The 54945-nt window shown below is 63.1% G+C and carries 60 protein-coding genes and 1 pseudogene (1 of these 61 only partly in view); 38 read left to right on the plus strand and 23 right to left on the minus strand.

Translation table 11 applies throughout. From position 1 onward, the window contains the following. Positions 1-47: 47 nt before the first annotated feature. Entirely contained in the window at positions 48-401 is a 354-nt protein-coding gene (locus FXB41_RS15645) for a hypothetical protein (RefSeq protein WP_219682377.1), read from the minus strand. 601 nt (positions 402-1002) lie between these two features. Here FXB41_RS15645 and FXB41_RS15650 point away from each other — a divergent pair. Next, complete coding sequence (locus FXB41_RS15650; protein WP_007601490.1) at positions 1003-1188, plus strand: hypothetical protein; 186 nt, start codon at positions 1003-1005, stop codon at positions 1186-1188. A gap of 142 nt (positions 1189-1330) precedes the next feature. Further along, entirely contained in the window at positions 1331-1672 is a 342-nt protein-coding gene (locus tag FXB41_RS15655) for a phasin (RefSeq protein WP_007601491.1), read from the plus strand. Positions 1673-1868: 196 nt separating this feature from the next. Here the strand turns inward: FXB41_RS15655 and FXB41_RS15660 are convergent, their stop codons facing one another. The 4 genes from FXB41_RS15660 to FXB41_RS15675 form a co-directional block, all read right to left on the minus strand. Continuing rightward, a complete protein-coding gene (locus FXB41_RS15660; protein WP_007601492.1) occupies positions 1869-2186 on the minus strand; it encodes a c-type cytochrome in 318 nt (105 codons plus the stop codon). A 38-nt stretch (positions 2187-2224) separates the two neighbouring features. Beyond that, entirely contained in the window at positions 2225-2401 is a 177-nt protein-coding gene (locus FXB41_RS15665) for a hypothetical protein (protein WP_157158661.1), read from the minus strand. 77 nt (positions 2402-2478) lie between these two features. Continuing rightward, positions 2479-3309, minus strand: coding sequence for an alpha/beta hydrolase (locus FXB41_RS15670; RefSeq protein ID WP_219682378.1), 831 nt, complete (start codon positions 3307-3309; stop codon positions 2479-2481). Positions 3310-3463: 154 nt separating this feature from the next. After that, the gene (locus FXB41_RS15675) at positions 3464-5260 is read right to left on the minus strand and encodes a ShlB/FhaC/HecB family hemolysin secretion/activation protein (protein WP_219682379.1); all 1797 of its coding nucleotides are present in this window, start codon (positions 5258-5260) and stop codon (positions 3464-3466) included. 129 nt (positions 5261-5389) lie between these two features. On the opposite strand from FXB41_RS15675, the gene FXB41_RS15680 reads away from it, so the two are divergent. Then, positions 5390-6655, plus strand: a complete 1266-nt coding sequence (locus FXB41_RS15680) for a FecR family protein (RefSeq protein WP_219682380.1) — start codon at positions 5390-5392, stop codon at positions 6653-6655. Positions 6656-6715: 60 nt separating this feature from the next. Then, positions 6716-9457 (plus strand): EAL domain-containing protein, encoded by a 2742-nt coding sequence (locus FXB41_RS15685; protein ID WP_219682381.1) that lies wholly within the window; start codon positions 6716-6718, stop codon positions 9455-9457. Between the two features lie 14 nt (positions 9458-9471). Here FXB41_RS15685 and FXB41_RS15690 read toward each other — a convergent pair whose 3' ends face one another. Further along, positions 9472-9756 (minus strand): hypothetical protein, encoded by a 285-nt coding sequence (locus FXB41_RS15690; RefSeq protein ID WP_007601501.1) that lies wholly within the window; start codon positions 9754-9756, stop codon positions 9472-9474. Positions 9757-10001: 245 nt separating this feature from the next. On the opposite strand from FXB41_RS15690, the gene rocF reads away from it, so the two are divergent. From rocF to FXB41_RS15710, 4 genes are all read left to right on the plus strand, one after another. Beyond that, entirely contained in the window at positions 10002-10979 is a 978-nt protein-coding gene (rocF, locus tag FXB41_RS15695) for an arginase (RefSeq protein WP_219682382.1), read from the plus strand. Positions 10980-11140: 161 nt separating this feature from the next. Further along, complete coding sequence (gene soxC / locus FXB41_RS15700; RefSeq protein WP_219682383.1) at positions 11141-12412, plus strand: sulfite dehydrogenase; 1272 nt, start codon at positions 11141-11143, stop codon at positions 12410-12412. Further along, positions 12399-12941, plus strand: coding sequence for a c-type cytochrome (locus tag FXB41_RS15705; RefSeq protein WP_007601504.1), 543 nt, complete (start codon positions 12399-12401; stop codon positions 12939-12941). The genes soxC and FXB41_RS15705 overlap by 14 nt, the downstream gene beginning before the upstream one ends. Before the next feature lie 100 nt (positions 12942-13041). Then, positions 13042-13338, plus strand: coding sequence for a hypothetical protein (locus FXB41_RS15710; RefSeq protein ID WP_219682384.1), 297 nt, complete (start codon positions 13042-13044; stop codon positions 13336-13338). Positions 13339-13343: 5 nt separating this feature from the next. Here the strand turns inward: FXB41_RS15710 and FXB41_RS15715 are convergent, their stop codons facing one another. Beyond that, positions 13344-14558, minus strand: a complete 1215-nt coding sequence (locus FXB41_RS15715) for a mandelate racemase/muconate lactonizing enzyme family protein (protein WP_219682385.1) — start codon at positions 14556-14558, stop codon at positions 13344-13346. A gap of 161 nt (positions 14559-14719) precedes the next feature. Here FXB41_RS15715 and FXB41_RS15720 point away from each other — a divergent pair, with 161 nt between their 5' ends. Next, positions 14720-14908: a hypothetical protein gene (locus FXB41_RS15720; RefSeq protein ID WP_219682386.1), complete on the plus strand. Its 189-nt coding sequence runs from the start codon at positions 14720-14722 to the stop codon at positions 14906-14908. A 143-nt stretch (positions 14909-15051) separates the two neighbouring features. Here FXB41_RS15720 and FXB41_RS15725 read toward each other — a convergent pair whose 3' ends face one another. Both FXB41_RS15725 and FXB41_RS15730 read right to left on the minus strand, forming a co-directional pair. Further along, on the minus strand, positions 15052-16338 hold the full coding sequence (locus FXB41_RS15725) for an NRAMP family divalent metal transporter (RefSeq protein WP_219682387.1): 1287 nt from the start codon (positions 16336-16338) through the stop codon (positions 15052-15054). 277 nt (positions 16339-16615) lie between these two features. Further along, complete coding sequence (locus tag FXB41_RS15730; protein ID WP_007601510.1) at positions 16616-16801, minus strand: hypothetical protein; 186 nt, start codon at positions 16799-16801, stop codon at positions 16616-16618. Between the two features lie 257 nt (positions 16802-17058). Here FXB41_RS15730 and FXB41_RS15735 point away from each other — a divergent pair, with 257 nt between their 5' ends. The 6 genes from FXB41_RS15735 (at position 17059) to FXB41_RS15755 (ending at position 19520) form a co-directional block, all read left to right on the plus strand. Continuing rightward, a complete protein-coding gene (locus FXB41_RS15735; RefSeq protein ID WP_219682388.1) occupies positions 17059-17349 on the plus strand; it encodes a hypothetical protein in 291 nt (96 codons plus the stop codon). 458 nt (positions 17350-17807) lie between these two features. Beyond that, positions 17808-17936 carry a hypothetical protein gene (locus FXB41_RS41515; protein WP_256375811.1) on the plus strand — a complete coding sequence of 43 codons (129 nt, stop codon included), beginning with the start codon at positions 17808-17810 and terminating at the stop codon, positions 17934-17936. Positions 17937-18051: 115 nt separating this feature from the next. Continuing rightward, positions 18052-18228 carry a hypothetical protein gene (locus tag FXB41_RS15745; RefSeq protein WP_007601513.1) on the plus strand — a complete coding sequence of 59 codons (177 nt, stop codon included), beginning with the start codon at positions 18052-18054 and terminating at the stop codon, positions 18226-18228. Between the two features lie 443 nt (positions 18229-18671). Then, the gene (locus FXB41_RS41520; protein ID WP_283843442.1) at positions 18672-18797 is read left to right on the plus strand and encodes a hypothetical protein; all 126 of its coding nucleotides are present in this window, start codon (positions 18672-18674) and stop codon (positions 18795-18797) included. 12 nt (positions 18798-18809) lie between these two features. Next, the gene (locus tag FXB41_RS15750) at positions 18810-19058 is read left to right on the plus strand and encodes a hypothetical protein (RefSeq protein ID WP_085350655.1); all 249 of its coding nucleotides are present in this window, start codon (positions 18810-18812) and stop codon (positions 19056-19058) included. Positions 19059-19250: 192 nt separating this feature from the next. Beyond that, a complete protein-coding gene (locus FXB41_RS15755) occupies positions 19251-19520 on the plus strand; it encodes a DUF6894 family protein (RefSeq protein ID WP_219682389.1) in 270 nt (89 codons plus the stop codon). Here FXB41_RS15755 and FXB41_RS15760 read toward each other — a convergent pair. The 3 genes from FXB41_RS15760 to FXB41_RS15770 all read right to left on the minus strand — a co-directional run bounded on the left by FXB41_RS15760 (position 19514) and on the right by FXB41_RS15770 (position 20744). Continuing rightward, on the minus strand, positions 19514-19720 hold the full coding sequence (locus tag FXB41_RS15760; RefSeq protein ID WP_219682390.1) for a hypothetical protein: 207 nt from the start codon (positions 19718-19720) through the stop codon (positions 19514-19516). The genes FXB41_RS15755 and FXB41_RS15760 overlap by 7 nt on opposite strands. After that, positions 19717-19917, minus strand: a complete 201-nt coding sequence (locus tag FXB41_RS15765) for a hypothetical protein (RefSeq protein WP_219682391.1) — start codon at positions 19915-19917, stop codon at positions 19717-19719. Before FXB41_RS15765 ends, FXB41_RS15760 begins: the two co-directional genes overlap by 4 nt. Positions 19918-20156: 239 nt before the next feature. After that, positions 20157-20744, minus strand: coding sequence for an SOS response-associated peptidase family protein (locus FXB41_RS15770; protein WP_246648910.1), 588 nt, complete (start codon positions 20742-20744; stop codon positions 20157-20159). A 579-nt stretch (positions 20745-21323) separates the two neighbouring features. Here FXB41_RS15770 and FXB41_RS15775 point away from each other — a divergent pair. The 4 genes from FXB41_RS15775 to FXB41_RS15785 all read left to right on the plus strand — a co-directional run bounded on the left by FXB41_RS15775 (position 21324) and on the right by FXB41_RS15785 (position 22872). Beyond that, the gene (locus tag FXB41_RS15775; RefSeq protein ID WP_219682430.1) at positions 21324-21563 is read left to right on the plus strand and encodes a DUF6894 family protein; all 240 of its coding nucleotides are present in this window, start codon (positions 21324-21326) and stop codon (positions 21561-21563) included. Between the two features lie 10 nt (positions 21564-21573). Further along, positions 21574-21927: a hypothetical protein gene (locus FXB41_RS40825; RefSeq protein ID WP_245286016.1), complete on the plus strand. Its 354-nt coding sequence runs from the start codon at positions 21574-21576 to the stop codon at positions 21925-21927. A gap of 246 nt (positions 21928-22173) precedes the next feature. Then, positions 22174-22380 carry a GDCCVxC domain-containing (seleno)protein gene (locus FXB41_RS40830; protein ID WP_246648912.1) on the plus strand — a complete coding sequence of 69 codons (207 nt, stop codon included), beginning with the start codon at positions 22174-22176 and terminating at the stop codon, positions 22378-22380. Positions 22381-22524: 144 nt separating this feature from the next. Continuing rightward, positions 22525-22872 (plus strand): hypothetical protein, encoded by a 348-nt coding sequence (locus FXB41_RS15785; RefSeq protein WP_219682393.1) that lies wholly within the window; start codon positions 22525-22527, stop codon positions 22870-22872. 257 nt (positions 22873-23129) lie between these two features. Here FXB41_RS15785 and FXB41_RS15790 read toward each other — a convergent pair whose 3' ends face one another. Both FXB41_RS15790 and FXB41_RS40835 read right to left on the minus strand, forming a co-directional pair. Beyond that, entirely contained in the window at positions 23130-24662 is a 1533-nt protein-coding gene (locus FXB41_RS15790) for an FAD-dependent monooxygenase (protein WP_219682394.1), read from the minus strand. Between the two features lie 125 nt (positions 24663-24787). Further along, positions 24788-25258 carry a hypothetical protein gene (locus tag FXB41_RS40835; RefSeq protein WP_246648903.1) on the minus strand — a complete coding sequence of 157 codons (471 nt, stop codon included), beginning with the start codon at positions 25256-25258 and terminating at the stop codon, positions 24788-24790. A gap of 331 nt (positions 25259-25589) precedes the next feature. Here FXB41_RS40835 and FXB41_RS15800 point away from each other — a divergent pair, with 331 nt between their 5' ends. The 5 genes and pseudogenes from FXB41_RS15800 (at position 25590) to FXB41_RS15820 (ending at position 29779) form a co-directional block, all read left to right on the plus strand. Continuing rightward, positions 25590-25889, plus strand: a complete 300-nt coding sequence (locus FXB41_RS15800; protein ID WP_219682395.1) for a hypothetical protein — start codon at positions 25590-25592, stop codon at positions 25887-25889. 62 nt (positions 25890-25951) lie between these two features. After that, positions 25952-26380 (plus strand): annotated as a pseudogene (locus FXB41_RS15805) (GNAT family N-acetyltransferase). A 238-nt stretch (positions 26381-26618) separates the two neighbouring features. Then, entirely contained in the window at positions 26619-27887 is a 1269-nt protein-coding gene (locus FXB41_RS15810; RefSeq protein WP_219682432.1) for a CaiB/BaiF CoA transferase family protein, read from the plus strand. Positions 27888-27994: 107 nt separating this feature from the next. Further along, positions 27995-29224, plus strand: coding sequence for an acyl-CoA dehydrogenase family protein (locus FXB41_RS15815; RefSeq protein WP_219682396.1), 1230 nt, complete (start codon positions 27995-27997; stop codon positions 29222-29224). Positions 29225-29233: 9 nt separating this feature from the next. Then, positions 29234-29779 (plus strand): flavin reductase family protein, encoded by a 546-nt coding sequence (locus tag FXB41_RS15820; RefSeq protein ID WP_219682397.1) that lies wholly within the window; start codon positions 29234-29236, stop codon positions 29777-29779. Between the two features lie 25 nt (positions 29780-29804). Here FXB41_RS15820 and FXB41_RS15825 read toward each other — a convergent pair whose 3' ends face one another. Further along, positions 29805-30776: an NAD(P)-dependent oxidoreductase gene (locus FXB41_RS15825; RefSeq protein ID WP_219682433.1), complete on the minus strand. Its 972-nt coding sequence runs from the start codon at positions 30774-30776 to the stop codon at positions 29805-29807. 131 nt (positions 30777-30907) lie between these two features. Here FXB41_RS15825 and FXB41_RS15830 point away from each other — a divergent pair, with 131 nt between their 5' ends. The 6 genes from FXB41_RS15830 to FXB41_RS15855 all read left to right on the plus strand — a co-directional run bounded on the left by FXB41_RS15830 (position 30908) and on the right by FXB41_RS15855 (position 37263). Beyond that, positions 30908-31891 (plus strand): ABC transporter substrate-binding protein, encoded by a 984-nt coding sequence (locus FXB41_RS15830; protein ID WP_219682398.1) that lies wholly within the window; start codon positions 30908-30910, stop codon positions 31889-31891. A gap of 78 nt (positions 31892-31969) precedes the next feature. Continuing rightward, the gene (gene ilvD, locus FXB41_RS15835) at positions 31970-33664 is read left to right on the plus strand and encodes a dihydroxy-acid dehydratase (protein ID WP_219682399.1); all 1695 of its coding nucleotides are present in this window, start codon (positions 31970-31972) and stop codon (positions 33662-33664) included. A gap of 123 nt (positions 33665-33787) precedes the next feature. Next, positions 33788-34633 carry an ABC transporter ATP-binding protein gene (locus tag FXB41_RS15840; protein WP_219682400.1) on the plus strand — a complete coding sequence of 282 codons (846 nt, stop codon included), beginning with the start codon at positions 33788-33790 and terminating at the stop codon, positions 34631-34633. Next, positions 34630-35415 carry an ABC transporter permease gene (locus FXB41_RS15845; protein WP_219682401.1) on the plus strand — a complete coding sequence of 262 codons (786 nt, stop codon included), beginning with the start codon at positions 34630-34632 and terminating at the stop codon, positions 35413-35415. Before FXB41_RS15840 ends, FXB41_RS15845 begins: the two co-directional genes overlap by 4 nt. After that, the gene (locus FXB41_RS15850) at positions 35412-36179 is read left to right on the plus strand and encodes an ABC transporter permease (protein ID WP_219682402.1); all 768 of its coding nucleotides are present in this window, start codon (positions 35412-35414) and stop codon (positions 36177-36179) included. The genes FXB41_RS15845 and FXB41_RS15850 overlap by 4 nt, the downstream gene beginning before the upstream one ends. A 37-nt stretch (positions 36180-36216) precedes the next feature. Continuing rightward, the gene (locus FXB41_RS15855) at positions 36217-37263 is read left to right on the plus strand and encodes a 2,5-dihydroxypyridine 5,6-dioxygenase NicX family protein (RefSeq protein WP_219682403.1); all 1047 of its coding nucleotides are present in this window, start codon (positions 36217-36219) and stop codon (positions 37261-37263) included. Here FXB41_RS15855 and FXB41_RS15860 read toward each other — a convergent pair. From FXB41_RS15860 to FXB41_RS15880, 5 genes are read right to left on the minus strand one after another with little or no spacing between them, the layout of a single operon-like run. Next, a complete protein-coding gene (locus tag FXB41_RS15860) occupies positions 37260-38252 on the minus strand; it encodes a 3-hydroxybutyryl-CoA dehydrogenase (RefSeq protein WP_219682404.1) in 993 nt (330 codons plus the stop codon). The two genes, FXB41_RS15855 and FXB41_RS15860, sit on opposite strands and share 4 nt — an antisense overlap. A 3-nt stretch (positions 38253-38255) precedes the next feature. After that, positions 38256-39344: an NAD/NADP-dependent octopine/nopaline dehydrogenase family protein gene (locus FXB41_RS15865; RefSeq protein ID WP_219682405.1), complete on the minus strand. Its 1089-nt coding sequence runs from the start codon at positions 39342-39344 to the stop codon at positions 38256-38258. After that, positions 39341-40864 (minus strand): class I adenylate-forming enzyme family protein, encoded by a 1524-nt coding sequence (locus FXB41_RS15870; protein WP_219682406.1) that lies wholly within the window; start codon positions 40862-40864, stop codon positions 39341-39343. Before FXB41_RS15870 ends, FXB41_RS15865 begins: the two co-directional genes overlap by 4 nt. Positions 40865-40866: 2 nt before the next feature. Further along, entirely contained in the window at positions 40867-42156 is a 1290-nt protein-coding gene (locus FXB41_RS15875) for an acyl-CoA dehydrogenase family protein (protein ID WP_007601574.1), read from the minus strand. Positions 42157-42168: 12 nt separating this feature from the next. Further along, complete coding sequence (locus tag FXB41_RS15880; RefSeq protein ID WP_051058480.1) at positions 42169-42966, minus strand: alpha/beta fold hydrolase; 798 nt, start codon at positions 42964-42966, stop codon at positions 42169-42171. A 215-nt stretch (positions 42967-43181) separates the two neighbouring features. Between FXB41_RS15880 and FXB41_RS15885 the strand changes: the two genes are divergently transcribed. The 4 genes from FXB41_RS15885 to FXB41_RS15900 all read left to right on the plus strand — a co-directional run bounded on the left by FXB41_RS15885 (position 43182) and on the right by FXB41_RS15900 (position 48575). Beyond that, positions 43182-43943, plus strand: a complete 762-nt coding sequence (locus tag FXB41_RS15885) for an SDR family NAD(P)-dependent oxidoreductase (protein ID WP_007601576.1) — start codon at positions 43182-43184, stop codon at positions 43941-43943. A 43-nt stretch (positions 43944-43986) separates the two neighbouring features. Further along, positions 43987-44823, plus strand: coding sequence for an enoyl-CoA hydratase family protein (locus FXB41_RS15890; protein WP_007601577.1), 837 nt, complete (start codon positions 43987-43989; stop codon positions 44821-44823). A 94-nt stretch (positions 44824-44917) separates the two neighbouring features. Next, positions 44918-47269: a bifunctional salicylyl-CoA 5-hydroxylase/oxidoreductase gene (locus FXB41_RS15895; RefSeq protein WP_219682408.1), complete on the plus strand. Its 2352-nt coding sequence runs from the start codon at positions 44918-44920 to the stop codon at positions 47267-47269. A 55-nt stretch (positions 47270-47324) separates the two neighbouring features. Then, complete coding sequence (locus tag FXB41_RS15900) at positions 47325-48575, plus strand: flavin-dependent oxidoreductase (RefSeq protein ID WP_007601579.1); 1251 nt, start codon at positions 47325-47327, stop codon at positions 48573-48575. 2 nt (positions 48576-48577) lie between these two features. On the opposite strand, the gene FXB41_RS15905 is transcribed toward FXB41_RS15900, so the two are convergent. Together FXB41_RS15905 and FXB41_RS15910 are read right to left on the minus strand one after the other, a co-directional pair. Then, the gene (locus FXB41_RS15905) at positions 48578-49033 is read right to left on the minus strand and encodes a cupin domain-containing protein (protein ID WP_219682409.1); all 456 of its coding nucleotides are present in this window, start codon (positions 49031-49033) and stop codon (positions 48578-48580) included. Between the two features lie 29 nt (positions 49034-49062). Continuing rightward, positions 49063-50238 (minus strand): ABC transporter substrate-binding protein, encoded by a 1176-nt coding sequence (locus tag FXB41_RS15910; protein ID WP_219682410.1) that lies wholly within the window; start codon positions 50236-50238, stop codon positions 49063-49065. 250 nt (positions 50239-50488) lie between these two features. Between FXB41_RS15910 and FXB41_RS15915 the strand changes: the two genes are divergently transcribed. The 3 genes from FXB41_RS15915 to FXB41_RS15925 all read left to right on the plus strand — a co-directional run bounded on the left by FXB41_RS15915 (position 50489) and on the right by FXB41_RS15925 (position 53326). After that, on the plus strand, positions 50489-51007 hold the full coding sequence (locus FXB41_RS15915) for a MarR family winged helix-turn-helix transcriptional regulator (RefSeq protein WP_219682411.1): 519 nt from the start codon (positions 50489-50491) through the stop codon (positions 51005-51007). 147 nt (positions 51008-51154) lie between these two features. Further along, complete coding sequence (locus tag FXB41_RS15920; RefSeq protein WP_219682412.1) at positions 51155-52846, plus strand: benzoate-CoA ligase family protein; 1692 nt, start codon at positions 51155-51157, stop codon at positions 52844-52846. A 21-nt stretch (positions 52847-52867) separates the two neighbouring features. After that, the gene (locus FXB41_RS15925) at positions 52868-53326 is read left to right on the plus strand and encodes a RidA family protein (RefSeq protein ID WP_219682413.1); all 459 of its coding nucleotides are present in this window, start codon (positions 52868-52870) and stop codon (positions 53324-53326) included. A 46-nt stretch (positions 53327-53372) separates the two neighbouring features. On the opposite strand, the gene FXB41_RS15930 is transcribed toward FXB41_RS15925, so the two are convergent. Beyond that, positions 53373-54101, minus strand: coding sequence for a CBS domain-containing protein (locus FXB41_RS15930; RefSeq protein ID WP_219682414.1), 729 nt, complete (start codon positions 54099-54101; stop codon positions 53373-53375). Positions 54102-54309: 208 nt separating this feature from the next. Here FXB41_RS15930 and FXB41_RS15935 point away from each other — a divergent pair, with 208 nt between their 5' ends. Continuing rightward, positions 54310-54945, plus strand: partial view of a PHA/PHB synthase family protein gene (locus FXB41_RS15935; protein WP_219682415.1) — the beginning only. It continues 1209 nt past the right edge of the window; the window shows 636 of its 1845 coding nt (coding positions 1-636); the start codon lies at positions 54310-54312; its stop codon lies beyond the right edge, outside the window.

Below are 54945 nucleotides of genomic sequence, written 5' to 3' on the forward strand. Positions count from 1 at the left end.
AGACCGGCGCGCCCGCGACCCTGGTCGCGGGCGCGCCGGTCTCCTGCTTAGGGATGCGGTAGGATCTGGTAGGTCGTGGCATAGGGCTCGACCCGCAGTGAGGCGTTGGCCAAAAGCCCGATTCTGGCGGTCGGCGCTTGCTGCAATTCGCCGTTCGGACCGCGATGCACGTTGTATTGCCAGACGGTGAGATCGCCCTTCTGCGCCAAGGCGTGTGCAACGGCGCTGGCATCATTGCCGCCGAGGGCCTGAAGCTCCTCCGTCGACAATCCGACGACGATTTCGTCCTTGATGGTGACGATCTTGAACAGGTTCATCCTGGTCTCCTGCGCCCACGCGCTTGGTATCGAGAAGGTGAGAAGCGCGACTGCGGCGCCCTTGATGAGATCGCAGGAAAGCATGCCGTCGTCCTTTGGTGCTGGGGCGCCAGAATCGATCAATGCATCGGCCACGGCGCCCGTGATCTGCGTGGCTGTTCCGCCACCGCTTTGTCGTTTGCTCCTCGAAAACGGTTCACGACGTTTATTTCGTCGACGATACAATCGCCGATGCCGGACTCAACAATTACGTGTATACGCTGAAGAAGCACTAATTCGCGTCCACCAACGTCCATTCACATCCGAAACAACACGAATTGCAGCGTCGATTGACGGCGATCGAGGCTGGATGCTGATCGATGACGCTTCTTGACGCAGGTGGGTGACGGCGGGCCATATTCCTGTTATCCGGAATTGCCGTGGTGCGATGCAGACGGAGCATCGCTGCGCCAACTGTTAGCCTTGCCGGAGGGGTTGTTTCTTGACATAGTTGCAACCTGCTTAGGTGTGCTTGCTTGCACATGTGGCTCGGCGTGCGAACACACCCGGCCCCTCCGGCCGAAAGCGAGCTGTCGCCATTGCATCCGGTTGTGGCATCCGGGTGTGGCATCCGGGTGTGGCGTTTGGTTCTTAGTTGGGATCTCGATGTTGGATCACGAAGTCCGATGCTTGTCATAGGTGCGAGATGAAGAACCTCAATTTCGCAGCTGAGCTGCACCTCAAGCTCGGCGCGCCTGCAAGCGGCACCGTCGAAAGCCTGCGCCTGCTCCGCGCGTTTCTGAAGCTCGCGCCCCGGCAGCGTTTCGAGGTCATCAAGCTCGTCGAAGACCTCGCTACCGAAGAAGCTCTCCCCGAACACCCCCTGTCCTGAGCCTGCCTGCGCGCCGGCCTTACGCCTTGCCCTTCGTTTTCCTGCCAGAGCCGGCCGCCGGGCGACGTCTTCCTCCGGCTGGACGCTGGCAGGCGATCCGGCAAGTGTGGTATTCAGTTCTGAAAACGGGAGGAGTGCGACCATGATCGAACCGAAGCTCGAAGTTCCGGCCGAACTGCGCGACCTGGCCGAGAAGACGATTGACCAGGCGGAAAAGGCATTCGGCATGTTTTTCGAAGCCGCCACCAAATCGATGACGACCGTTCCGGGCGCGGGGGCGGACGTGTCGAAGCAAGCGCTCGCTTTCACCGAGCAGAACATGAAGTCGGCGTTCGAGCATGCTCGCAAGCTCGTCCATGCCACCGACCTTCAGGAGGCGATGCGAATCCAATCGGATTTCCTGCGCAGCCAGTTCACCAGTGCCGGAGACCACATGCGCCAGATGACCGGCAGTCTCATGCAGCCGGGGAAGGGCAAGTCCTGATTCTCGGTGTGTTCACGGCGCGTCCACAGATTGGACTTACGCGGCGTGAATATTTGCACATCGATACTGGTGCCGGTCCATGATGGGCTGTCGAATGGACCTCATTCGCCGCCCATCATCCTTTCCGCTGATCCTTGTCGGTTCTCAGGCAGGGATTTGCATCTGTCGCAGGTGTTTTGACCAATCGGTCGCTCTGCTAACGCAGCGATGCGATGTAGGCTGCGATATCGCCGGCTTCGATCCGGCTCAAGGGGAAATTCGGCATTTTCGGGTGCGGGTCTAGCAGGAAAAAGGCGAGCCTTTCCGAACTGAAGTCAGGCCTGCGCGCAACGGACACGAAAGAGGGGACGTCGGCACTCGCCTGTGTTTGGCCGTTCGCCACGACATGGCAGCTGGCGCACCAGCGCCTCGCAAGGTCGGCGCCGTGATCTGCATCGGCGGCGAGAGCGGACGACGTGCCCACGCTCGAGGCCACGGCAACCAGCAGGCAAATTCGTCTCAAATGCCGGTGCATAGAGCAACCCTGTGTGTTGTTGGCTCGCGACGCCGTCCTCATCCGCAGCACGAACCCGGATACTGCGAGAGGTCGATGCGGGCAATGATCGACCGCAGCAGCTTGCGAGCCGAACGATAGAGATGCCGGGCGAATCTCGGCGTCCTTGCCGCAGGCAGGGCAAAGCTTGTCGTATCGAGTCTTTTCGTATCAAGGCTTTCGATGGAGTGCGACACGTGCCTCTCCGAGATGGCGAGGCCCTTTCTATCGTGGTCGGCTCGCGGCAGCCTTGATCTGCCGCAAAGGGGCCGGACTAATAGTCGCCGGGGTTCATGATCATCGGGCTTCCTGTATCGGCCGGCGCGAGCGCGCTGCTGGCGCTGTCGCGCAGGAAGCGGTCGAGTGTCGCCTGGATCTTCTCCTTGACCGCATCGGGGCCGCGATCGCTCATCTCGGTATGCTGTGCGCCAGTGTGGATAATATCGATGCCGCGCGCCTTGGCCTCTTCCGGCGTCGGCAGCACGCCGGGATCGGTTACAAAATGCGGATCCTTCGAGCGGAACGACAGGATCTTCATGTGGTCGCTAAGCACGAAAGGCACCCGCAGATTGTCGAGCGTGATCACTTTCGACACCAGCTCCGGGTGCTGATGAGCGACATACATCGAAACGTCGCCGCCGTTGGAATGGCCGACGAGCGTGATGTGGTCGTAGTCGGCGTTGTCCTGCCGCCGCTTCAATTCGCGCAAGGTGAAGAGGATGTTGGCCTCGCAGCGGATATAGACCTCGCGCCGGCCGACATATTGCTGGCCGGCCTTGGTCATCAGGGGCGGATCGCTCGGCAGATCCTGCTGGATGCTGGCGACGAGATAACCGCGTGCGGCGAGCACGTTGGCGAGGAAGGAATATTCGGTGGCCTTGACGGTATTGCCGTTGCTGATGATGGCGAGCGGGAGCTTCCAGAGGCCGAGATTGGCCTTGGTCTCGTAATCGCGCCGTACAGCGATTTCGACCGCGATCGGCCGCTGGCGCGCGGCGTCGAACAGGGTCAAAACCTCATGGCGGATCGCGAACCGGCTGACCACGAAATACTGGCCGACGCCGAGGACGCAGAGAAACGCCAGAACTGCAAACACCCTCTTCATGGTTCCGTCTCAAATCACTTTTGACTGAACATGGCTATTGGGAACTCCCGGATCGAGCGATCGTGAGCAGGCTACGGGATTAAATTTAGGCAAGCCTGTGCGCCGCGCCCCAAAAAGGGCCGCATGTCGGAGCACAGCGCGAAGGGCAAGGGATTTACAGACAACCGCCCTTGCCGCGTTCGGAGCAGAGCCGCAACGCGCTAGTCAAAGTAAAAAGGAGGCGCGGGCTGCGGCGCTCGTTGTCGGGCGCCCGGTAGCTCAGGGGGACAGCCACGCCGAGATCAGCCTGGAAATCGGCCGGCAGGAAGAACCGCACGCCAGCTCCGGCCGAGGTCAGCGACAGGCCGTCGCTCAGGCGGTAACCGTCGTTCCAGACTGCGCCGGCGTCACCGAAGGCATAGAGCTGATAGCCGGTCCAGTAACGGAAATTGAGCTTCTGGTCGAAGCGCAGCTCGAGTGAGCCGGCAAGACCGTTGTCCCCACTGATCTCTGCTGCGCCATAGCCGCGCCCGAAGGCAGCGCCGCCGAGATAGAATTGCTGCGAGGTGAACAGCGGCCGTGACGCCGTCTGGCTCGCAGCGGAAAGCTTGAGCGACCAGACGTCGTTGAGCGTCTGGTAGCGCGTGAACCAGAGGTTTAGCACCGAGAAGTTCGATGACGCGCCATCGCGCGACAACAGATCGTCGTCGAAATGCGAGGCACCGAAGATGTCGAGGCCCTGGCGGTAGGTCAGCGTCGCGAAATTGGTGCCGCCGAAATGATCCTGAAGCCGGTAGTCGGCGATCAGGCTCGCTGTCCTGATGTGGTCGTTGTACCAGGCGCCGTAAAGGTCATGCTCGGACACGTTGCTGAAGGTCGTCGCCGCAGTCAGGGTCAGCGAGGACAATCGCGACTGCAGTGGGACGATGCTGGCACGCAGCTCGAACGCTTCGGTTGTGGTGATGTCGCTGTCGAGGCGGCGGACATCGCCCGGCCTGACCGCGCTGTATAGGACGGACCCGCCGAGGCGCACGCCGTCGATGCCGACGGGTGCATCGTAGGACAGCCGTGCGAAGCCAAGCTGGCGGGGGTCGTTGGCGATGGTCGACAGGTTGACCGCCAGCGTGTCGCCGGGCGTGAGATAGGAGTTGAACGCGCCGGTCGCGTATGTCTGCCACGGACCGACTGATGATGAGCCGAGATTGTCCAGACCGAACGACGAGAAGACGTGCCAGGTCTTCAAATAGACGACGAGGCGGAAGCGGCCGGTTGCCCCGCCGATCTCCTCCAGTGCGGTATCGGTGATCCGGACGCCAGGTCTGCCGTTAATGAGAAAGAGCTGGCGTTCCAGCGTCGTCAGGCGCGACGGTTGCTCGGCCAGAACCGGCCCAAGCATCGGTCTCACGCCGAACTGTTCGGCGCCATCGCCTTTCAGCTCGGCCTGGACGATGGCGCCTTCGATCACCTGGATCCGGAGCAGGCCATCGGCGATATCCTGCGGCGGCACGATCGCCCGGCTCAAGTGAAAACCATCGGCGCGGTAGAGATCGCTGATCGCGCCGGCGATCGCGGCGAGATCCGCCTGAGAAACCTTCTTGCCGACATAGGGCTGGTAGACCGCGGCGATGCGATCGGGGGAAATGGCCCGGGCCCCGCTGACATCGACGCCGCGCAGCACGAACTGAGGCTTGGTATCGCCGCCCGTGTTGGGCTGGCCGACTGTCGGTAGTCTGACCGGAGGACGGCTCAGCGATTCCCGCTCGGTTTGGTTTTCAAAATACTTCTCGGGTTGGCGCGGATCGAAGCCAGGCTGGCTCGCCTGCTGCGCGAAAGCCTGAGGAACTCCCGCGAAGAACGGCGCCAACAGCGCCATTGTGGTAATGAGATGCCGCTTCCCGGCGCGCGCGACGCGCCCGTCCCCGTAGTTCGACGGAGATGTGCCCCTGATGCGGTGAGGGTTCGTTAGCCACATGATTTTTCATAGTTTTTTATGGTCAATGAACCGTTAACGCGACCGCTCCGCTGGCCGCTTCCCGCTAATCCTATGTTGAGTGATTTCGGATACCCCTCAGGCTGGCTGTAACGCGGACTGAGGATCGTCATGCTGAGCAAAATTGGAATGCGGTGCACCTTCGCGGCTGCGCTGATCCTGGGAACGGCTACCGGCGCATCCGCCGCGGACGACGGCGTCTGGTCAGTCGGCAAGGCCACCGGTGAGGTCTGGGTCGCCACCAGCGGCGCTCAGCAGGTGTCCTTGAGTCAGCAGGAGGCACTCAAGCCCGGCGACACAATTCGTACCGGACGTAATGGCCGCGTGCTCCTCGTCCGCGGGGAGGAGACGATCCTGATCTCTCCCAACTCGGTGGTCGGCTTGCCCACCGAGAGCAAGGAGGGTCTCTCGACCACTATCATCCAGCAGGCAGGTTCGATCCTGCTCGAAGTCGAGAAGCGCAACGTCAAGCATTTCGAGGTCGAGACGCCCTATCTCGCCGCTGTCGTCAAGGGCACACAGTTCAGCGTCACCGTGAATGCGGGCAGCACCAAGGTCGGCGTGCTTCGCGGCCAGGTCGAGGTCTCCGACTTCAAGACGGGACAGATCGCCCAGGTCCTGCCGGGGCAGGCCGCCACCGTCTTTGAGCACGGCAAGCCCGGCCTCTCTCTGAGCGGCTCCGGAACGTTCAATCCGATCGAGCACGGCAAGCCGCGCGCCTCGACGATCGAGCGCGTCCCCGTGCCGAAATCGGGCCTGTCGGCCCCGCGCAATGCGGCGAACGGCCATGCGATCCATGCGCTCGGTGCGATCGACAAGGGCACCAAGGCGGCCGGCGCACTCAAGCCATCGCAACAGGCGGCAGGCGGTCGCGCGCCCAAGGGCGGTGCTGCCAAGGCCGGCGTCGTGCGCATCTCGAGCCCGCTCGGCGAGGTCAAGCTGAACGTCCACAAGGTCACGCACGGGCTTGCCCACAGCGGCGGTGCTCCCGGACAGGTGCGCAACGCGCACGCCAGTACCGAAACGGTCTGGAGCGACTCGAAAGCGAGCACGACGGCATCCAACAGCACCGTCCAGACTGCGGTCACCACGAGCAGCGGCGTGACGGCTGGCAGCACCAGCTCCTCGGCTGCGAGCACGACAATAGCCGCGACCACGGCCGGTGCGTCCAGCGACGGCTCCGGCGCCGGCAGCGGAAACTCCGATGGCAAGTCCAACCCCGGCAAGGGCAACTCCGGTAACGGCAATTCCGGCAACGGTGATGGCAACAACGGTGCCACCGGTAACGGCAGGGGCAACAACGGTAACGGCAACGGCAATGGCGGCGGCAACGGCAGCAATGGTCACGGCAATGCCTTTGGCCACAACAAGCACTGAGGCGATTTCTTAGGGGATGAGGGGGCGCAACCGCAGAAGCGGGTGCGCGGGAGGACCGGAGTGAAGCGCTATCGTCCGCATATTCTAGTTGTGACCGCGCTGGCGATCGTGCTGTCCACGGGGTGGCATGGCGCGCTTCGCAACGCGCTGACTGACCTGCGGTTCGCCTGGCAATCGCGTGCCGCGAGCGGCAATGTCGTCGTGGTGGCCATCGATGCGCCCTCGATCGACCAGATCGGGGTATGGCCTTGGCCGCGCCGGCTGCACGCGGAACTGTTGCACAGGTTAGAGGCCGCTGGGGCGCAGGACGTTGCTTTCGACGTCGATTTCAGCTCCCCATCCGATCCGGCCTCCGACGAGGCGTTCGTCACCGCACTGCGTGAGGCCGGCGGCTCGACGATCCTGCCGTCCTTCAAGCAACCGGCGCCGAATGGCGGCGCAGCTCACATCAATCGCCCCCTGAAGCCGTTCAGCAACCAGTCGTGGCCGGCGCTGGTCAATGTCGCGATCGAATCCGACGGGCTCGTTCGTCGCTATCCGTTCGGCGAGAAGCTCGGCGATGCCTTGATGCCGTCGATGGCCGTCGTGCTGGCCGGGCAGGACGCCAATCGGCGGCCGCCATTCCTGATCGATTTCAGCATTCGGGCGGGCTCCGTTCCGAGTGTCTCCTATGTCGACGTGCTCCGCGGCAACACGGCCACTCTCGACAAGCTAAGAGACAAGAAGGTCATCATTGGCGCGACGGCGCTCGAACTCGGCGACCGCTTCAGTGTTCCAAATGGCCGCATCATCTCCGGACCCATCCTCCAGGCGCTGGCAGCTGAATCGATCCTCCAGAACCGGATGCTGCGCTGGACCTCCGATACCGGCATGATCCTTGGTCTCGCGGTGATCTGCCTGCTGATGATGTATTCGTGGCGCCGCTTCGGACCGGGAATTCGCGTTGCAATCCTGATCTCGGCCGGGGCGGTCTTCGAGCTGGTTGCGGTCCTCGTGCAGGCAAGATGGCCCTTCATCATCGACACATCGCTGTTCCACATCGCGATTGTCGCTTATCTGACGGCGATCGCACTCGACGAAATCGATTTCCGCGGTCTCCTGGGGCGCATCGCCGAAAGCCGCTTTCATCGTATCGCGATGTCGCTCGGCGATGGCCTCGTCTGCACCGACGAAGGTCAGCTGATCGCCGTGTGGAATCCCGGCGCCAGTGCGATCTTCGGCTATATGCCCGCCGAGATCATCGGCCGCCCGTTCGAAACGCTGTGCGCCGTATCAGTGGACGGTGACGCGAGGCCGTCCATGCGCGACGCCGCGCGCCAGGCACTCCTGGTCCCCGGTGGGGCGGTCGTCGTCGAGTTCGAAGGGCGGCGCAAGAACGGTGAAACTTTCCCGGTCGAGGCGAGCTTCTCGGGCTGGCAGGGAACGGACGGCTTCCAATACGGAGCCATCCTGCGCGACATTTCGGTCCGCAAGCGCGAGGCCGAACGCGTCAGATATCTCGCCGAGTACGACGCGCTGACCGGTCTGGTCAACCGCAACACGCTGCATGCCGGACTGGTCGGCATGATCGGGGATGCGGGGCAGCGCCCCTGCAAGGTCGCGCTGCTCGTGATCGGGCTCGACGGCTTCCAGAGCATCAATGACATGCTGGGTCATTCCGCCGGAGATCTCGTGCTGCAGGCGGTCGCTGGTCGCCTGAAAGCTGAAGCGGGCGACGACGCTGTCGTTGCCCGGCTCAGCGGAGACGAATTCGCCATTGCGCGCAAAGGCGCAGATGGCGACGAGCCGATCGCAGAGTTCGCCGAGCGCATCGCGCGCGCGTTCGAAGCGCCGCTTGCGACCGGCACGCGGCAGCATCGCGTCAGGATCAGCATCGGCGTCGCCGTCCATCCAGAAGGCGGACACAACGCCGACGATCTCCTGAGCAACGGCCATCTTGCGTTGACCAAGGCAAAACTGACGCGGCGCGGCGGTTATGTGGTCTTCGAGAGCGCGATCCGGCAGGAGCTGGAGAACCGGCTGACGCTGGAGAGTGAATTGGCGCTTGCCGCCGATCGCGGCGAGTTCGAGCTGTTCTACCAGCCTCAGGTTCGCCTGATCGACGCCAGCCTGGTCGGGGCCGAAGCGCTGATCCGCTGGCGGCATCCCGTGCGCGGCTACGTTTCGCCAGGAGAGTTCATGCCGGTGGTCAATAGCTCAGCCCTGTCCGAGCGGATCGGAAACTGGGTGATGGAAACTGCCTGCCGGCAGGCACGCGCCTGGGAATTGTCCGGCGACAGTGTGCGCGTCGCGATCAATTTGTCGCCCTCGCAGATCCACTCCGGCGACCTCGCGCATTCGGTTGCGGGGATGCTCGAAGCGACGGGGCTCACGCCGTCGCTGCTCGAACTCGAGGTCACCGAGGACATCCTGCTACACGACGAAGCCCGGGTGCTCGATATGTTCAAACGCATCCAGCAGCTCGGCGTCCGCGTCCTGTTCGACGATTTCGGCACTGGCTATGCGAGCCTGAGCTATTTGAAGAAGTTCCCGCTCGATGGGCTCAAGATCGACCGGTCGTTCGTGCTCGGTCTGCTCGCGAACTCCGACGATGCCGCGATTGTCGGGTCGACCATCGGTCTCAGCAAGCAGCTCGGTCTCACGGTCGTGGCCGAAGGCATCGAGAATCGCGCGACGGCCGACTTCCTGGTGAGCATGGGATGCGAGGAAGGCCAGGGCTATTTCTTTGGCCGTCCGATGCCGGCGGAGGCATTCGAGCGACAATTCCTCGCGTCCGAGTGCGCGGCCGTCAGCGCCGCCTGAACACCTGTTACGATTTAGCGCCGACGCGCGACCGCGACGCCGAACAGGAAAGCAACGAACAGGCTGGCAAGCGGCGCTTCGCGCGTGATCGCAGCGACGGTCGCGAGGGGCCGGCCCGGCTTTCGCGCATCGTCGATTGCGGAGGTCATGCGGTCGACAGCTGCATGCAGGCCACCTGCGACTTCACCGATGGTGCGGGATACGTCCGTCGCGGCATCGATGGCGCGCTCGGCCATGCCGGGATGTGAAGTGGACTGCGGGATCTCCGTGCTCAAGTGCGCAACCTCCAGGCTGATCATGTGCGGCGGAGGCCGGTACCTTTGGCTATCCGCGCGAGCGCTCGTTCTGAACAGCGGGTCGCATGACCTTTGGCTATCCGCGACAGGCGCCGTGGTTTTTACGGCGGGTACCGGCCTTGGATGAGCAATTCGGCGCGCGGGCTTTTGTTCCGGGACGATGCGCCCCTGCGTGGACCTTCCCCGTGAAACGACGGGTGCGAATCTCTGTTAGGCTGGCTCAATCTTGCTGATCTCAGGAGACAGCTGTGACTGACCGGACCACGACGGATCGAGCCCGGCGCATCGCCCTGCTCGGCGCTCCCATCGACATGGGGGCTTCGCAGCGCGGTACTCTGATGGGCCCTGCGGCGCTCCGCACCGCCGGCCTTGCGACACTGCTAGAGAGCCTGGATTTCGAGGTCGTCGATTACGGCGATCTCTCCGTGGGCGAGCTCCGGGACCTCGCAGACAGGCCCCCCGACAAAGCCAATCACTACCGCGAAATCCAGCGCTGGACGCGCGTGCTGAGCCGCAGAGGCTACGAGATCGCGAAAACCGGCGCGCTGCCGATTTTCCTCGGTGGCGATCACACATTGTCGATGGGATCGGTGAATGCCATGGCCCGTCACTGGCAGGAGCGCGGACGCGAGCTGTTCGTGCTCTGGCTCGATGCGCATGCCGATTACAACACGCCTGAGACGACGATCACCGCCAACATGCACGGCATGTCGGCGGCATTCCTTTGCGGCGAACCCGGCCTCGACGGCTTGCTCGGCGATGATCCGCGCGCCCCGATCGATCCCGACAGGCTCGACCTGTTCGGCGCGCGCTCAATCGACAAGCTCGAAAAGGAGTTGATGCGCACGCGCCGGATCAGGGTTGTCGATATGCGCCAGATCGACGAATTCGGCGTCGCCGTGCTGATCCGTCGCGTCATCGAGCGCGTCAGGGCCAGCAACGGCGTGCTGCATGTCAGCTTCGACGTCGATTTTCTCGACCCCTGCGTCGCACCCGGCGTGGGCACGACGGTGCCGGGCGGAGCGACCTATCGTGAGGCGCATCTGATCATGGAGCTCCTGCACGATTCCGGCGTAGTCGGTTCAGTCGACATCGTCGAGCTCAATCCGTTCCTCGACGAGCGTGGCCGCACCGCGCGCACCGCGGTCGAACTGATCGGCAGCCTGTTCGGCCAGCAGATCGCCGACCGGCCAACCCCCAGCAATGCGATCGCGCCGGGCGAGTGATGGATGAGCCGTTTGTGCATTGCGAAGAAGAGAATTGCCGTCGCGCCCGCCAGATTTAGATCAGTCGAGGTCGAAATCGCCTGTTTTTGAAACAGGTGCGAATTGCAAATGCTCGTCGCAGAATGTTTCATGCGGGTCGCGCTTCAGCCGAGGATCCGCAAATGAGCAGCACGAGCGACGCCGACGACAAACCTGCGGGCACGACTCGCCGTCGCTTTCTGCGCGCCGGCGCGGCGGCTGCGGGTGGCACTGTCCTGGGCGCCGGCGCATCGGTTGCCGCCGCGACCGACAATCTTCCACCCAACATTCCCGAATGGATGAAGGCGGCGGGCGAGCCGACGGGAGGCCAGCTCTATGGCGCGCCATCGCCGTTCGAGAAGGGCGTCGTCAAGAACATCTCGAAGACTCTCAAGCAGTACATCTCTGCCTCCAGCCGGACGCCGTTGCAGGAGCTCGATGGCATCATCACGCCGAACGGACTGTTTTACGAGCGTCATCATGGCGGCGTTCCGACCATCGATCCGGCCCAGCACCGGTTGATGCTGCACGGGCTGGTCGAGCGTCCGCTGATCTTCACAATGGACGATCTCAGGCGTTTCCCGTCGGAATCGCGCGTCCACTTTCTCGAATGCTCCGGCAATCCCGGCTACAGCAAGCCTTACGGCAAGACTGCGTCGGACCTTGTAGGTCTGGTGAGTTGTGCAGAATGGACCGGCGTCAGCCTCAAGCTGGTGCTCCAGGAGGCCGGATTGAAGCCGGATGCCAAATGGATCGTCGCCGAAGGTGCCGACGCGGCTGCGCTGACCCGCAGCATCCCGATCGAGAAATGCCTCGAGGACGCCATGCTGGTCTACAGCCAGAACGGGGAGCGGCTGCGCCCGCAGCAGGGCTATCCGCTGCGGCTCTTCCTGCCAGGCTTCGAGGGCAATATGAGCGTTAAGTGGCTCCGCCGCCTGCATGTGACGGCTGAGCCGGTCTATTCGCGCGAGGAGACCTCGAAATACACCGACTTGCTGCCGGACGGCACCGCGCGTGAATTTTCGTTCTACATGGAGGCGAAGTCGATCATCACGAGGCCCTCCGGCGGCCAACGCCTGGGCGCGCCCGGCTTCCACGAGATCACCGGCATCGCGTGGAGCGGGCATGGCAAGATCGCGCGCGTCGAACTGTCCGTCGACGAGGGAAAGAGTTGGCAAAGCGCGCAATTGCAGGAGCCGGTGCTGACGCGTGCGTTGACACGCTTTCGCCTGCCCTGGCAGTGGGACGGCAAGCCTGCCGTGATCCAGAGCCGTGCCATCGACGAAACCGGCTATGTGCAGCCGACTCTGGCCGAGTTGCTCGCGGTGCGCGGCGAGAACTATTTCTACCACAACAACGCGATCTGGCCCTGGCGCATCGCGGCCGACGGCGAGGTGACCAATGCGCTGGCGTGAGACTTGCGGCATTGCTGTTGTCATCGTGCTGTGTGCGTTCGCGAGCGGGGCCCAGGCACAGACTCTGTACGGCCTCGGACGTCCCGCGACGGCTGCGGAGATTGCTGGCTGGAATATCGACGTCGGACGCGACGGCAGCAATCTGCCGAAGGGAAGTGGCTCGGTCAGTCGTGGTCGCGAGGTGTTCGCCCAGCAATGTGCATCATGCCATGGCGACAAGGGCGAGGGCGGGCTGGGTGACCGGCTCGTCGGTGGGCAGGGCACGATCGCAACACCAAAACCGATCCGCACGGTCGGCAGCTATTGGCCGTATGCGCCGACGCTGTTCGACTACATCCGCCGTGCGATGCCGCAGAACGCACCGCAATCGCTGAGCGATGAGGAGGTTTATGCGGTGTCCGCGTACATCCTGAACCTGAATGGACTGGTCGGAGCGGACGCGACGCTCGATGCCAAATCGCTCGCGGCGGTCAAGATGCCGAATCGCGACCGGTTCGTCGGCGATGCGCGGCCGGATGTGAAACACTGAGCGCCTTGTGGCGTCAGGTTCCCGCATTGGCTTGGAACTTGGCTCGGCAGGGGCGGAACTCGCAGGACGCAATTGCATTAACCTGCGAGAGGAAAAACCTATGGATTCCACGATGGCAACGGATCGCTTCGCAAATTCCATGTCCTCGGCGCTTCGCCATCCCGGCGTGATCGCGTTGATTGTGGCCGCGGTGACGATTGCTGCGATGCTCATCGTCGATCACGGACCATGGAATCGGGCCAAGACGCAGCCTGCTCACGTCGCGATGTATGCGACCACTGGCGAGGCCACACGCGCCGCAGGTGCCAAAATTCTCCCGACCGAACCGAAATCACCGATCGAGCCGGCGCGGCCGGGGCCAAAGACGTCCCCGACCGTCAATCCAGTGACGCCGTAAGACGTCTAGTTCTTGCGACCGTAGTTGAGCAATCCGCCGCTGGTCTTCGGCGGATGCGCGCGAAGGGCTTCCTCGTTCGGATCGGTGCCCCAGCCGGGTCGGTCCGGAATGACCAGATGGCCGTTCTGAATATCCGGCTCATGCGTGAACAGCTCGCGGTCCCACGCCAGGCGATCGATGTCGATCTCCATGATGCGCAGGTTCGGCACAGCGGCGCAGAAATGCGCGTTCATCATCGAACAGAGATGGCCGTAGAAATTGTGCGGGGCAACGTTGACTTCGAACGCTTCCGCGGCGGCTGCGATCTTCATCGACTGCCAGACGCCGTTCCAGGGCGTGTCGATGATCGCGACGTCCATGGCCTGCTCGCGAAAATAGGGCAGGAATTCGCGCAGGCCCAATAGCGTCTCGCAGGACGAGATCGGATGCGGGCTTTGCCTGCGGATGTAACCGAGTGCTTCCGGATTGAAGCTGTCGATCTCGATCCAGAACATGTCGAGGTCCGCGATGGTGCGCAGGATCTCCAGATAGCCCTCGGTCTTGGCGTTGAAGTTGCAATCAAGCAGGATGTCGACGTCGGGGCCTGCACCGTCGCGGATCGCCTCCAGATGCATGCGCAGGTCGCGCAGGATTTTGCGATCGACGTTGATCTCGGGGGCGAAGGGCGAGCCGAAGCCCGGTCGCCAACCGGTTGGCTTGCCGTCGTCGTAGGAGAAGATGTTGGTCTTGAGCGCGGTGAACTTCTTCTCGCGCACCTCGCGTCCCATTACCATGACGCCGTCGAGGTTCTCGATCGGCGGCTTGTACCAGGACGGGTGATTGATCCGCCACGTTGCGCAATGCGACCAATAGACCCTGACACGGTCGCGGATCTTGCCGCCGAGCAGCTCGTAGCAGGGCACGCCGAGACATTTCGCCTTGGCATCGAGCAGCGCATTCTCGATCGCGCCGAGCGCCTGCGCCACCACGCCGCCGGCGGCGGGACGTGTGGCCGCGAACAGCTCGGCGTAGATGCGCTCGTGCCGGAAAACGTTCTGCCCGACGACGCGGGCGGACAGGCGCTGGATCGCAGCACCGACGCCGGGTGAGCCAAAACCCTCGTCGAACTCGCTCCAGCCGACGACGCCGTCTTCGGTCGTCAGCTTGACGAAATGGTAGTTTCTCCAGCCGGCATCGCAGGCGAGGATTTCGAGGCTTGTTGCTTTCGACGATCTGGTCATGTCGCTCCCTGTCGCCCGGCGGCGCTTTTTTTCTTTGGCCGGCTCGCAAGCCCGGCTCCAGCCAGGATTGTTAGGCGAACGGTCCTGCGCAGTGAAGCCCGGCGAGGGGCGCCTGGAAGGCCCTTCCCGCCATTCTAAGGGAAAATCCGGTGGGGACAGCCATGATCTTTCCCGGGGTTGTCCTGAAAAGGGACCATGCTTTGACGTTTTTGGCCACAATCGGGATCGACCCTCCGGCCATGAAATTTCTGGCTGTGATTTCGATCCTGGCGCTGCTCACGATGAGTGGAGCCGCCATTTCCGATCAGTTTCTGACGGCCGATCAGCACGCTGCGCACGGGGTGGAATAGCGCAGCGGGCGCAAACATTTTTTGTCTTGCGGGAGACAGCGATGCTTTCGATAGACCAATTCCTGCGCTTCATCGGCGTGCCGGCGGTGTTCGCGGCCTTCATCATCGCCTCGCAGATATCGGCAGCCTTGTCGCAAGGTTAGTCAGCCGATCAATGACGAGCCGAGCAGGGCGAGCACGGCCAGCGCCATCAGCGCGGTGCCGAGCCAGCCCAGCGCGACGAGCCATGACCGGCCCTTGAAGCGACCCATGATCGTCTTGCTCGAGACGATCAGCATCATCATGGCCATGATCGGAACGGCGACGACGCCGTTGAGCACGGCGCTCCAGACCAGCATGTGGATCGAGTCGATGCCGGTGAACCCTAGACCGAAGCCGATGATGGTGGCGGCGGCGATGATGGTGTAGAAGCCGACCGCCTCGTCGGGCTTCGCCTCCAGCGTCGCGCGCCAGCCGAAGATCTCCGCCACGCCGTAAGCGGCCGAGCCCGCCAGCACCGGAATTGCGAGCAGGCCGGTGCCGATGATGCCGATCGCGAACAGGGCGAAGGTGAAGTCGCCGGCGAGCGGCCGCAGCGCTTCGGCGGCCTCCGTCGCCGAATTGATGTTGGTGACGCCATTCGCGTGCAGCACCGACGCGGTGGTGAGGATGATGAAGAAGGCGATGCCGTTGGAGAGCAGCATGCCGGAGATGGTGTCGGCCCGGATGCGCGCCAGCTCCGGACTGCCGCCGTGCTTCAGCTCGCGCAGCGGCTTGTCGCGCCTGCCCTGGTTCATCTCCTCGATCTCCTGCGAGGCCTGCCAGAAGAACAGATACGGGCTGATCGTGGTGCCGAGCACGGCGACGACCATCATGAAATAATCGGCGCTGACATTCGTCTTCGGCCACACCGCCGCGAGCAGCGCCGTGCTCCACGGGATCTCGACCGTGAAGGCGGTCGCGACATAGGCGAACAGCGCCAAGGTGAGAAATTTCAGCACCGGCGAATAGCGCCGATAGGGCAGGAACACCTGCAGCAGGGTCGAGCCCGCCGCGAAGATCAGCGCGTGCTCGTGGTTGAGGCCGCCGATCACGAGCGAGAGCGCCTCCGCCATCGCGGCGATGTCGGCGGCGATGTTGAAGGTGTTGGCGGCGACGAGCATGGCGACGAGCGACAGCACCGCCCAGCGCGGCGCGATCTGCATGACGTTGGCGGCCAGCCCCTTGCCGGTGACGCGGCCGATCCGGGCGCTGACGAGCTGGATGGCGATCATGAACGGCGTGGTCAGAAATACCGTCCAGAGCAGTCCGTAACCGAATTGCGCGCCGGCCTGCGAATAGGTGGCGATGCCGGACGGATCGTCGTCCGCCGCCCCGGTGACGAGACCCGGCCCCAACCTCTGCAACAGCGACGGCGCGGATTTCGTGGGGGCGAGAGCATTGTCGGTCATGGCAGGAGGGGTCTCGGTCGGGGCGCGTCCTTCACAAATGCCAAGGAGGGAACAAGGTTCCCGGGCTTCGCGTAGCGGGCTCCTCGCCAATTTCTGATAAAGCGAATCTCCATTTGACTCGTCGGGCAAAACACCTGTATAAGTGCATCATCGAAGAATACCCAGTGCAGCCTTTGCGCGCGTCCCGGGCGCGCGCCGGCCCGCCATGGCCGGCCGTCGCGCAGTCCGCGCACGGACACCGGCGAGACGTTTGTCCCCTGAGCGCGTGCGGTCGGGACTATTTGACGCTGACGAACATGCCCCAGGCGCCGGCCAGCGCGGCGCCGGAAAAGACGATCAGCGGATTGTCGCAGAACGCGCCGCCATACGTGCACATGGTGACGCCGAACGAGCCGATCTCGTGATGGCTCGCGGAGTAGAACAGTCCCGACAGCACCAGCAACGCGGCGGCGACGACATACATCGACGATCTCTCCGAGCTATCCCCGTTGCGTTTGTCGCAAGGGACGTGTCCCACCATGGCGCCAACCCGTTGCGTCCTGCCGAATCCGCCCTGCCGCATTTGAACTAAAGTCGATCTTTCCCGCGAGATGCTGTCGTCAGCTGCGATCCCTGCGCAATCGGGACGTGTGATCGGAACCGGAACATCTGCGCGGGAACTCCTGGACGCGCTCTTGATTAATGAGCAGGAACAGTTGGACCAACTGAGGGGAGTGGCCCATGGGAGCCGAGCGGATGCACCCTCCGCGGTACTGGCGGATGCGGGCGGAAGAATTCCGCACCAAGGCGGACAATTGCGAATATCCCGAGACGCGGGACGTGCTGCGCAAGGTGGCGCAAAATTACGACGAGCTGGCGCGCCGCGCCGCGCGCATCTGCACGCTCGAGAGCCTGGACGAACTGCGGGGGGGGGACCCGCCAACACCAAGCCGGTTTGATCGTTCAGGACAAACCCGCTTGATGGTTCAGGACGAAGCCGATGATCAGCGCGCGCGATCATGGGGCGTCTAGGCCCTCGCTTCCATGAGAAGCGCCGCCCGCGTGATTGGAACGAATGTCCACTTTGGTACTTAGGAACTCAGTCCTCCACCGAGGAATGAGATGAGCAGTGAACAGCAAGCAGGCCCGGCAACGAGGCCGGATCATTACAAGCCGAGGCCGGCTTGCCCCAAATGCGAGAGGGATACGCGCTGCCTGACTTCGATCTTCGATGTGAGGCGCGATTGCTCGATCCTGATCTATCGGTGCGATTCGTGCCGCGAGGACGTCTGGATCTGAGCGAGCGCCGTCGTCGGTCCATCTGCGGGACGCCCCGTCGCAGATCTCAGAGCAAGGTCGCATAGGAACTTCGCCTGTTTCGCTCGCTTGTCGCCTGCATCGACCACGCAGGCGAGACAGCTTACGACCATGCAATCACGCTACCCGTTGTTGAAGAGTGGACAGCGGAAGAGCACGAGCGGCTGAAGGCGTTGGCCGACGCCGGCTCGCGGCCGGACGAGATCGCCGGCGAACTCGGTCGCAGCGAAGCCGCCGTGAGAGTGCGCGCCTGGCAGCACGGCATCGCGTTGCGCCTCGCCACGCAGAAGCGCGGACCCTGAAGACCGGCTGGGTCGAAAGCCCGCAGGCGGGCATCCCGCCGTGTGTTCACTTCTGAGCGGTCCTCAATCGTATCTCGACGTACTCTGCGAATGGGCAGCAACACGGGAGCTTGTCATGCTCACCCGCGAGGAATTCGAGGCGGATCTCGACCGGCAGAAATTGCACCAGCTCGATGCAAGGCAAACGACACGACAATTGCTGCGCCGTTCGCGGGAGCAGATTGCGGCATCGATCTCACTGCTTCAGCAAAACGTTCCGAAGATCTGGCACCCTGAACCTCCAGAGCGATAGAAACCTCCTGCTCTGTCCCGCGTTTGCGCGCATGACGGATCAAGACACCAGGCAGCGGCCGATTTGTGCTGCGTGCAACAGACCCATGACATTCATCGACGCGGTGGCTTCACCGGATGGCGCGATCGCCATCTTCCGGTGCTCCCGGTGCAACAAGCTGTCCTGGGAGACGCCCAGGCGAAACCAAAACCAAAACCAAAACCAAAACTGAGGCGTCGAAAAGAAACGGCCCCAGCCCGGGGGGCGAGCTGAGGCCGTGGGGGGCGCCGGTCGTGCATCCGGACCGACGCGCGAATAACTTTTTGATCCCAAAAGCTGTTCCTATTCAGGCGACCATGGACATGGCGCGCCGCGACGAAACACGCCTGAAACAGTGCTGAAACCAGATTGTCTCGAACGCCCCGCCCGTTGCGCCCGACCAACCAAGCGAAAAGGAGATCATCATGATCCAAGTCGGAAGCCCCGCCGGTATCCAGGTCGGTTCGAAGGAAGAAGTCGCGTTTTTACTGGCGCTGTTCGGCACCCACACCCAGCCGGTGAAGCGGCCGGCGAAATCGCGGCAGGCGTGAGGCGCTGATCCCATGCCAGGTTTGGCCGAATGCCAGAGCCTCTTGCGGCTTCTGATCGCAAGGGGCGACCCGAAGGCCATCCCGCTCGCGACAGGCGCGATCGACCAATACCTGAACACGGCGCCGGTCTGCATGCGCGGCCGCGGCCTGCGCGTGCTCCAGCGCGACGCGCTCGACCAGCATGGCACTGCGGTCGGCGTGCAGCGCTCGTTCGCCGAAACGGTGGATGCCTATATCGTCGGGAAGCTTGCGGAGGAGTGAGGGGGCCGCGTCGTTTCGCCCTGTCGCTTCGCTCCCTGACGAAAAACCGGGCGCGAGCGCGGCAAGCTGCTCCCGCGCCGCGCTGGCAGAGGGACGGCGGAGTTCCCGGAACCTATTGATTCCAACAGATTTTTTCGCTGCCCCGGAAACCCTTTGTCCGCTTCGGACCTGTTACGGGCAAAGGATGCTGCAATGCCCCGATATTATTTCGACCTGCGCGACGACACCGGTGTAGCGCTCGACGAGGAAGGGCTTGAGCTGGCCAGCTCGCGCGCCGTTCAGGCAGAGGCCGCCAAGTCGGTCGCGGACATGGCGCGCGACGCCATCGTTTCCGCGCCTGCCGCGGGCGCTAGGCAGTCGATGGCGATCGACGTTCGCGATGCCAGGGGTCCCGTGATGCAGGTCAATTTCTCGTTCGCGATCGAGACCTTCAGGACGCCCTCGACATCAGGCGATCATTGACGCGTGAGAAATTCCGGCGCGGATGACTCGGGCTCGAGCACGGCGATCTTGCGGCCGAGCTGCCAGACCTCGACCTTGCCGTGCCGCGTGAACTGCTGCGCGAAGGTGAGGGCGATCGCATCCGACGCGGCCTCGAACGCTTCGGCGGAGCGGAAGACGCCGTTGTCGCCGACGAGATAAGCGCGATATTGCTGGGTCATGTCGGTGCCCTCAGCCCTGGCGATTGCAGCCAGGCGTCGATGTGCATGGCGGTCTCGTCCTGCCGCGCCCTGCGCAGTAGCATCTCGCGGCGGCGCCCCGGCGCGATCGTACGCGCCTCCTCGCGAAGCCGCGCGGCCTCCTCGGCGAGCCGTTCGGTGAGTGTCGTCGTCTGCTTGAAGCGTCGGCGTGTCGGCATGCACGTCTCCCTCGTTCGTCCAGGGCGGGAGCGCTGGTTGGGCGTTCTCATCACCGGCAGATGCCAATTGCCTTGCGGTGATGGGATAAAGCTTACGCCCGTCGTCTGAGGCAGAGACATATCATATGATATGTCGCCGGATTAAATTGTGTGAGCGGGTTCAGTGGTTTGAGCGGGTTACTCAACTTGAGGCAATGTTCACTTTTGAACGGAAGCGCATGCCGAACAAGGCCCCGATATTAGGAATCAACTGTAGCAGCGGCTAATGCGTCTTCCTTCTCGATGCCGCGCGCCACGATCTTCAAGCTCTCATCCGGCAGCGGCCGTTGCAGTGCCTGGGCTTCGTCCCACGGCGCCCTCAGCCAAACCTCTCGCTCCTCCGCTGTAGTCAGGATCACCGGCATGGCCTTCGGATGGATCGGCTCAACCACCGCATTCGGTGTCGTGGTGAGAAAACCGTAGACCTGATGCGGCCCTGGAACGGGCTTCGACTTGGTGCCGCGATCACCATTGAAAGTCGTCCAGATCCCGGCGAACGCGAACAGCGGCCGAGCGTCGGCAAGCGCGAACCACACGATGTCTTTCTTCTTCGTCTTCGGGTTGGTCTCCGGCGCGTATTCGGCAAAGCTGTTGACTGGCACGAGGCAGCGGTGCTCCGGCTTGAGCCACGCACGCCAATGCGGGGACGAGGTGTTGCGAATGTTCGTCGCGGGCGGGCCGCCGGTGCGCGGTGGCGGGGGCATGCCCCAGCGCATCAGCACCATCTCTCGCTCGCCGGCTGCATCGCGAATGACGGGTGCGGGGTAATCCGGAAACACACCCGGCATCGGCGGCAGATTGCCCTCGTAACGACGCACGACGCGGAAGCAGCCGGAAGAAGGTGGAGCGTAAGCTGGGGCGCTGATAGTTTTGCGTTAGCCCACAGGTTTGTGGCGAGCCGGTCGCGTGAGCGGCCGGCTTTCTTGCGCTCCGTGTTTTGCTCTTCGCTATTTGAGTGCAGCCGGGAACCAGCTGGCCTGAACGTCCATTAATAACCTGGATGGTCCGATTTAGGGGATTTGGCCATGGGCATCGAGCGAATGCACTCCCCGAAGTATTGGCTCATACGGGCTGAGGAGTTTCACACCAAGGCCGACAACTGCGAACACGTGGAGGCGAGAGCCACGCTTCGCCAGGTTGCCAAGAACTATGAAGCGATAGCCAGGCGAGCGCAGCAAATTCTCACTGCCACCGAGAGGGACCAGCGCCACCGTCAGCAAGCTCCCCGGGTGGCACAAGAATACGCCGACGACCAGCGCGAGAACCGTCTCGATCCATCCCGAGCCGTAGCTGGGCCGTCATAGTCGTTTTCTTGGGGGTGTTCTAATTTTGGTAGGAACATCAAGCGCGACCGCGCCTTGACCACCATGCCCCACTACTACTTCGACACGCGCGACAACGACAGGTTCGTTCCTGACGAGATCGGGGTCGAAATCGCCACCTTAGCGAATGTGAAGTGTGCGGCCTCCGAGGCAATGGCAGACTTCGCCAAGGACGTGCTGCCGGGCTCGGTAGTTCGTACCCTCTCAATCGAGGTGCGGGACGGCTGCGGACCTGTGCTTAGGGTGGTGCTCCGCTTTGAGATTGTGCACGCCGCTGTTCATTGAGACCGCGCCAGTGGAACGCCTGTTCGGCCAAGCACCGACATCGGCAATGACGCGCTGCAAAAAACGACAGTATGGTTGGCTGTTTATTTCGAGCGACACCGCAACGCAGTTCGCTGTATGGTCCCGTCCCGTTTTTCCCACAGCGGATTTGATCACCATGCACTCCATCCAAGGTACGCATATTGCCGCAATCTTCAAACTAGCGACCCAGCAGCTCGAAGCACTTCGCATCCACCCAGAGATCCAAAAGGAATATTCCGAAATTCTCGTTTTGAGAGAGAAGATAAAACTGGCGACCGATCTGAAGAAGGCTCGCCGGCAGCTCCTTCTCGGTGCCCCCCGCGCGCTTGAAGGAGGTGGATGAGGCTCCAAGGACCGAAGATTTTTGATCTAGGTCAAAGTCGCATGGCGCGGGTGCGGTTCGTATGATGCCGTGAGTGATAAGCCGCCGGAAAAGCCAGAAGTGATGCCCCGCGAGAGCGACGAGGCCCGGTGGCGCATCATCGAAGATTATGCCGCGGACCTCCGCGAATTGATCAGGAAGCTGCGCCACAAGTTGGAGGGAGCGGACGTTCCTCGGTCCAGAGCACCGCGCACGGTAACATCTCGGATGATCTTAAACTCTACCATCACGTGCCCGAAGTGCGGTCACGCTGCTACCGAGGTCATGCCGAGCGACGCCTGCCAGTTCTTCTATGACTGCAAAGGCTGCGGCGAGCGCCTGAAGCCGCTCTCTGGCGACTGCTGCGTGTTCTGCTCCTTCGGCACCGTTCGCTGTCCGCCGGTTCAAGAGACCGGCAGGTGCTGCTGTAGCTAGCTGCCTTGAAGGAGTGCGGCTGCCGCGCCTGAATCGTCGGGCAAAACACTGGCAGAATAGCATCATTGAAGATCAGCCCGCGCGGAGCAATCCGCCGCGGGCTTTGTATTTGCGGAGACTCGTTATTTAACAAACGGATTTCAAATGCCCAAATTTAGGAGAAGGACCGAGCCGCATCTTCCTGTTGCTCAGCATGTGCCCAGTGAAGGTTTCGGGGCACCAACGCTGGCCGATATCGAAACCCTGGCACGCGCCAAGACCGAAGCCGCACTCAACGTGCTTGCTGCCATCATGTTTAGAGAGACAGCGAATGCTTTTGCGCGGGTGGCCGCCGCAAACGCTATTCCCGATCGTGGGTGGGGCAAGCCGGTGCAGCCCTTGGCTACGGACGCACGGCCGCGCGAATTGCGGCAACGGATCGAACGCATCATCGTACATCCGGATCATTCATCGATAGTCAACGATGAGACCAGCGAACCCGAGGCTTCGTAGGCTTCGCATCGTCTTGTCTCCAGGCGAGGAAATTGCAATGGAAACACGGTCGCCATCGACTCCACCGGAGTCCAGAAATATGCATCCACAGCAAGAGAACGCGGCTCTGATCGGTTTACCCCGATGGATGCGCGACGCGCTATCTCATCAGCCGGCCCCGACGCCACCGCAGCAAGCCGGCAGCGTCGATGAGCCTGCGCACGGTGAACGCGCGAATATTCGAATCTTGAGCCGCGTTCCTTCGCGCCCGACCTGAACTAGTCTGCAGCCGGTCCGAACCATCTCGTGATCGCGTCCGCAAATCCATGTTGGCTCTCATCTCCCACCCAGGCCACGTGCCCGTCGGGCCGCACCAGCACGGCGCCGGGTGCTGCGAATTGTCCGATCGCCGGAAGCTGCCACGGTCCCTCGCACTCGGCCTCGATGCGATCGACGCGATCTGCCCAGGGCGCGATGTCGAGGCCGCCTGCCTCGCCGAAATCGAGCAGCAAGCCGCGCGCGCCGTGCAGCAGCGTGAACAATCGCAGCGGCAGCCCGTCGACCGTCAGATCGAGGTCGGGCATGCGCCGCCCAAGCAGCGCGTGTCCTTGGCCGAGATCATAGTGCACGTCGAGCCCGCTCATCATCGCGCCAAAACGCTGGCGCGGCGCGTCCATCGCGAGCAGCTCGGACACGACCTCGCGCGCGGCCTTGAGGCCGTCCTCGCCGCGGCGGAGCAAGGCGATTTGCGCCATGGTGTTGCGCAAGGTCCGCGCGCCGACGGGATGGCGCTCGGCGTGGTAGGTGTCGAGCAGGCTGTCGGGCGACAGGCCCTTAACCATTTGCGCGAGCTTCCAGCCGAGATTGACGGCGTCCTGCAGGCCGGTGTTGAGGCCCTGGCCGCCGACGGAGTGATGGATATGCGCGGCATCGCCGGCGAGCAGCACGCGGCCTTTGCGGTAGGACACGGCCTGCCGTGCCGCATCGGTGAAACGGGAGATCCAGGCGGGATTGTGCAGGCCGAAATCGGTGCCGTAGACGGCGACGAGAGCGTCGCTGAGATCGCGGGGACCGGGCGCGCCGGTGCGATCGAGCGTCGCTTCCGTCACGACCACCAGCACGCGTCCGCTCTCGGTCTTGCTGAGGCCGTGGAATCCGAGCGCGTCGTGGCGCAGGCCCCATGCCGGCTCGTCTCGCATCTCGACTTCGGCCATGAGGTTGCTCAGCGTCGGATCGGAGCCCGCGAAGTCGATGCCGGCGTCCTTGCGCACCAGGCTGCGGCCGCCGTCGCAGCCGACCAGATAATTCGCGCGCAAGGCCTCGCCGCCGGAGAGCGTCACGTCGATGCCGGTCTCGTCCTGCGCAAAGCCCGTCACCTCGCGGTTTCGATAGATCGGCACCGCGAGCTCGCTGACCCAGTCTGCCAGGATGCGCTCGATGTGGCTCTGCCGCAGTGCGAGCCCGTAAGCGTGCCGGGTGGGGAGGTCGCTGATGTCGAGCCTGGTCCAGGCGAAGCCCGCGAGCTGGGTGATCTGTCCTTCGCGCAGGAAACGATCCGCGACGCCGCGCTGATCGAGGATCTCGATGCTGCGGGCGTGCAATCCGCCGGCGCGCGTGCCGACCAGTTCCTGATCGGCGCGTCGTTCGACCACGGCGACGTCGACATCCGCCAGGGCGAGCTCGGCGGCCAGCATCAGGCCGGTCGGTCCGCCACCGGCGATGACGACGGCATGGTCTGTCATCGCCGGATTGTTCGCGGTGGCCCGTTGTTCCCGGCTGCGCGACCGGGACGTCGGAAGCAATACGGACATGTCGTGACCCCTCGACTTGTTGGTTGGGCCGAGGGTTCTACGCGATCACCGGGGACTTGAAGCAAGCCCGTTGCGCACCACATATCAGAATGAGAGGAAGAGCCTCGTCATTCGGGCTCGCCGGCCTAATCGTCCTTCGAGAGATCGCCAGGCCTGGTGGGACAATCAATGGTTCCGCCCTCGCCGTGAACGAGATCGCGATCCCGGTCCTCGGTTTCGTCAGCGTCCGAGATGAGAGCCTCTTGCGTGTCGAGCTCCCCGTCGATGCGCGGCTTCTGGCCGGGCAAGTCTCGCGAGGTTTTCGGTGTCATGTTCAGCGTCATTGGTCGATCCTCCTGACCGGCTAACGCGGGCAGGGACGGTTCGTTCGTTGACACGTCGGGCGAAACGCCGGCAGCCTGACTGGAATTGGCTTCCCGAAGGTCTCCGTCGGGTTTAATTCGTAAAAATCGAAATGGAGCTTGACCCGTCGGGCAAAACACTGGCATAGTGGCATCGTCGAAAAGTTCGCAACGCCCGCGCGGGACAAAATCCGCCGCGGGTTTTTTCGTATCCCATTTTTTGGAATCGGACGGCGGCCCACGCATCACGGCCACGCATCGCTTGAAACGCGTTGAGGGAGCGCCGATCGGCGTGCCGCCGTCCGTACCATTGCTGGCCGTGCACGCGCGAACGTGCCGGCCCGCGGCGCTGGGCCAGTGCTCGCGCCCCTGCGGTCTCCGGGAGCGGAGATCGGGCATTGGTGGGAGCCGGACAAATTGATGGGCTATTGCGTCGCGCTTTAGTTCGCGAAACTCCTGGTCTGGGACAAGGTCCTCGGCTTTGGTTCCACGGACGCCTCGCGGGCTTTGCGGCGATCACGGCCAATCTGGTTGTCTCCTACTTCGCCAAGCGCGGCTTCGAGAACATTGAGAGGATCATCAAGCGGTGAAGATGGCAGATGACGAAGTCAGGGCGATCGTTGCCGAGACGCTGGCCGAGCAACACAGGCTTCAGCAAGCGAACATCGATGCCATCGTATTGCGGACAGTAGCATCGGTGCTGGCGTCTTTCGGAATAGACGATGACGATCGAAAAGAGCTAAGGGCGGATTTTCAGCACCTTCGCCGATGGCGAAGGAGCGTGGAGCAGGCGCAGAGCTACACGCTCAAGGCCGTGATTACGGTGATCGCCACCGGCCTGATGGGCGTGGTTGGGCTAAGCGTCAAGTTCGTGCTCGGCAAGTGAGCTTCAGCCGCGACGACATTGCTGCATTCCACTCGCGTCATCCTTCGCCAACGGACCGTCTCATGTACAAAATTCGCATTGTCGATGCATCCGACGACGACATCGCCGATACATTGGCCGACCTTCATCGGTTGACGTTATTCGATGCGGCTCCCTTGCCACAATTCAAGTTAGGGGCGTGGTGGCTTGCCTATCACGGCGATGAGCCGGTAGCCTTCGCCGGTGTCGTGCCGTCAACGCACATCCGAAATGGCGGTTATTTCTCCAGGGTCGGTGTGTTGCAGCGGCACCGGGGGACGTGACCTCCAATGCAGGCTGATGCGGGTGATCGAGGCAAGGGCACGGCGTATTGGATGGGACAGCATCGTCTCGGATACGACGGACAATCCGGTGTCTGCCAATAACTTCATCCGGGGGGCTATCGGCTCTTCGAACCCCATGTGCCCTGGGCTTGGCCGCATACGCTTTACTGGCGAAAGCGGCTTCGCTGAACGAATGGAGCCAGGTTTCCCGTGGTGCGGAACGAGATTCACGCAACGTAAAAATGGTTCGCGCGAGATGAAGCGCAACACGGAACGTTCAAGGGCCCGGCAGCTTGACAGCTGCCGGGCCCTTATTGCGTATTGAAGCGATGCGGGCGAAGGACTTGCGAAGTCGGCGGTGCCGGGCTTTAAGTTTGCTCCTGCGGGAAATTCGGCAACCATAAGCCGATGTAAGGGAGCGCCGTCGATGCCCACCAAGCCTCAATTGCCGGAACGTTCGTCGCGGGCGACGGGCGCGCCTACCGCGCTCGATGGTCTGCTGGTCGTCGATTTCACGCGTGTGGTTGCCGGCCCGGCTTGTACGCAGACGCTTGCTGATTTCGGCGCGCACGTCATCAAGATCGAGAATCCAGACGGGGGCGATGACACGCGTGCGTATGAACACGCCGAGATCGGTGGGGAGAGTGCTGCCTATCTGAGCCTCAATCGCAACAAGCGTGGCATCGCGCTTGACCTTACCGTGCCGGAGGCTCGTGAGATCGCGCTGGATTTGATTCGCAAGGCCGACGTGGTCGTCGAGAACTTCTCCAGCGGGATCATGAAGAAATTTGGGCTGGACTATGAAAGTGTTGCGCCGCTCAATCCGCGGCTAGTCTATTGCTCGATCTCCGCCTACGGGCGCACCGGACCGTTTGCCTCGCGTCCCGGCTTTGATCCGATCACGCAGGCGGAAAGCGGCTTCATGTCGCTCAACGGATTTGCTGATGGCCCGGCGGTTCGCACCGGCCCGCCGATCGTAGACATGGCGACGGGGATGTCTGCCTGCAACGCCATCCTGATGGCGCTGTTGGCGCGGGATCGGCTCGGTCGCGGCCAGCATGTCGAGGTCGCCCTGTTCGACGTCGCTATGGGCATGACCGGCTTCTATGGCATGGCCTATCTGATCAACGGCGAAAATCCCGGCCGGTTTGGCAATTCGCCGAGTGGCTCTCCTACCGTCGGCGTGTACGAGGCCTCCGATGGACCGCTTTACATGGCCTGCGCGAACGACCGGCTCTATCGTCGGCTGGTTGTTGAGGTGCTGAACCGGCCGGATCTGATCACCGATCCGCAGTTTGCCTCGCGCAAGGCGCGTTCCGAGAACAAGGAGCTTCTGCGGGCAGCCATCGCGGAGGTCTTCGCGAGCGATACTCTCGAAAACTGGATGACCAAGATGAAGCTGGCCAATATACCGGTCGGCTATCTGCGGACGGTCGAGGAGGGGTTCAATGCACCGGAGGCGCGAGAGCGCCATCGCTTGAACCGGATTCCACATCGTACGGCAGAGTGGATCCCGAACATCGAGCCGCCGATCAGTATGAGCTTGACGGGAGCGATCGATCCCGTGGCTGCCCCCTTGTTGGGCGAACATACTAACGACGTCCTGCGTGATACGCTCGGATACGACAATCTTCGGATCTCGGAGTTCAATCAAAAGGGGGCTTTTGGATCGGGCAAGCCATCGGAGCAGGTTTGAACCCAAGCAGGGCGTTCCCTTGGAACGTGCAAATCGCGCCCTAGCGCTGCATCCGCTTGATTTGGCGATGTTCCAGCCGCATAAATGCATGAAAGCGAGGGATACGAATGGCGCCTGGTCAAGAGCCGAGCGTGGGCCGGCCCGCGGCGGTGCAATCCGATGAACCTGCCCATGCGGCAATGATCGCGAAGGCCCGGGCGCTCGTCCCACGGCTGCGAGAGCGGGCGGCGCGGACGGAGGAGTTGCGGCATTTGCCGCCGGAAACTGAGCAGGATCTGCACGAGGCCGGCCTGTTCCGGATGCTTCAGCCGAAGCGCATTGGCGGCGCAGAACTCGATTATGTCGCCTTGATCGATTGCGCGGACCTGCTCGGACAAGCAGACGCCTCGGTGGCCTGGAATCTGGCCAATCTGGCGAGCCATCACTGGATGCTCGGCATGTTCGAGCCGACGGCGCAGGATCTGGTCTGGGCCCGTGATCCGGACGCGCTGATCGCGTCCTCGTTCATTTTTCCGGCCGGACGTGCCACGAGAGTCGAGGGCGGATACCGGCTCCATGGCAGCTGGCCGTTCTCCTCGGGCGTTGCCTCCTGTGCATGGAACATGCTTGCAAGCGTGGTCTACTCCGACGATGAGGCGGACGGCATCGAGTATCGGATATTTCTGCTGCCGAAAGCCGACTACAAGGTCCTCGACACCTGGAATGTCGCGGGGCTGCGCGGGACAGGGTCTTGCGACGTGGAGGTCAGGGACGCTTTCGTGCCTGACGACATGACGGTCGCGGTCGGCGATCTTGACGGTGGGCCGACGCCGGGAAGCAAGCTCAATCCCAACCCGCTGTATGCGCTCCCCGTGTTCTCGCTGTTTCCCTATGTCCTGTCCGGCGTCGCGCTGGGGAACGCGCAGGCGTGTCTTGACGATTATGCGGAGGTCGTCCGTCATCGCATTTCCACCTACAACCACGCCAGGCTGAGCGACTTTCAAAGCACCCAAATCAAGATCGCCGAGGCCTCGGCGAAGATCGACGCTGCACGCCTGATCATGCGCTCGGCCTGTCTGAATGCCATGGCGGATGCAAGGCGGGGTCATATCCCCGATATGGCGACCAAGACCAGATATCGGCGCGACGGCGCTTTTTCAGTGAACTTCTGTACGGATGCGGTGTCGATGCTGTTTGCCGCGAGCGGGGCACGGGGCCTGTTCACGACGGGCGCGTTGCAGCGGCAGTTCCGCGATGCGCACGCGATCAATTCGCATCTCGCGTTCAATTTCGATGCGGCCGGGACCAATTATGGACGCGTGGCGCTGGGGCTGCCGTCCGAGAATCTCACGCTGTGAGGCCGGCCGATGAATGATCTGCCGAAGCAGCCGGCCGCTCCCGATCCAGCCAACGAACTCGCGAGCGACAGCTCGTCGATCGATCCCCGTGATTTTCGCAGCGCGCTCGGCACCTACGCCACGGGGGTGACGATCATCACGGCCGCGGCTCCCGACGGCAAGCCCTATGGCCTGACGTGCAATTCGTTCGCCTCGGTCTCGCTGAATCCGCCACTGGTTCTTTGGAGCCTGGTCGTCTATTCCTCCAGTTTGACCATCTTCCAGAACGCCAGTCATTTCACGGTCAATGTGCTTGGCGTTTCGCAACAGGCGCTTGCGAGCAAATTCGCCAAATCGTCTGATGACAAGTTCACCGGTGTCGAGTGGACGCCGGGCCTCGGCAACGCGCCGGTGCTCGCCGAGAGCGTTGCCAATTTTCAATGCCGCTCAGTCAATCGCTATTACGGCGGCGACCACGTGATCTTTCTCGGTGCAGTCGAGGCCTATACTTACAATACGAAGGAGCCGCTGCTCTTCGCGCGCGGCGCGTTCGGCCGATTTCTCGCCGACGGCTAGCGCAAGCAGTCCCAGCAAGCGTGCTTCAGTTCGCGCTGGACGGTTCAGCGCGCCCCGCCGAGAGCTTGTAGATTTCGAGCGCATCCGCATCCGCGCCTCGCGCGGCCTTGGCAAGCCTGAAAAGTTGTCCTGCGAGCGAGGCCATGGGCACCGGCGTCGACGTCGTCTGCGCGACATCGGCGACGGTATCGAGGTCCTTGAGCATTGTCGCAATGTGACCAAGCGGCGGTGAGTGAATGCCCTGGGCCATCCGCGGCACGAACAGCTGCAACGGAATGGAGTCCGCGAAGCCGCCGGCGAGTGCTTCGGGCAACCGGTTGGCATCGATTCCGGCGTTCACGGCAAGGCGTGTTGCCTCCGCAAGAACAGCCATCGCGCATCCGACGATCACCTGATTGCATAGCTTCGTGGTCTGGCCGGCGCCGGTCGGGCCCATGTGGGTGAACCTTCGTGCCATAGCGTGCACGTAGGGGCGGACCCGCTCGATATCGCCTGCTTTTCCGCCGGCCATGATGGCAAGCGTGCCTTCCTCGGCGCCCTTGGTACCACCGGAGACCGGCGCATCGATCCAGCCCGCGCCGTTCGCCGCTAACAATCGCGTTGCAAGGTCCCGTGCGGCATCAGGATGGATCGACGAGAAGTCGACCACGAGCTTGCCCGCGCCGGGCGCAGTTGAGATGCCCTCGGCCCCGAAGATCACCTCTTCCACGGCAGCCGCATCCGTCACGCACATGAAGACGATGTCCGAGCTCTCCATCAAGTCACGGGGGGTGGCTGCGCGCGTGGCACCGGCCTCGACGAGTGCGGCCATCTTCCCTTCCGAACGGTTCCAGACAGTGACCTGATGGCCGGCCTTGAGCAGGCGCCGGCTCATAGGTGTCCCCATCAGTCCAAGGCCGAGATAGCCGAGCCGCTCGACGCCTTGCGGGTTTGTCTTGCTCCCTTCAGCCATAGGTTGCCTCCATCTGTCGCTCCGCGACGCCGCGCGACGTTGCATTACCATACATGGTGTATCCCACGACGAAACCGCGCGGCCTGCATGGCTTGCTTGATTGTTTGAACCATGAAACATTTGCCGCGGTCGGGTTGGATGGCGCCGGTCGGCGCCTGGGCAGCGGAGTGGGCACGATGCGAACCGTTTCGAAGTGGATCCTGGCTTTGGGGGCGGCAGCGGCCGTGAGCGCGAGCGCAGGCCCGTCATGGGCGCAGCAGACAATTCGTGTCGGCTGGACGATTCCGGCCGAGGAATCCAAATACTGGATGATGCGCCGCCCGGCTGAGTTTCCCAACATCGGCAAGGCCTACAACATCGAATGGACCCAGTTTCAGGGCACCGCTCCGATGACGCAGGCCTTGGCGGCCGGCGCGCTGGATTGCGCGACGCAGGCACCGCTGTCGCTCGCCAACGGCGTGGTTGGCGGCAACCTCAAGGCCTACATCGTGGCGCAGCATGTCTTCGAGAAGGCCGGTGGTTTCTCGGTCTACTGGGCTGTCATGGACGACTCCCCGATCAAGACGATCGCCGATCTCAAAGGCAAGACGGTCGGAATTTCCGTGATCGGCGGCGGCACGCAAGGCCCGTTCAATCTGTTGCTGAAGCAGAATGGCATCGATCCGGCCAAGGACATCAAGCTGGTCGAGGTCGGCTTTGCCGTCTCCGAAGATGCGTTGCGGCAGGGCCGCGTCGATGCGGTCAACATGAACCAGCCGTTTGCCGCGCGCGCGGAGGCAAAGGGCGGCACGCGCAAACTGTTCTCGCTGTCGCAGGCGATGCCGAACATCGTGCACATCCTGGAAGCCTGCCGTGCCGATTTCGTCGACAAGAACCCGGAACTGGTCAAGGCTTACGTGCGTGACATTACCTCTGGCATGAAGAGAGCGCTGGCGAACCGCGAAGAGACGTTGAAGGTTGTCAACGAAGTCCTGAAGGCACCTATTCCGGTTCTCGAGACCTATCTGCTCAAGGACAATGATTTCGGCCGCGATCCGGGCGCGGCACCGAATTTCCCCGCGATCCAGAAGATGCTGGACATCTACGCGGAGACAGGGATGCTGCCAAAGTTGGATGTCGCGCAATTCAAGCACTCGACGATCGTCGCTCCGCTGCAATAGGCGATCGGGCGACTGAACCGAGCGAGAAGCTCGCGGCGTCCAGGATGATCCGGGACGTTGCATGAAGAAGATGCACGTATGAAGAAGCTCCGATCTCGGATCACGACGGATGGCCTCGACCGGGCTCCGCACCGCGCGTTCATGCGCGCCATGGGGCTCGACGACGCTGCGATTGCCAAGCCGATGGTCGGCGTCGTCAGCATGAAGGGCGAACAGACACCCTGCAACATGACGCACGACTTTCAGGTCGCGGCGGCCAAGACGGGAATCGAGGAGGCCGGCGGTACGCCGCGCGAGTTTTCGACCGTGTCGGTTTCCGACGGTATCAGCATGAATCACGAGGGGATGAAGTTCTCCCTGTTTTCGCGGGAGCTGATTGCCGATTCGATCGAAGCCGTCGTCCATGGTCTCGCTTACGATGCGTTGATCGGATACGGCGGATGCGACAAGACGCTTCCCGGCGTGATAATGGGCATGGTCCGGTGCAACGTCCCGTCCATTTTCATCTATGGCGGCAGCGCGCTGCCGGGCCGCGTAGACGGGCGGACCCTCACCGTGCTCGACTCCTATGAGGCTGTCGGCAGCTTCATGACCGGAGAGATCGACGGTGCCACGCTCGAGCGGATTGAGCGGGCCTGCCTGCCGACCATCGGCGCGTGCGCCGGCCAATTCACTGCCAACACCATGGGCATGGTGTCGGAGGCGATGGGCCTCACCATTCCCAACGTGTCGATGGTGCCAGGTGTCTATGCCGAGCGCGCGCAGATATCCAGGCGGGCCGGGCGCCTCATCATGGAGATGCTGGAGCGCGGCGGGCCGTTGCCGCGCGACGTCGTGACGCGGAAATCCCTGGAAAATGGTGCGGCGATCGTGGCTGCTACGGGCGGTTCGACCAATGCTGCGCTGCATCTGCCGGCGATCGCGAACGAGGCCGGGATCGCATTCACGATCGATGATGTCGGCGAGGTTTTCGCCAGGACGCCGCTGATCGGAAACCTGCGGCCTGGAGGCAAATATACGGCAAAGGATGTCTACGATATCGGCGGCGCTGCCGTGGTGATCCGGGAGCTGATCCAGAGCGGGCATATTGATGGCAGTTGCCTGTCGATCACGGGCCGTACACTTGCCGAAGAATATAGCGCCGCCAATGCTCCTGACGGAGAGGTCGTTTACGCGGCTCGCGCGCCGATCATGCCAGACGGCGGTGTGGCAGTGCTGAAGGGAAACCTCTGCCCTGATGGTGCGGTCATCAAGGTCGCCGGGCTGAAGAGCCAGTTGTTCGAAGGCGTGGCGCGCATCTTCGAAGACGAAGAAGCTTGTGTCGCAGCGGTTCGCGACCGCAGCTACAGGGCGGGCGATGTGCTTGTGATCCGCAACGAGGGGCCAGTGGGCGGCCCCGGCATGCGCGAGATGCTCGGCGTCACCGCGCTGATCTACGGCCAGGGCATGGGCGAGAAGGTGGCCCTGATCACGGATGGACGGTTCTCCGGCGCCACCCGCGGAATGTGCATCGGCTATGTGTCTCCCGAGGCCTTCGTCGGCGGTCCGCTGGCATTGGTTCGCGATGGCGACAGGATCCGGATTGATGCGGCAAATCGGCGGATGGATATGCTGGTCGACGAGCAGGAACTCACGGCTCGCCGACACGATTGGAAGCCGCGTCCGCCTCGTCACCGTGCCGGTGCGCTGGCGAAATATGCCCGATTGGTTGGCCAGGCACCGGGCGGGGCCGTGACGCATGAGGGGCCCGCAGAATGGCCCTGGTTCGGATGACGCGGCGCACTTGCCCGAAAACAGCGCGTGGTCTGGCAAGTTTCTTGCTAAGCTGGTGCCGCTGACGGAGGACATTCAGCGTGTCTGTTGCGCAGGGTTCGCGCGCGAACGAAGTGAGACGGGATGAAGGTAGTGCCTTCGAGATCGAGCGGATGGGTGAGACCGGTGACGCCGCAAAAACCGGCTTCTGCAATCATCGAGATCGAGAGCGTCTCGCAGGTATTTCAGACCTCAGCGCGCAAGGACCATGTGGCGCTATCGGACATCTCTCTGGCGATCGAGGAGGGAGCCTTCGTCTCCATCCTTGGTCCGTCGGGCTGCGGCAAGTCGACATTGCTTTACGTCGTCGGCGGCTTCGTCAGCCCGACCAGCGGCTCAGCGAAGATCAGGGGACGGACGATCACGGGACCAGGGCCGGATCGCGGTCCGGTATTCCAGGAATTCGCGTTGTTTCCGTGGAAGACCGTGCTGGGCAATGTGATGTACGGCCCTCGCCAGCAGGGCGTGCGCACCACCGAGGCGGAAGCACAGAGCCGGGCCCTGATCGAAATGGTCGGGCTCAAGGGCTATGAGGACTTCTATCCCAAGGAGCTGTCCGGCGGCATGAAGCAGCGTGTGGCATTGGCTCGAACGCTGGCTTACCATCCTGAGGTTCTGTTGATGGACGAGCCGTTTGGCGCGCTCGATGCTCACACGCGAACGCGGCTGCAGAACGATCTGTTGAACATCTGGGAGCGTGATCGCAAAACGGTGCTGTTCGTCACGCATTCGGTCGACGAAGCGGTTTTCCTCTCGGACAAGGTCGTGATGATGTCGAAATCGCCCGGCCGCATCCGCGAGGTCATCGACATCGATCTGCCGCGGCCGCGCCGCCGCAGCGAGCTGCTGCTCGATCCACGGTACCAGAAATACGTTGTCGATATCGAGCGCATGTTCGACGAGGTCGACGAGACGGGATCGCGGTCGTGACGTCGCTGGCGGCCTTGGGCAAGCGTGCCGCTCCGGTGTTTGCCTGTATCGGGCTTCTGGCGGCATGGCAGGTTGCCTCACTCGCGCTCAAGAACGACAGCTTCCCGACGGCGATCGAGGCGATCCGTGCAATCCCGGACATCCTCGGAGACAAGGAAGCTCTGAACAACATCCTGGCCTCGCTCCGCCGCATGGCGGTCGGGTTTGGCATAGCGGTATCGGTTTCGATCCCACTCGGCCTGTTGATGGGCCGCAGCCGGGCCGTCGCGGCGTTCTTCAATCCGCTCCTGATGGTGATCTACCCGGTGCCGAAGGCCGCCTTGATGCCGATCATCATGCTGTGGCTGGGCGTCGGTGACATCACGAAGACGCTGGTGATCTTTCTCGGCGTCAGCCTGCCCGTGATCTATCACAGCTTCGAGGGCGCCAAGGCGGTGGAAGAGAAGATGCTGTGGTCGGGCGCCGCGATGGGGCTTTCGCCTGCGCAGCGGCTGGTCCGGATCGTACTGCCGGCGGCGCTTCCAGAAATTCTGACCGGTTGCCGCACCGGACTCGTGCTGGCGCTGATCACGATGATTACCAGCGAGATGATCGCCCGTCAGTCCGGCGCCGGCAATATCCTGTTCAATGCCCTCGACATGGGCCAATACGATACCGTTTTTGCGATGATCATCATCGTCGGCGCGATGGGAATTTGCCTCGATGCGATGTTCGAGCGGGTCCGCGCAAGGCTGGTGCGCTGGTCCGAACCGCAGTTCGACATGCCGCTGAGCTTCTCATGATCCCGCAGCTTCGCTCCACTAGCATTATTCTTGGGCTCGCGCCGATCGTGCTGGTGATCGCGCTGTGGCAAGGCCTTGTGTCATTTGGCTTTGCGCCTGCGGTGTTGCTGCCGCCGCCGGGATATGTCTTCAGCAGGCTGCTTCAGCAACTCGTCACGTGGACGTTCCAGCAGGAGATCGCGGCGACCCTGCTCCGGCTGTTTGCCGGCTTCGCGATCGCGGTCGTGCTCGGTGTCAGCATCGGCATCGCCGCCGCTGCCAGTCCGGTTATCAACGCCGTGGTTCGGCCGATTGTGCGCGTGCTCGCGCCTTTGCCCAAGGTCGCGCTCTATCCAGCATTGCTGCTGCTGCTCGGCTTCGGTCACGGATCGAAGATCACGCTGGTGGCGGCGGATGCGCTCTTTCCCATTCTCTTGTCTACCTATTACGGCGCGTCGACGGTGGAGCAGAAGCTGATCTGGTCGGCCATGGCGGCGGGAACGCCGCGCTATGAGATCCTGTTCAAGGTGGTGCTGCCTGCCGCGATGCCGTCGATCCTGACCGGTTGCCGGATCGGCCTTGTCATTTCATGCATCGTGGTGTTTCTGGCCGAGATGATCACGTCGAGCGACGGGCTCGGACATGTCCTCGTCACGGCGGCTCGGACCTTTCAGGCCGTCGATATGTTCGTGCCGCTGATCACGATCTCGCTGCTGGGCCTGATCCTCAATGGCCTGCTAGGGGCAGTGCGCGCGTATCTGCTGCGGGGTTTCCCCGAAGCATGAACTGACGAAGAAGAAACAGGAAGACCGGGAGTAGACCATGCTGGCTGATCGCATCGAGGCAAAATGGATCGACGCATTTTGCGAGATTTTTGAGCGATGCGCCGTCAAGGCCGGCGATACCGCGGCGATCCTCTCGGAAACCCAGTCACGTGCGTTGAATGTTCACCTGGCGGAACTCGCGCTGCTGCGGATGGGCGCGCGACCGTTTCACGTGGTCATGCCGACCCCGCGTAACCGGAATATCGTTCCGGTTCGCTCGACAGGGGCAAGCGAGGCGATCCAGCGGCTCGGCCCGGTCATCACCGCGCTTCAACAGGCAGGCTTTGTGGTGGATTGCACCATCGAGGGCTTGATGCATGCGGTGGAGACACCCGAGATCCTCAAGGCCGGCGCGCGCATCCTGGTGATTTCTAACGAGCATCCCGAGGCGCTGGAGCGGATGGTGCCGGATCCCGCGCTCGAGAAGCGCGTTCGCGCAGCGGCGAAGATGCTGCGTGGGACCAAGCGGATGCGGGTGACGTCAAAAGCCGGCACGGCGCTCGACGTCGATATGGTCGGCGCATCCACGGTCGGCGTGTGGGGCTGGACCGACAAGCCCGGGACGCTGGCGCATTGGCCCGGCGGCATCGTCGTCAGCTTCCCCAAGAGCGGAACGATCAACGGCACGCTGGTGATGGCGCCCGGTGACATCAACCTGACCTTCAAGCGTTACCTGACGTCGCCGGTGAAGATGACGCTGAAGGACGATTATGTCGTCGAGCTGGAGGGCGAGGGCACGGATGCCGCAATGATGCGTGCCTATCTTGCCGCCTGGGGCGATAGGGAAGCCTATGCGGTGTCGCATGTCGGCTTCGGCATGAATCCCGGCGCGCGCTACGAGGCGCTGTCGATGTATGATCAGCGCGACACCAACGGCACGGAAATTCGTGCCGTTTCCGGCAACTTCCTGTTCTCGACCGGTGCCAACGAATTCGCCGGCCGCTACACGGCGGGCCATTTCGATCTACCGGTGATGGGGACGACGATCGAGCTCGATGGCGCCGCGGTCGTGCGTGACGGGGTGCTGCAGGACGTCTTCGGCTAGCCGCGATCGAGCACCGGCGGCCGCGCCAGGTCAAAGTGCCGAAGCAGGTCGACCATGGCCTGAAGCCGTTTTGCCCGATAGGCGTCGATGTCCATGCCTGAATAGTCGAGAAAGCCTGCACCTGTGCGCAGGCCGATCCGGCCCTCCTGCATGTTCCGCGAAATGACCTCCGGTGCACGATAGCGGTCGCTGCCGAGTGCGCCTTCGAGATAGCGACTGGCGTAGTAGAGGATATCACCGCCACCCCAGTCGATGAATTCGAGCAGCCCGAGCACGGCGTAGCGGAAGCCGAAGCCGTAGCGGATCGCCTTGTCGATGTCTTCTGCGCTGGCAACGCCTTCCTCGACCATGCGCGCGGCCTCGTTCATCGCCAGCGCCTGGATGCGCGGGACGATGAAGCCTGGTGTCGCAGCGCAGACCACCGGCACCTTGCCGATGCCTTCGAGTAGCGCCTTGACCTCGTCGATGACAGCGGGATCTGTGGCTTTGCCGGGCGAAACCTCCACCAGCGGAATCAGATAGGCCGGATTGAGCCAGTGCACATTGAGGAAACGGCGGGGATTCACGATCGCGCCTGAGAGGTCGTCGACGAGGATGGTCGACGTCGTCGATGCGATGATCGTATCGGGGCCGACTTGTTTTGAGGCCGCCCCCAGCACCTTCCGCTTGAGCTCGACGACTTCGGGGACTCCTTCGAAGATTATTCCCGCATCGGACAGTGCCACATCGCTCTGGCTGGCCGGCACCACCGAGACCCGCGCAATGAGCGGGTCGACATCCGCCTCGGTCAGTAGCCCCAGCTTCGACAGGCTGGCAAAGGTCTTCCTGATTTCGCCGAGAGCATCTGCCTCCAGCCTGGCGAAATCTTCCGCCGAGCGATCCTTGATGTCGATCATCGTGACCGTATGCCCAGCGTAGGCAAACGCGACGGCGATGCCGCGGCCCATGCGGCCGGCCCCGAGACAGGCGATGATGGCTCGGCTGGTCATCGGTCAAAATCCCCTGCGAAGAAGCGTCTGCAAAGCGGCTTTGTCGAGATGGCCAAGCCCCAGCGTCTCGAGGGTTCGGCCGCCTTGCGCAAAATCCTCACCGCAGATTGCGCCGCCAATGGCGAGGAATGCCTTGGCCAATGGCGTGGCCACGCCCGCCAGGCCGGCGACGGAGACCAGCAGCGATAGCCCAAGCCGTAAATCTTCTCTCATGTAGCGGTGCTCGGTCAGCACGATCCGCTCGCGCCAGTCGCCGGAATCGGTCAGCCTGTCATGCGAGCCGCGGCCGTACATCCAGATCTCGCCCTCCCTGGCGTAGTGATGGGCGAGCGGAAAATGCGGTGCGCCATATCCGAACGCTTCACGCACGGCAATCCGTTCGCCGTCGAGCGCGTCGGTGACCCGGCGAATCGCGGCTTGCGTTCCTTCCTTGTGAATGTCCCACTTCTCGAAATGCTCGATCGGCCCTGCATTCATCACGATCAGCGGCGGATGGATAATCGGGCCTGCGTTCATCAGCGCACCGGAGAGAGCATCGCCGCACGGCTCGATCGCGCCGGGGAAAGCCTGTCCAATCACTTCAAGTGCGCGCGGCGCCTGATCGAGCGGGAAAACGCCGGCCGGCAGTCGCTTGGCGCGGATGGTGATCGCGACCTCGAACGGCCCGTGCTTGCGGGTCAGCCAGGGCAAGGTCCCGGTCTCGGCAAAGCACGCCTTGGCGTGGTTGCCGGCATCCCGCGCAGCCTGGGCGAAGATCATCGAGCCAAACGTGGCCGGCGGCAGAAACACGACCTGTCCATCCCGCAGATGTGGAGCGAGCAGGCGCGCGATATCCGTCTGCGCGAAGGCCGGGGCGGGGCACAGGATCAGCTCTGCGCCGTTGACGGCCTCGGCGATGCCGGTCGTCACCAGCGCCAGTTTCACGTCGTGACGGCCGTTATGATCCTTCACCAGGATGCGCGCGCCGGCGGCGCGATGTGCCGCGACCTGATCTGCGTCGCGGCGCCAGAGTCGGACCTCATGTCCCGACAGCGCAAAATCGCCCGCGGCCGCGAAAGAGCCGTTTCCTCCCCCCAGAACCGCAATCTTCAAGATGCTTCTCCTTGCGCGCGCGATTGCGCATCAAGCTGCTTCAGCAGGAAATGCTGGACCTTGCCCAGCGCCGTGCGCGGCAGGTCGGTGACGAAAACGATGTCGCGCGGAACCTTGTAGCGGGCGAGTTGGGCCTGAAGATGGACTTTCAACTCGTCTGCTTCCAGTCGACGGTCGGATCGCCGGATCACGTAGGCGATGGGCACCTCGTCCCAGCGTGGATCGGGCCGGCCAATCACGGCGCATTCGCTGACCTCGGGATGTTCGAGCAGGACGCGTTCGACCTCCGCCGGATAGATGTTCTCGCCGCCGGAAATGATCATGTTCTTCTTGCGGTCACGCACCCAGAAATAGCCGTCCGCGTCGCACAGGCCGATATCGCCGGTACGATACCAGCCGTCATGCAGCGCATCGCGCGTGGCATCCGCATTGCCCCAATATTCGAAGAACACGTTGGGGCCGCGCACCGCGATCTCGCCCGGCGCGCCCGCCGGCACCTCGTTGCCGACCTGATCAATCACTTTCGCTTCGCAGCACAGGCCGGCAAGTCCGGTCGATCCCGCGCGCGAAAGATCGCCACCAAGCCGGGTGTAGACTGCGATGGGACAAGTTTCCGTCGAGCCGTAGACCTGAAGCACGGGTACGCCGCGCGCCACGAAGCGGTCGATCAGATGCGGCGGCACGATGGTCGAGCCGGTCGCGACGGCTTTGAGTGACGAAAGGTCGGTCGTAGCCCAGGCGGGATGCTCGCTCACCGCCTGGATGATCGCCGGCACCATCACGGTCAAGGTCGGCCGGTCCCGTTCGATGGCTGCAAGCGCGGTGTCCGGCGTGAAGCGTGCGTGAACCGTGACCGTAGCGCCCAGCTGGAGCGCCGCCGTGGTCTGGATGTTGAGGCCACCGACGTGGAAAAACGGCAGCAGCGTCAGCACATGGTCATCGGACGTCATGTTGTGCATGTGCTGGCTCATGACGCCGTTCCAGAACAATGCCTCCTGGCGCAGCACCGCGCCTTTGGGCCGTCCGGTCGTTCCTGATGTATAGACAATGAGGAGCGGACAGGAGAGATCAGTGTGCGGGTTGCGGCCGGTGCCCCGGCACCGAGCTAACAGGTTTTCGAACGTCGTGCCGCGCGGCGGCTCGAAATCGAGCCCGACGATTGCGGTCCCCTCAAGCTCGGCGAGTACCCCCTCAAATGCCTGCTCGAGGACCAGGACCTTGGCGCCGGCATCGGTGAGGATAAAAAGCTGCTCGGCGATAGCCAGCCGCCAGTTCAGGGGCACCAGCATCGCGCCGAGTCGCGCGCAGGCATAAAGCAGAACCAGATAGTCCGGCCGGTTCAGACTGAGGATCGCAACGCGGTCGCCCCGACCGACGCCGAGCTCCTGCTTCAACGTCGCCGCCGTCCGCTCGATCCGTGCAGCGAATGCCGCATAGCTCAACCGTTCGCCCTCGAAGGCGATGGCTGTCCTGTCTGGCGCGAACGCCGCGTTGCGATCGATCAGACTGCAGAGATCCACCGTCAGTCGTCCGTTTCGCCGGCCTCGTACAGCGCCTCGCGCCCGATCCGGTCGAGGCAGAGCTCGGCTGTCCAGGGCAACATCAGCGAGCCGCAGCGGCTGTCGCGATAGATGCGCTCGAGCGGCAGCGAGCGGAGCATGGCCTGTCCGCCGCAGGTGCGGATCGCGAGCGCGGCGAGCTCATTGGCGCCCTCCATCACGGAATATTGCGCGGCATAGGCACGCAGTACCTGCTCCTTGCTCGGATTGGCGCGCGCCTCGGTGACGGCCTGGAACCAGATCGCCTTGATCTGCTCGAGCTTGATCTGCATCTGCGCGACCGCAATCTGCTTCGTCGGATACATCCTGCGCTTCACCGGCGGCATGCCCGGCACTTCGCCGCGCAGATATCGCAGGGTGAAGTCATAGGCGGCTTGAGCAAGGCCCATATAGGTCGGCGACAACGTCAGGAACATGTGCGGCCAGCGCATCGCGGCCTGGAAATAGACGCCCCGCGGCATCAGCGCCGAATCTGCCGGCACGAACACGTCCTTGAACAGCAGCGTGCGCGAGACCGTTCCGCGCATGCCGAGCGGGTCCCAGTCGCCGACGACCGAGACGCCTTCCGATTTCGCAGGGATCGCGAGGTAAAGCGTATTGCGGCGCGAAGCCTTCTCACCTTCCTCGATCTCGGTGCAGAGAACGCCGTAATAGTCCGCATGGCCGGAGAGTGATGCAAAGATCTTCTTGCCGTTGACGATCCAGCCGCCCTCGACCGGCCTTGCTTCCGTGCCGAAAGCGACGCCGCCTGCCGCTGCCGCACCGCCCTCCGAGAACGGCTGCGAATAGATCGCGCCGTCCTCGACGATACGCTTGTAGTGGACTGCACGCCGCTGCTCGTGCTCGGCGCGGGTTTCAGCATCCATGTCGAGATCGTCGGCGAGCGGACCCGACCACAGCGTCGAGCAGACATGCATGTTCCAGGTGAGCGCGGTCGCGCCGCAATACCGGCCGATTTCGGCTGCCGCCAGTGCGTAGGTTTGATAATTCGCCCCCAGCCCGCCATGTTTCTTGGGGATGGCAATACCGAGTAGGCCGACGCGATGCAGGTCGCGATAATTCTCAGACGGGAAGATCGCCTCGCGGTCGTAAGTCGCGGCGCGGCCGGCGAACACGCTCTGGCCGATCTCGCGCGCCCGCGCGATGATGCCGGCCTGCTCGTCGCTCAGTCGGAATGCGACGGGATCGAAGATCGGTGCATCCAGCGCGACCTTGTCAGTCGCGCCGATGGTCTTGCTGACTTGCATGGTCATTGCGCAGTCACCTTAAGTTTTGATCGCGACGGAGTTCAGGAAGAGGCCGAGGGCCTCGTTAAAGGCATCGGGGCGTTCCAAGTTGGCGAGATGGCCCACAGCCCCGAGCTCGACATATTCCGCCGAGGGAATGTAGCTCGCCGTCTTCGCCATCATCGGCGCTGGTGCGTTGTTGTCCTTGGAGCCGGACAGCAGCAGCGTCGGGATCGAAATGTCCTTGAGGGTGCTGCGTTGGTCGAAGCCAATCAAGGCCAGCATCATGGCGCGATAGCTCGCCTCGGGCACGCTTGCCATGCACTCGCGCGCAAGCTCCATTCCCCTGGGATCAGGATCGTCGCCCACCAGTTCCTTCACCAGAGAGGGCGCCAGCGACTTCATCGTTTCGCCGCGATCGAGCGGCCCGAGCCGTGCGGCGATAAACGATGTCTGCCAATCGCCGTCGGCCTTGCCGAAGGCCGGGCTGGTCTGCGCCAGCACGACCGCGCGCGCCAGTTTTGGGGATTGCACCAGCCATTTCTGGACGATCATGCCGCCGATGGAATGGCCGACCAGAATCGGCCTACTCGCACCAAGCTGCTCGATGAATTGCTGGAGCGCATCCGCCAGGGCAGCGATGCTGACGCTGGCGAGCGGCGCCGAGCCGCCATAGCCCGGCATGTCCCATGCAATCGCGTGGAAGCGGTCGCCGAATGTGGCAAGCTGCTGCCGCCAGGCCCGTGCCGCACCGCCGATGCCATGCAGGAAAATCAGAGGTGTCCCGCCCGGATCGCCCGCTGCTTCATAGGCGAAGCGGCCGTCCTTTGTTATCATTGGCGCAGGCTGCGACACGCGACATCCTTTTGCTTGGCTCTTCGATGCTAACAGGCCTGTGAGGGATGGGAAGAGATAATTTTATACTTAAAGCAATTTTCAGGCCGGTCGTCGGAGTACGGTTGTTCGCGGGGCCGAGTCGCGCTTTGTTTGCAAAAGTTTGAAGGTTAAAATATATCGAGAGGGCGATCAGCAGAATGCAAGGAAGCCAGCGCATGTCCGGATTACCGCATTCGCCGCACGCGCTGGTGACCGGTGGCGGTCGCGGCATCGGTCGGGCCATCGCAGCAGCGCTCGTCGAGGCCGGTGCTACTGTGACCGTCCTTGGGCGGGATGCTGCCACACTCGAGGACGCAGTCAGCGCAGGAGCTGCCCATTTTGCGGCCGTCGCCGACGTCTCGGACGAAACCTCATTGAAAGCCGCCATCGCTCAAGCGAGTGCGCGGCAGCCGATCGATATCCTGATCGCCAACGCGGGAAGCGCCGAGTCCGCGCCGTTCGCCAAATCCGACAGTGCCCTGTTCGCGCGCATGATGGACGTCAATTTCATGGGCGTGGTCCATGCTGTCAGCGCTGTGCTGCCCGGGATGAAGGATCGTCCCTATGGTCGTATCGTCGCCATCGCGTCGACGGCGGGGCTCAAGGGATATGCCTATGTCAGCGCGTACACCGCGGCCAAGCACGCTGTGGTCGGTCTCGTGCGGTCCCTTGCACTAGAGATGGCTGCCAGCAACGTGACCATCAATGCGGTGTGTCCCGGTTTCACCAACACGGATCTCGTCGCCGGCAGCATCGAGAACATCATGAAAAAGACGGGACGCAGCCGCGAGCAGGCCATTGCCGAGCTCGCGAAACATAATCCGCAGGGGAGATTGATCTCGCCGCAGCAGGTCGCGGATGCCGTGCTCTGGCTGTGCGGCGAGGGCGCCGGCGCAATCACCGGGCAGGCAATCGCTGTTGCCGGTGGTGAGATTTAGCGCGCATGGCCAAGGCGCGGAGCAAGGAAGCCAAGGAGATCGCATGAGCAGACCAGCCAATCCCGTGACCTTACCGCTTGCGGACTATTCGCCGCAGCACTTCCTGCTGGCCGTCGTCGATGGTGTTGCAACCGTGACGCTCAATCGTCCGGAACGGAAGAATCCACTAACCTTCGAGAGCTATCGCGAACTCACCGATTTCTTTCGCGCCTGCGCCTTCGACGATGCGGTCAAGTCCATCGTCGTGACCGGCGCTGGTGCCAATTTCTCGTCCGGCGGCGATGTGTTCGAGATCATCGGTCCGCTCGTGAAGATGGACACCAAGGGGCTGACGGCGTTTACACGGATGACCGGCGACCTCGTCAAGGCGATGCGGGCCTGTCCGCAGCCGATCGTTGCCGCGGTCGAAGGCATTTGCGCCGGGGCGGGCGCGATCATCGCCATGGCGTCGGACATGCGGCTTGCGGCGAGCGGAGCCAAGGTTGCATTCCTCTTCAACAAGGTGGGCCTTGCCGGTTGTGACATGGGCGCCTGCGCGATCCTGCCGCGGATCATCGGACAGTCCCGCGCCTCCGAGTTGCTCTACACCGGCCGGTTCATGACCGCGGAGGAGGGTGAGCGCTGGGGCTTCTTCAGCCGTATCCTCACGTCGGAGCAGGTGCTGCCCCAGGCACAAGTGCTGGCCAAGCAAATCGCGGAGGGACCGACGTTTGCCAACACCATGACCAAGCGGATGCTGGCCATGGAATGGGCGATGTCGGTGGAGGAGGCGATCGAGGCGGAAGCCGTTGCTCAAGCGCTGTGCATGACGACCGCCGATTTCGAACGGGCCTTCGAGGCCTTTGCCAACAAGGTCAAGCCGGTCTTCAGGGGCGATTAAGCCGGGCTTTGCCGCCGGCCTGCCGCAATGGGGACTTGCGCGAAATTATTTTAGGCTTAAAATAGTTTCGGCGGGTTGAATTGGCGAGGCTCCCATGAAAGTCGCGATCATCGGTGGCGGACCTGCGGGTCTCTACGCTGCAATCCTGCTGAAGAAGCAGCGACCGAGCGCCGAGATCGCGGTGTACGAGCGCAATCGCGCCGACGATACCTTCGGCTTCGGCGTGGTGTTCTCGGACGCCACGCTCGATAATTTCGAGAAGCACGACCTTCCGAGCTATCGCCGCATCACCCAGGAATTCGCCTACTGGGATGACATCGCCGTCCACTTCCGCGGAACGGTCCATCGGGTCGGCGGCAACGGCTTTTGCGGCTGCTCGCGGCAGAAGCTGCTCCTGATCCTCCAGGCGCGCGCGCGCGAACTGGGCGTCGTCCTGAATTTCGAAGTAGACGTCGAGGACGAATCCCGCTTCGCCGAAGCCGATCTGATCCTGGTCGCGGACGGCATCAACAGCCGCTTCCGCGACAAATATGTCGATCATTTCGCGCCGGAAGTCGACCTCCGTACCAACAAGTTCGCCTGGATGGGCTCGACCAGGCCGCTGGATGCCTTCACCTTCATCTTCCAGGAGACGGAGTGGGGCCCGTTCATCGCCCATGCCTATCAATATGAAGCCGGACACTCGACCTGGATTTTCGAGACCGATCCGGAGACCTTCGAACGCGCCGGGCTGACAGGGCTGAACGAGACCCAGTCTGCTGCGCGAATGGCCGAGATCTTCGGCTGGTTCCTCGACGGGCACCAATTGCTCACCAACCGCTCGACGTGGCGCAATTTCCCGATGATCCGCAGCAAGCGCTGGGTCAAGGACAACATGGTCCTGCTCGGCGACGCCAAGGCGAGCGCGCATTTCTCGATCGGCTCGGGCACCAAGCTCGCAATGGAAGACGCGATCGCGCTGGCTGAGGCGATGGAGAAGGCGCCCAGCATCAAGGCGGCGCTGGACGTCTATGAGCACGGCCGCCGCGAAGAGGTCGAGAAGACGCAGCACGCCGCCGACGTCTCGCTGGTCTGGTTCGAGCATGTCGACCGCTTCTGGGATTTCGATCCCGTGCAGTTCGCCTTCGGCGTGATGACGCGCTCGAAGGCGATCACCTATGACAACCTGAAGCTTCGCGCCCCTGACTTCGTGGCGGAGGTCGAAAGATCATTTGCCAAGCGTGTTCGTGACAGCGGCTTCGACGTCGACACCGAGAACCCGATGGTGCCGCTGTTCCAGCCCTTCCGGCTGCGCGAGATGGAGATCGCCAATCGCGCCGTGGTGTCGCCGATGTGCATGTATTCGGCGAAGGAGGGCGTGCCGACCGATTTCCACCTGGTGCATTATGGATCGCGTGCGATCGGCGGTGCCGGCCTCATCTTCACGGAGATGACCTGCGTTGCCCGCGACGCGCGCATCACGCCCGGCTGCACAGGACTGTGGAATGACGAGCAGGAGGCATCCTGGCGGCGCATCGTTGATTTCGTCCATGCCAATTCAGCCGCGAAAATCTGCCTGCAACTGGGGCACGCCGGGCGTAAGGGTGCGACGAAGCTGATGTGGGACGGCATGGATCGTCCGCTCGAGGAGGGCGGCTGGGAGGTGTTTTCGGCGTCTCCGCTGCCCTATTTCCCCGACAGCCAGGTTCCGCGCGAGCTCGATCGGGCCGGCATGAACGCGATAAGGGATGCTTTCGTCGCGGCGGCCGGGCGCGGCGAACGCTGCGGCTTTGACATGCTCGAGCTGCACTGCGCCCATGGCTATCTGCTTGCGAGCTTCATCTCGCCGCTGACGAACACCCGCACGGATGAGTATGGCGGCTCGCTCGAAAACCGCCTGCGCTTTCCGCTCGAAATCTTCGAGGCGCTGCGGGCCGTATGGCCGTCGCACAAGCCGATGTCCGTGCGCATTTCCGCGACCGACTGGGCCGAGGGTGGCATCGGCGGCGACGATGCGGTGGCGATCGCGCGCGCCTTTGCCGAAGCCGGCGTCGATCTCGTCGACGTCTCAACCGGGCAGACGGTGCGCGATGCGCAGCCGATCTATGGCCGCATGTTCCAGACGCCGTTCTCCGACCAGGTCCGCAACGAGGCGCGCGTGGCCACGATGTGCGTCGGCAACATCACCACCGCCGACCAGGCCAACACCATCCTGGCTGCCGGCCGGGCGGACCTGGCCGCGCTCGGGCGGCCGCATCTGGTCGATCCCTCCTTCACCATGAGGGCGGCGGCCTGGTACGGAGCGGGAGACGCGTTCTGCCCACCGCAATATCTTCCCGGAAAAGATCAGATTTTCCGCAACAGCGTGCGCGACCGGCAGGATCTCGAGGAGCTGAGAATTAAGGCTAAGCCCAAGACCCGGGCCGAGCTCAAGGCGGAGGCGACAAAGCCGCTTGCGGCGGAGTGACCGCCCGTGCGAATTTGACCGCATTGCCTGGTGTGTACCGAGTGGAGTGAGGGCGATGAAGGCGATTATCGTCGGTGGCGGTATCGGTGGTCTCACCACCGCATTGATGCTGCGTTCGCGGGGCCTCGCTTGCGAGATTTTCGAGCAGTCCGACACCATCCGCGAGCTTGGCGTCGGCATCAACACGCTGCCCCATGCCATGCGTGAGCTGGCAGGTCTCGGTCTGCTGCAGCAGCTCGACGATGTCGCGATCCGCACCGACCAGCTCTATTACCTCAACCGTCACGGCCAGGAAGTCTGGCGCGAGGCCCGCGGCATCGACGCCGGCCACGATGTGCCGCAATTCTCGATCCACCGCGGCCGCCTTCAGGGCGTCATCCATCGCGCCGTGGAGGAGCGGCTCGGGCCGGAGGCCATCCACACCGGCTGCCGCCTCGGCGCCTTCACGCAGGACGAGAGCGGCGTCACCGCTTACTTCTTCGACCGCTCAGGCGCGCACATCCATACCGCGCGCGGCGACATCCTGATTGGTGCCGACGGCATCCATTCGCGGGTCCGTGACACGCTGTTCCCGAGCGAGGGGCCGCCATGCTGGAACGGCCTGATGCTGTGGCGCGGTGCGCGGGATTGGCCGCTATTCCTCACCGGCAAGTCGATGATCGTCGCCGGCGGGCTCAACGCCAAGGTTGTGATCTATCCGATCGCGGAGGGATCGAGCCCGGCGAGCCGTCTCACCAACTGGGCGGTGCTGGTGAGGGTCGGCGAGGGCAATGCCCCGCCGCCGCGCAAGGAAGACTGGTCGCGGCCGGGCCGGCGCGAGGAGTTGATGCCGCATGTCGCGCGCTTCTCGGTGCCCTATGTCGACGTGAAGAGCCTGATCTCGGCCACGCCCGAGTTCTACGAATATCCGACCTGCGACCGCGATCCCTTGCCCTATTGGTCGTCCGGGAGAGTCACGCTGCTCGGTGACGCCGCGCATCCGATGTATCCGGTTGGCTCCAATGGCGCCTCGCAGGCCATCCTCGATGCGCGCTGCCTCGCAGACGCGCTGGTGCGCGCCGAGCATCCGCGCCAGGCGTTGCTTGAATACGAGAAGAAGCGCCTGCCCATGACCGCGGACATCGTCCGCTCCAACCGGCGCGGCGGTCCCGAGGGCGTCATCGACGCCGTCGAGCAGCTCGCGCCTGATGGTTTCGACAATGTCGACAACGTGCTGAGCTATTCCCAGCGCGAGGCGATCGTGCGCGGCTATGCCACCAAGGCCGGCTTCGCCGCAGTGCCGGGACTTGCGGCGGTGCGCGCCTGAAGCTAGCCGCCGGGAGGCGGCGGCAGGAAGTGGATGTTGAACTCGGCGGCCATCGCCACCACGTCCTCCGGCTTCTGTTCCTTCATGTTGTGAAGGCCCCAGAACAGGTCGAACAGCTTGCGGGTCGGTGACACCCAGAACAGCACTTTCGCGGTCTGCTCCGACTTGTTGAAGATGCCGTGCGGCACGCCCATGCCGAGCCGGATCAGGTCGCCCGCGGTCGCCTGCGACTCCGAATTACCGAGCATGAAATCGAGCTTGCCCTCCAGCATGTAAAGATATTCATCCTGGTCGGGATGAATGTGCGGCGGCACGAACGTGCCCGGCGGCAGCGTCGCATGCCAGGAGAAGCTGTGCTCCGTGTGGCTCTTCGGCACATAGGTCTGGCCGAGGATGTTCCAGGAGATGCCCTGGATCCCCTCATTGGCGCGTGTGATGCCGGTGATTTCGCTTTTCATTGTGATCCTCCCTCGACGCGACGTGCGGCTTAGTTCGCCGCCTTGCAGTCCTTGGCGTAGCGGTCGCCGTAATTCTCAAAGACTTTCTGGACGATCTCGGTCTGGAACTTGCCGTCCGCGCGCTTGGCGACCTTGGTCAGGTAGAAATCCTGGATCGGATAGCCGTTGGTGTTGAACTTGAAGGCGCCGCGCAGCGAGGTGAAGTCCGCCTTTTTCAGAGCGGCCGCGACCGCATCCTTGTTCGAGAGATCGCCCTTCACGGCCTTGACGGCGCTGTCGATCAGCATCGCGGCATCATACGCCTGGAAGGCGTAGGTGCCCGGCACGATGTTATAGGCGGCCTCGTAGGCAGCGACGAACTTCTTGTTCTGGGGATTGTCGAGATTGGGCGCCCAGTTCGCGCCGCCGAACATGCCGACTGCGGCGTCCTGCTGCGCCGGCAAGGTCGATTCATCCACCGTGAAAGCCGAGAGCACCGGAATGCTGTCTGCAAGACCAGCTTGCTTGTATTGCTTGACGAGATTGACGCCGAGGCCGCCGGGCATGAACGTGAAGAGCGCATCGGGCTTCTGCGACGAAATCTTGGAAAGCTCCGGCTGGAAATCCAGCGTGTTGAGCGGCATGTAGGATTCTTCGACGATCTCACCCTTGTAGTCGAGCTTAAAGCCCGCGACCGAGTCCTTGCCGGCCTGATAGTTCGGCACCATCAGATACATGCGTTTGTAGCCGCGATCCTGCGCGACCTTGCCGAGGATCTCGTGCACCTGATCGTTCTGATACGAGGTCACATAGAAGAACGGATTGCAGTCCTTGCCGGCAAACGTCGATGGGCCGGCATTGGGGCTGATCAGGAAGGTTTTCGATTCCGTCACCGGCCGGTGGATCGCCTGGAGGATGTTGGAGAAGATCGGACCGACCACGAAGTCGACCTTGTCGCGCTCCAGAAGGCCCTTGACCTTGGTGACCGCTGCGTCCGGCTTCAACTCGTCGTCGACCACGACGACTTCGACATCGCGGCCGCCCATCTTGCCACCGAGATCCTTGACCCCGAGCGCAAAGCCGTCGCGAACCTGTTGGCCGAGCGCGGCGGCGGGTCCCGAGAGGGTCACGATCACACCCAGCTTGATTTTCTCCTGGGCGAGGGAAGGGCTCACCGCGGTGCCAAGCAGCAAGGCGGCTGCGGCCAACGTCATTTGCGTCTTCATGATCTGTCCCCCGTGATAACAGGACTTGCGTTGCAAGCCGCTACTCCAATCCAAGTTTATGCCGATGATTGCTGCCACGGCAAGCGAGCTCAAGGCATCGTCATCCTGCGGGCAGCGGCGCATGCAAGCGGCGCGCCAATTATTTGAAGCCTAAAGAAATGGGCATGCGGTCGATTGTTGCGGCTTTAGGCTTGCAGCGGGCTTCGATTTATTTGAAGCTCGAAATGTTGGGATTCCCTGCCGGGCGCGAATGTCGGCCGTGAGTGACTGCATCAACATGCTCGATTCCGAGACCAAGGCCGTCGAAACTCCGGAGGATCACGCCGAAGAGCTTCGGCTGTGGCTGCGTCTCTTGACCTGCACGACCTTGATCGAGGGCGAGGTCCGTGGCCGGTTGCGGCAGCGCTTCGACGTCACATTGCCCCGTTTCGACCTGATGGCGCAGCTCGACAAGGCACCCGACGGCATGACGCTGTCCGACGTCTCCAAGCGCATGATGGTGTCGAACGGCAACGTCACCGGCCTCGTCGAGCGCCTCGTGGAATCAGGTCATCTCGACCGCCGCACGTCGGAGACGGACCGCCGCGTCCAGGTGATCCGGTTGACTAAACTCGGTCGCGCCGAATTTCGCAGAATGGCCGCGGAACACGAAACCTGGATCGCCGATCTCTTCGCCGACCTGACGCCGAAGGATGTGCGCGAATTGATGCGGCTGCTCGCCAAGACCAAGGCATCGGCGCAGAAATCGGCCGCTCGCCGCCGGGGCTAGGTCCGCGGCCGAGGCACCCGCCCATCCCGTTTGCCACCGGAAAAAGCACGGGATGCCCAAAATCCGCTATTGCGCGAAATTGCTTTAAGCCTAAAATGTTTCCGAGTTAGTGCTGCCGGGTGCTTTCCATGCTGAAAGGAGCGTGCGATGGCCAACGCCGCCAAGGTTCAAGTCTCGGGCTCGCGTGACGACAATGCCGCGACAGCCCATGTCGATACATTCGCGCGGCAGCATCTTCCGCCGCGAGAGTTGTGGCCGGACTTCATCTTCACGCGACCGGAACTGCAATATCCGCCCCGCCTCAACTGCGTCAGCTATTTCCTCGACCGCTGGGTCGAGCAGGGACATGGCGACGCTCCCTGCGTGATCAGCCCGGCGGTCAGCTACACCTATCGTGAGCTGCAAAGGGTCGTGAACCGCATCGCCAATGTGCTGGTCGGCAAGCTTGGTCTCGTCACCGGCGGACGCGTGCTGCTACGCTCGGCCAACAATCCGATGATGGTCGCGACCTATCTGGCGGTGATCAAGGCCGGCGGCATTGTCGTGGCGACGATGCCGCTCTTGCGCGCCAAGGAGCTGTCCTATCCGATCCAGAAGGCGGAGATCGCACTCGCGCTCTGCGATGGCAAGCTCGCCGACGAAATGGAGAAGGCGAAAGCCGCAGCCCCCGACCTCAAGCGCGTGGTCTATTGGGGCAACGGCGCCGACGACTCGCTCGAGGCCCTGATGGGGGATGCAAGTCCGGAGTTCAAAGCTGTCGATACCGCCTCCGACGACGTCTGCCTGATCGCTTTCACGTCGGGCACGACCGGCGACCCCAAGGGCACCATGCATTTCCACCGTGACATGCTGGCGGTGTGCGATGGCTATGCGCGCAACATCCTGCGCGCGGAGCAGAAGGATCGCTTCGTCGGCTCGGCACCGCTCGCCTTCACGTTTGGCTTCGGCGGCGTGCTGTTTCCGATGCACATCGGCGCCTCGTTCGTCGTTCTGGAGAAGACGGCGCCCGACGACATTCTGAATGCGATCGAGCAGTACAAGACCACGGTCTGTTTCACCGCCCCGACCGCGTACCGGGCGATGATCGGCAAGCTTCCGGGCCGCGATATTTCGTCGCTCCGCAAATGCGTGTCCGCCGGCGAGACGCTGCCCAAGCCGACATTCGATGCCTGGCTGAACGCGACCGGCATCAAGCTGATGGACGGCATCGGCTCGACCGAGCTGCTGCACATCTTCATCAGCGCGACCGAGGACGAAATCCGCCCGGGTGCGACGGGCAAGCCGGTGCCTGGGTATGAGGCGAAGATCGTCGATGATTCGGGCAACGACGTTCCGCCGGGCGCGATGGGAAGGCTCGCGGTACGCGGGCCGACCGGATGCCGCTATCTCGCCGACGAGCGGCAGCGCAAATACGTCCAGAACGGCTGGAACATCACCGGCGACACCTATCTGATGGATAGCGACGGCTATTTCTGGTACCAATCGCGCTCAGACGACATGATCGTGTCGGCCGGCTACAACATCGCTGGCACGGACGTCGAGGCGGCGCTGCTTACGCATCCCTCCGTCCTCGAGTGCGGGGTGGTCGGCGCGCCGGACGAAGCGCGCGGCATGATCGTGAAGGCCTATGTCGTTGCCGCGCCGGGCGTTACGCCGGACGCCGAGTTCGTGGCTGCGTTGCAGGAGCATGTCAAACGCGAGATCGCGCCATACAAATATCCGCGCGCGATCGAGTTCGTGACGCAACTGCCGAAGACCGAGACCGGCAAACTAAAGCGCTTTGCCCTGCGGCAACTGGCGCAGACCGCGGTGACGTCCTCCGGCGTCGCGGCGGAATGAGAGAGGGATAGAGAATTGTCCGTGACGACGCCGAAAGGCCCGCAGCTCGCGGTGCTGCCGACAGCAGCCGAGGACGAAGCCCGCGCCAGGGCGCAGGTGCTCCAGCCGTCCGGTTGGCCGGTGCCGAAAGGCTATGCCAACGGCATGGCCGCCGAGGGACGCATCGTCGTCACTGGCGGCGTCATCGGCTGGGATGCCGAGGAGCGTCTCGCGGAGGGTTTTGTCGCGCAGGTGCGCCAAACCCTGAGCAACATCGCCGCGATCCTTGCGGAGGCCGGCGCGCAGCCCGAGCATCTGGTGCGCCTGACCTGGTACGTCGTCGACATGGACGAGTACCTGACGAACCTGAAAGAGCTCGGCAAGGCCTACCGCGCCATCTTCGGCGCGCACTATCCGGCGATGGCGCTGGTTCAGGTCGTCCGCCTCGTCGAGAAGGCGGCGCGAGTCGAGATCGAGGCCACCGCCGTCATTCCGCGCTGAACTGCGATCGGTGCGCGCTCAGCTTGCCTTGGTCAGCTTGCCTTGGTCAGCTTGCCTTGGCGAGGTCATCGTCCTCGGGTGAGTTCAGATATATTCCTGACATGGTGTCGACCCAGCAGAGATGGTCATGCACCTTCTTCACGCCGTTGACGTTCTCCGCTGCGACGACCGCGGCCTGTCGCACGCGCTCCTCGGTGATGACGCCGCTGAGATGAACGATTCCGTCGCGGACGATGACGTTCAGCCCGAACGGGCACCAGTCGTTCTTCTCCATGGTATCGATGATGCGGCTGCGAATGTGATCGTCGTCCGCGGTCGGGTCGGGTACGTCTCGGGCGAGGTCCGCCACCGCCTGGAGCAGGTTCGCGCGCGACACGATGCCGACGATCTTGTCGCCGCGGATCACCGGTAGACGCTTCACATTGTTCCGTTCCATGAGATCGACGATCTCGGCGAGTGCCGTATCCTCGGTGATGGTCACTGGTGAAGGGGTCATCACCTCCGAGACCTTGCGGCCGTGCTCGTGGACGAAATCGCTGGCCGATTTGCCGGATCCGAGAACGAACCGCAGCCAGCGCCCGCGCTTGCGTCCGGTGCCGATTTCGCTGCGGCGGATGAAGTCGCCTTCCGAGACCACGCCGATCAGTTTGCCGGCATCGTCGACGACGGTGAGACCGCTGACATGCCGCTTCAGCATGATGTTTGCCGCCTCGACGATGCTGGTGTCTGGGGTAACCGAGATGACCGATCGGGTCATGATCTGATGGGCGCGCATGCCGGACTCCGCTGGCTTGTCGAATGTCGATGCGGGGAGCCTAGCTCTGGCGTCGTGCTGCGGCTTGACGCAGGTCAAAGGATGAATCGGGCTCTTCCCGGTTGAGCAATCGTGATCGATGCCCGGACTTGATGCAGCTCAACGCGCTTCCCAAGCCTCGCCATATCCTGCTGCCACGCCGCCAAGAAGCGGGCAGGAACATTCAGCCATGAGCGTCGTGCAGATATTTCCACGGGCCGAAGAGCCGTCCGCGCAGGCTCTCTCCGTCAGTCCTGTTGTTGAGCCCGAAGCCTCTACGACGGCCCCCGAAGCGCTGGCCGGAATGCCCGTCGCTGCCGATCCCCTGCCTGTATCGGAGCCATACCCTCTTGACCGCGCGTTTCATGCGATGCTGGCGCGGTTGACGGGCGGGATTTCGCCGCTGGCCTTGTCGCTCGCCTGGCTCGATTGGAGCTCTCATCTGGCTGCGGCGCCCCAGCGTCGGGTGGAGATGTCGCGCAGGCTTCGCGACATGGGCCAGTTTGTGGAAGCCGCCGCGCATGCGACGTCGCAAAAGCCGTGGTCCGTGATTGCGCCGCAGGGGCGGGATCGTCGCTTCAGGGGGCCAGAGTGGGAGGCCGCACCGTTCAATCTGCTTGCGCAGGCATTCCTGCTCGGAGAGCGCTGGTGGCACGATGCCACGACCGGCGTACGTGGCGTGTCGCATGCAAATGAAGCCATCGTCGAATTCTCGATGCGCCAGATGCTCGACATGCTGGCGCCGTCGAACTTTGCGGCGACCAATCCGCAAGTGCTGGAGAAGGCGTTCCGGAGCGGCGGGGAGAATTTCGTATTCGGCTGGCAG

It is taken from the genome of Bradyrhizobium canariense, assembly GCF_019402665.1.
Taxonomy (GTDB): Bacteria; Pseudomonadota; Alphaproteobacteria; order Rhizobiales; family Xanthobacteraceae; genus Bradyrhizobium; species Bradyrhizobium canariense.

What these genes read in the sequence shown, in the direction of transcription:
- FXB41_RS15840 (WP_219682400.1), top strand. Translation starts at nt 33,788, where the DNA reads ATGAAGGTAGTGCCTTCGAGATCGAGCGGATGGGTGAGACCGGTGACG.
- FXB41_RS15675 (WP_219682379.1), bottom strand. Translation starts at nt 5,260, where the DNA reads ATGTGGCTAACGAACCCTCACCGCATCAGGGGCACATCTCCGTCGAAC.
- FXB41_RS15895 (WP_219682408.1), top strand. Translation starts at nt 44,918, where the DNA reads ATGAAAGTCGCGATCATCGGTGGCGGACCTGCGGGTCTCTACGCTGCA.
- FXB41_RS15775 (WP_219682430.1), top strand. Translation starts at nt 21,324, where the DNA reads ATGCCCCACTACTACTTCGACACGCGCGACAACGACAGGTTCGTTCCT.
- FXB41_RS40830 (WP_246648912.1), top strand. Translation starts at nt 22,174, where the DNA reads ATGATCTTAAACTCTACCATCACGTGCCCGAAGTGCGGTCACGCTGCT.
- FXB41_RS15790 (WP_219682394.1), bottom strand. Translation starts at nt 24,662, where the DNA reads ATGTCCGTATTGCTTCCGACGTCCCGGTCGCGCAGCCGGGAACAACGG.
- FXB41_RS15810 (WP_219682432.1), top strand. Translation starts at nt 26,619, where the DNA reads ATGCCCACCAAGCCTCAATTGCCGGAACGTTCGTCGCGGGCGACGGGC.
- FXB41_RS15765 (WP_219682391.1), bottom strand. Translation starts at nt 19,917, where the DNA reads ATGCCGACACGCCGACGCTTCAAGCAGACGACGACACTCACCGAACGG.
- FXB41_RS15915 (WP_219682411.1), top strand. Translation starts at nt 50,489, where the DNA reads ATGTCGGCCGTGAGTGACTGCATCAACATGCTCGATTCCGAGACCAAG.
- FXB41_RS15730 (WP_007601510.1), bottom strand. Translation starts at nt 16,801, where the DNA reads ATGTATGTCGTCGCCGCCGCGTTGCTGGTGCTGTCGGGACTGTTCTAC.
- FXB41_RS15705 (WP_007601504.1), top strand. Translation starts at nt 12,399, where the DNA reads ATGCGCTGGCGTGAGACTTGCGGCATTGCTGTTGTCATCGTGCTGTGT.
- FXB41_RS15670 (WP_219682378.1), bottom strand. Translation starts at nt 3,309, where the DNA reads ATGAAGAGGGTGTTTGCAGTTCTGGCGTTTCTCTGCGTCCTCGGCGTC.
- FXB41_RS15875 (WP_007601574.1), bottom strand. Translation starts at nt 42,156, where the DNA reads ATGACCATGCAAGTCAGCAAGACCATCGGCGCGACTGACAAGGTCGCG.
- FXB41_RS15710 (WP_219682384.1), top strand. Translation starts at nt 13,042, where the DNA reads ATGGATTCCACGATGGCAACGGATCGCTTCGCAAATTCCATGTCCTCG.
- FXB41_RS15645 (WP_219682377.1), bottom strand. Translation starts at nt 401, where the DNA reads ATGCTTTCCTGCGATCTCATCAAGGGCGCCGCAGTCGCGCTTCTCACC.
- FXB41_RS41520 (WP_283843442.1), top strand. Translation starts at nt 18,672, where the DNA reads ATGATCCAAGTCGGAAGCCCCGCCGGTATCCAGGTCGGTTCGAAGGAA.
- FXB41_RS15890 (WP_007601577.1), top strand. Translation starts at nt 43,987, where the DNA reads ATGAGCAGACCAGCCAATCCCGTGACCTTACCGCTTGCGGACTATTCG.
- ilvD (WP_219682399.1), top strand. Translation starts at nt 31,970, where the DNA reads ATGAAGAAGCTCCGATCTCGGATCACGACGGATGGCCTCGACCGGGCT.
- FXB41_RS15655 (WP_007601491.1), top strand. Translation starts at nt 1,331, where the DNA reads ATGATCGAACCGAAGCTCGAAGTTCCGGCCGAACTGCGCGACCTGGCC.
- FXB41_RS15825 (WP_219682433.1), bottom strand. Translation starts at nt 30,776, where the DNA reads ATGCAACGTCGCGCGGCGTCGCGGAGCGACAGATGGAGGCAACCTATG.
- soxC (WP_219682383.1), top strand. Translation starts at nt 11,141, where the DNA reads ATGAGCAGCACGAGCGACGCCGACGACAAACCTGCGGGCACGACTCGC.
- FXB41_RS15900 (WP_007601579.1), top strand. Translation starts at nt 47,325, where the DNA reads ATGAAGGCGATTATCGTCGGTGGCGGTATCGGTGGTCTCACCACCGCA.
- FXB41_RS15830 (WP_219682398.1), top strand. Translation starts at nt 30,908, where the DNA reads ATGCGAACCGTTTCGAAGTGGATCCTGGCTTTGGGGGCGGCAGCGGCC.
- FXB41_RS15755 (WP_219682389.1), top strand. Translation starts at nt 19,251, where the DNA reads ATGCCCCGATATTATTTCGACCTGCGCGACGACACCGGTGTAGCGCTC.
- FXB41_RS15860 (WP_219682404.1), bottom strand. Translation starts at nt 38,252, where the DNA reads ATGACCAGCCGAGCCATCATCGCCTGTCTCGGGGCCGGCCGCATGGGC.
- FXB41_RS15785 (WP_219682393.1), top strand. Translation starts at nt 22,525, where the DNA reads ATGCCCAAATTTAGGAGAAGGACCGAGCCGCATCTTCCTGTTGCTCAG.
- FXB41_RS15760 (WP_219682390.1), bottom strand. Translation starts at nt 19,720, where the DNA reads ATGACCCAGCAATATCGCGCTTATCTCGTCGGCGACAACGGCGTCTTC.
- FXB41_RS15660 (WP_007601492.1), bottom strand. Translation starts at nt 2,186, where the DNA reads ATGCACCGGCATTTGAGACGAATTTGCCTGCTGGTTGCCGTGGCCTCG.
- FXB41_RS15820 (WP_219682397.1), top strand. Translation starts at nt 29,234, where the DNA reads ATGAATGATCTGCCGAAGCAGCCGGCCGCTCCCGATCCAGCCAACGAA.
- FXB41_RS15690 (WP_007601501.1), bottom strand. Translation starts at nt 9,756, where the DNA reads ATGATCAGCCTGGAGGTTGCGCACTTGAGCACGGAGATCCCGCAGTCC.
- FXB41_RS15930 (WP_219682414.1), bottom strand. Translation starts at nt 54,101, where the DNA reads ATGCGCGCCCATCAGATCATGACCCGATCGGTCATCTCGGTTACCCCA.
- FXB41_RS15850 (WP_219682402.1), top strand. Translation starts at nt 35,412, where the DNA reads ATGATCCCGCAGCTTCGCTCCACTAGCATTATTCTTGGGCTCGCGCCG.
- FXB41_RS15725 (WP_219682387.1), bottom strand. Translation starts at nt 16,338, where the DNA reads ATGACCGACAATGCTCTCGCCCCCACGAAATCCGCGCCGTCGCTGTTG.
- FXB41_RS15815 (WP_219682396.1), top strand. Translation starts at nt 27,995, where the DNA reads ATGGCGCCTGGTCAAGAGCCGAGCGTGGGCCGGCCCGCGGCGGTGCAA.
- FXB41_RS15770 (WP_246648910.1), bottom strand. Translation starts at nt 20,744, where the DNA reads ATGCCGGGTGTGTTTCCGGATTACCCCGCACCCGTCATTCGCGATGCA.
- FXB41_RS15905 (WP_219682409.1), bottom strand. Translation starts at nt 49,033, where the DNA reads ATGAAAAGCGAAATCACCGGCATCACACGCGCCAATGAGGGGATCCAG.
- FXB41_RS15920 (WP_219682412.1), top strand. Translation starts at nt 51,155, where the DNA reads ATGGCCAACGCCGCCAAGGTTCAAGTCTCGGGCTCGCGTGACGACAAT.
- FXB41_RS15680 (WP_219682380.1), top strand. Translation starts at nt 5,390, where the DNA reads ATGCTGAGCAAAATTGGAATGCGGTGCACCTTCGCGGCTGCGCTGATC.
- FXB41_RS15885 (WP_007601576.1), top strand. Translation starts at nt 43,182, where the DNA reads ATGTCCGGATTACCGCATTCGCCGCACGCGCTGGTGACCGGTGGCGGT.
- FXB41_RS15910 (WP_219682410.1), bottom strand. Translation starts at nt 50,238, where the DNA reads ATGAAGACGCAAATGACGTTGGCCGCAGCCGCCTTGCTGCTTGGCACC.
- FXB41_RS15880 (WP_051058480.1), bottom strand. Translation starts at nt 42,966, where the DNA reads ATGATAACAAAGGACGGCCGCTTCGCCTATGAAGCAGCGGGCGATCCG.
- FXB41_RS15855 (WP_219682403.1), top strand. Translation starts at nt 36,217, where the DNA reads ATGCTGGCTGATCGCATCGAGGCAAAATGGATCGACGCATTTTGCGAG.
- FXB41_RS15735 (WP_219682388.1), top strand. Translation starts at nt 17,059, where the DNA reads ATGGGAGCCGAGCGGATGCACCCTCCGCGGTACTGGCGGATGCGGGCG.
- FXB41_RS15715 (WP_219682385.1), bottom strand. Translation starts at nt 14,558, where the DNA reads ATGACCAGATCGTCGAAAGCAACAAGCCTCGAAATCCTCGCCTGCGAT.
- FXB41_RS15650 (WP_007601490.1), top strand. Translation starts at nt 1,003, where the DNA reads ATGAAGAACCTCAATTTCGCAGCTGAGCTGCACCTCAAGCTCGGCGCG.
- FXB41_RS15720 (WP_219682386.1), top strand. Translation starts at nt 14,720, where the DNA reads ATGATCTTTCCCGGGGTTGTCCTGAAAAGGGACCATGCTTTGACGTTT.
- FXB41_RS15745 (WP_007601513.1), top strand. Translation starts at nt 18,052, where the DNA reads ATGCTCACCCGCGAGGAATTCGAGGCGGATCTCGACCGGCAGAAATTG.
- FXB41_RS15750 (WP_085350655.1), top strand. Translation starts at nt 18,810, where the DNA reads ATGCCAGGTTTGGCCGAATGCCAGAGCCTCTTGCGGCTTCTGATCGCA.